The organism is Streptomyces sp. NPDC102270 (assembly GCF_044766405.1).
In the GTDB taxonomy this organism is placed as follows: Bacteria; Actinomycetota; Actinomycetes; order Streptomycetales; family Streptomycetaceae; genus Streptomyces.
Genome location: NZ_JBIWLX010000020.1, coordinates 114,178 through 171,481 on the forward strand (window position 1 = coordinate 114,178; position 57,304 = coordinate 171,481).

The following is a 57,304-nucleotide window of genomic DNA, read 5'->3' on the forward strand; positions in this document are numbered from 1 at the left end:
CGTCACTCGTCTTGCCTGGTCATGGAGAGTGTAGGGAGCCGGCCGGGGCGGCGCACGGAATTTTCCGCGGTCAGCGGCGCAGGCCCTGGAGTCCGTCGTAGGTGGACATGACGAGGTCCAACCCCCGCGTGTCCTCGGCGGGTTCGCGCATCTGGTTGGTCGCGTACGCCACCGCCATGCGGGCGTCGGGGTCGATCATGACGAGGGATCCGCCCCAGCCGCCCCAGCCGAAGGTGTTGCCGAAGAGGCCATAGCCCAGGCCGTAGCGCTGTGTCATGCCGATCACGCGGTCCTCGCCGCTGAACTGCTCCTCCCGGGCCCGCCCGGCGCCCTGGGCCGACAGCAGCCGTACGCCCCGGACGGTGCCTTCGCAGGCGAGCGCGGACTGGATGAGCGCGATGGAGCGGGCGTTGCCGAACCCGCCGGCGGCGGGGATCTGGGCGCGCCGCCACGCCACGCTGTTGCCGTCCCGGACGCGCAGGGCGGTCGCGGTGGAGGGTGTCGCGTCGGGACCGGGCGTGGCGGCGCCCGCGGTGTAGTCCTCGTCCCGGCCGGGCGGCGGGACGATGAGCGCGACCCGGTGGTCGTGCTCGGTCGGGAGCCCGATGTGGAAGTCCGCGTCGAGGGGGCCGGCCACCTCCTCGGCGAGGAACTCACCCACGGTACGGCCGGTGATCCGGCGTACGACCTCGCCGACCAGGAAGCCCTGGGTGAGCGAGTGGTAGCCGGCCGCGGTGCCGGGCTCCCAGAGCAGCGGCTGGGCGGCGAGCCGGGCGGTGGCGGCCGACCAGTCGTAGAGCTCCTCGACCGGGCCTTCCCAGTGGGGCAGTCCCGCGGTGTGCGACAGCAGGTGCCGTACCAGCACCTTCTCCTTTCCGGCGGCGGCGAACTCCGGCCAGTACCGGGCGACGGATGCGTCCAGGTCGAGCTCTCCGCGGTCGGCGAGGATCAGCGCGCACAGGGCCGTCATCGTCTTGGTCGTGGAGAAGACGTTGGTGATCGTGTCCCGCTTCCACGGAGACGTCCGGTCGGCGTCGGCGAATCCGCCCCAGACGTCCACCACCGGTTCACCGTCCACGAACACGGCCACGGAGCCGCCGACGTCCCCCTCGTCCAGCAGCGCCGCCAGCTTGTTGGGGACGGCGGAGAACAGATCGTCGTACGTGCCCTGGATGTCGGCCATGCCGGGTATTGAGCGCCTGGCGGGCGGGCCGGGTCAACCGAATTAAAGGGCGCCCGGTGGACCGTAACGCAAAAGACCCCCGCATACAGTGGGGGTCTCGCTGGTGTCCGAGGGGGGACTTGAACCCCCACGCCCGATAAAGGGCACTAGCACCTCAAGCTAGCGCGTCTGCCATTCCGCCACCCGGACCAGGTGTCTGCCGCCTTGGCGAAGGTGTTCCCCGCGGCGACACGCACAACAATACCAAGCTTTCGAGGTGCCTTTCACCTGCATATCCGTCCGACGAGACCATGTGCCGACAGTATTTTGTATACCGTTGGCCACCAAATGGCCCCTGCTCGGAGGCGACATGGAAGATCTGGATTCCGCGGTGGTGCTGGGCATGGCAGACCAGGCACCCGACGGCATAGTGATCATCGACAGCGAAGGGGTGATCCGCTACTGGAACCGGGGTACGGAGCGCATCTTCGGGTTCCCGGCGGCCGACGTGGCGGGGCGCAGCCTGGACGTCATCATTCCCGAGAGGCACCGCAAGCGGCACCGGGAAGGCTTCGACGCGGCCATGGAGCGGGGGTCCAGCACGGCCGCGTGACCGGCGTTGCTCTCGTGGCGGAAACCGTGTAGCGGATGCCCTGCGCCTGGGCGAGCCGGGCCAGGTCGGTGATCGGGATGCCGACCACGCCGTAGATGGTGTCGACGTCGTTCATCCTGAGCGCGTCGACGACCAGGTGGTACCCGTCGGTGAGCTCGGTCGGAACGTCGGCTGCTGCCGCGGTCTCCTGGGTCGAGGGAGCGGTCATGGTCCGAGGTCCTCCTTGGGCAGGTCCTGCCGGAGCGGCTACTTCTCTCACCATCGGCAGCGCGCTCGTCCGCGTCCAAGACCCATCGGCGACCAGCCGATAAACGGCGTCTATCGAGGGCTGGTCAGGGGCCTGGCACGGCCCTTGACAGACAGCTGCTATCGGCCGTTCGCCAGCGGGTATTGGACGCCCACCGGGTGCCGCCGCAGGCTCGCAGAGGATGTTTCATCGGACCTGTGCGAGGGGGTGGGGTCATGGCCGTTCCGGCCGCGGCATCCGTGCGTGACGCCGACCGGTATCGGCCTGAGGAGGTCACGGGCCTCGTCGATCTCCACGACCGGCAGGTGCGTGAACGCCCGTACACCCGGGCCCTGGTGGTGACCGGTGAGCGGGTGCAGCTGTCGTACCGGACCCTTGCGGCCCTGGCCGACGACGTGGCGGCGCGGCTCGGTGGCGCGGGGCTGGGCCGTGGTGACGCGGTCGGTCTGATCTGCGCCGCCACGGCGGAGTTCGTGGTCGGGTTGCTCGGCGCGGCGCGGGCCGGACTGGTCACGGCTCCGCTGGATCCGGCGCTTCCGGAGTCGCAACTCGCGGCGCGACTCCGGGCGTTGGGGGCGCGGGCGGTCCTCGTCGATTCGTCGCTGTCCGGTGCCGACACGCTTCCGGTGCCCGCGTGGCCGCTGCACGTGGACGTGTCCGGGGCGGGGACGGCTGCGGTGGTACTCGAACCTGGCGTCTGCGAGACGCCACAAACGCTGCGCGCAGCAGGCGAGTTGACGGAACGTGACGCCCTCGTGCTGTTCACCGCCGGGACCACGGGCAGCGGGTCGGTGCCGCCGTGGTGGTGCGCGAGGTGGACGGCATCGGGCGCGAGGAGATCCTGCGGTACTGCCGTGACCGGCTGGCCGCGTTCGAGGTACCGGACCGGCTGGAGCCGGTGGCCGCGCTGCCGTACACCGCGAAGGGGGGACTGGACCGGAAGGCGGTGCAGGCGCGGTACGGGTCCTGAGGGGCGCAGGGGGCGTTGTGCGCAGTGAGGGGTGTCGGCCGGGGAGGCAGGAAGGTGCCCGGCGTCCCGGCCGGGGAGGCAGGAAGGTGCCCGGCGTGTCGGCCGGGGAGGCAGGAAGGTGGCCGGCGAAGGCCGGTCGCCGCGTTGGGGTGACCGGCGGAGCGGTTGGGCCGGTAGCTGCAACGGGGTCGGCACGCGCGGTGCCGGGACCTCGGCGGCTGTCAGCGCGCTCGGGGCGCGAGCGGCAGGGGCCCAGCCCGACGCCAAGCCGCCGCTCTGCTGTACCTCACCTGGAACCCAACCGACTCGGTGACGGCACGCGCCCGGGCTCTCGCGCTCACGGCAACCACTGGACCCACCCATCAGGAGCGCGCCCTACAGGACCGGCCAACAACCACCCCATGCCCAAACCCTCGCCGCCCCGCCGGACCTCACCGCCAACAAACCCGACCCGAGACGGCACGCGCCCGCGCCTCCCCCTCACCACAACTGCCGGCAGGCTCAGCGCACTCGGTGTTCCGGTGGCAGTGGCCGGGCGAAGAAGTCGTCCAGGGACAGGCCAGTCGCCGCGTTGACGAAGGCCCGGGCGGCGACCGAGCCGGGGGTGGCCGCGTGGATGGCCACCAAGACCTGGGCGCCGGCCTCCGGGTCGCCCAGCGGCAGGGCTCTCGTCCGGCCGACCACCGGCATCGCGCGCAGCCAGGTGTGCGGCACGATGCTCGCCCAACCACCGCCGCCGACGTGCGCGTAAAGGGAGGCGACCGAGTCCGTCTCGACCTGCGGGGTGACCACGTACCCCTTCTCCGCGAACACCGTGTCGACGATCTGGCGGATCCGCATGTCCGGCGTCAGCAGCGCGAGCGGCAACTGGGCCGCTTCCGCCCAGGAGACGGTGGCGGACTGGGCCACCAGCTGGTCGTCGGAGACCAGCAGACCCGGAAGACCAGGAGGGCCTCCAGATCGTCCCCCTCTACCAGGAGAGATACAGAAGTGGGCGATGGCCACGTCGAGTTCGTAGTCGCGCAGCTGGCGATGGAGTTCCTTCGTGGACAGCCGCGAGCGGACTTGGACCTTGGCCAGGGGATGCGCCGCGAAGAACGCGGCCACGGGGAGGGCGAGGGTCGTGGACGCGGTCGGGTCGGTGCCCAGGCGGAGAGTTCCGGTGATGCCGGACTGTACGGCGGCAACCTCGGCCTTGAAGGCGTCCTGTTCGTGAGGATCCGCTTGGCCCAACGTCGGCCTCGGCGACCGAGCGGAAGTCCTGAGTGCCGGCCGACTCCCGCTGCACGACGGCGGGACCCCGACCGGCGGAGAGCGCCCCCTGCGCCCTCGGGGTCCCGCCTCAGTCGTGTGCCGTCAGCACTTCTCCCGCAGCGAGTGCAGGTAGGCGCTGGAACGGCGGGCGAACGTGAGGGATTCGGCGGGCTGGTCGTGCTCGGCCTGCCAGTGGTGGGCGAGGCGCTCGCCGCGCAGCCGGGTCACGGCGGAGATGAACTTCTGGTAGTCGATGTCCCCGTCGCCGACGTCGGTCATGCGATAGCCGTAGGTGTTGGCCGGGTCGCTCACTCCGTCCTTGACGTGGAAGAGCGGGTAGCGGTGGGGCTGCCTGAGGACGTAGTCGAGGGGTTCGAAGGGGGCGGGTGTGCCGTCGGGCCGCTTGGAGAAGCGGAACTGGCCGGAGTAGGCCCAGAAGATGTCCATCTCCAGGAACACCAGGTCGGGGTCGGTCTCCTTGAGCAGGACGTCGTAGAGGCGGACCTTCGGGTTGTCGGTGGCGAAGGAGAACTCCTCGGAGTGGTTGTGCTGGTAGAACTTCATGCCGCGTGCCCTCGCCGCGGCTCCGTAGGTGTTGAACTCCTCGGCGGCGCGCTTCCACGCGTCGACGGTCGAGCCGTAGCGGAACGGTCCTGAGGCGGTGCCGATGTGCTTGAGGCCGAGGGCCTGGGCGTCGTCGAGGACCTTGGTGAGGTTCTGGGCGAAGGTGTAGGCGTTCGGGTCGTCGGAGTAGTAGCCGACGTGGCTGCCGATCGGGGTCAGGCCGTGGTCGCGGGCCAGGCGCTTGAGCTGGGCGAGGGTGATCGGTCCGGCCGAGCCCTGGGTGTAGCCGGCGAACTCGACCTCGTCGTAGCCGTACTTCTCCAGTTCGGCGAAGACGGGGGCGAAGCCGAGGGTGGAGACCTTGTCGCGAAGGCTGTAGAGCTGGATGCCGAGGCGGCCGGGGGGCAGGACGGGGCGGCCGCGGCCGTGGCCGTGCCCGGTGGGGCCGGTCGCGGCCGCGGTGGCGGCGGTCGCCGGGGTCGTCGCGGCGCCGAGCAGGGCGGCCGCGGTGGCGCCCGCCGCCACGCCGAGCATGCCTCGTCTGGTGAGGCGGTGGGTGAGTTCGGGGTCGGGCTGGAACATGCGGCTCATGTCTGGTTCTCCTCGGGTCAGAGGGCGTTGTCAGTGGTGGGTGCTTCACTGGTGAGCAGTCCGGAAAGACCGGCCAGTCGGAGCAGGAGTGACTTCACGTCGGTGGCCGTGATGCGGTCGCCGACGGCGCGGGGGGTGGAGCAGATGAGGAGCGGACCGTCGTCGTCGCTCTCGGGAAGGCGGCCGTGGCTGCCGCGAATAGGTGACGGGTCGAGAGGCACGACCGCCATGCGATAGCGCAGGCCGAGTTTCTTGCGGGCCAGCGCGGTGGCCGCCTTGACCTTGACGTAGGGGTCGAGCGGGTCCATGAAGAGTTCGACCGGGTCGTAGCCGGGTTTGCGGTGGATCTCGACCAGCTGCGCGAAGTCGGGCGCGCGGTCGTCGTCGAGCCAGTAGTAGTACGTGAACCAGGCGTCCGGCTCCGCCACGGCGACGAGTTCGCCGGAGCGCGGATGGTCGAGGTGGTGGGCCTTCTTGCCCTCGTCGTCGAGGAGTTGCTCGATGCCGGGCACGCCGTCGAGGGCGGCCCGGGTGGCGTCCAGGTCCTCGGGGCGGCGCACATAGACGTGGGCGATCTGGTGGTCGGCGACCGCGAAGGCACGGGAGGCCATCGGGTCGAGGTACTCCATGCCGTCCTGTGTGTGCACCTCGAGGAGTCCGGCGCGGCGCAGGGCGCGGTTGATGTCGACGGGCCGGTCCGCGCGGGTGATGCCGTACTCGGACAGCGCGACGACGGTACGGCCTTCCGCGCGGGCGTCGTCCAGGAGCGGTGCGAGCGCCCTGTCCAGGTCGGCGGCGGCTTTCAGGGAGCGTGGGTCGTCGGGGCCGAAGCGCTGCAGGTCGTAGTCGAGGTGAGGGAGGTAGCAGAGCGTCAGGTCGGGGTGGCGGGTGTCCATGAGGTGGCGGGTCGCGTCGATGATCCACTGGCTGGAGACCAGGTCGGCGCCGGGGCCCCAGAAGTGGAAGAGGGGAAAGGTGCCGAGCTTTTCGGTGAGTTCGTCGTGCAGGGCCGGGGGGCGGGTGTAGCAGTCGGGTTCCTTTCGGCCGTCGGCGTAGTAGACCGGGCGGGGGGTGACGGTGAAGTCGGTGTCGGCGCCCATGGCGTACCACCAGCAGATGTTGGCGACGGTGTAGCCGGGGTGGGCGCGGCGGGCGGCGTCCCAGAGCTTGTCGCCGGCGACCAGACCGTTGTGCTGACGCCACAGGAGTACGTCGCCGAGCTCGCGGAAGTACCACCCGTTGCCGACGATGCCGTGCTCCGAGGGGTGGGCGCCGGTGAGGAAGGTGGACTGGGCGGCGCAGGTGACGGCGGGCAGGACGGTCTCGAGCGGGGCGTGGGAGCCGGATCCGGCGAGGGACTTGAGGTGGGGCATGTGGTGAAGGAGACGGGGGGTGAGACCGACGACGTCGAGGACGAGGAGAGGGGTCGGTCCCGCCTGTGGGGGGTGGTGGTTCATGGCAGCTCCTTCAGGCCGAGGTCCGTCAGCAGGTCGCGCGCGAGGGTGAGTTCGGCGGCGATGCCGTCGGCGAGCTGGGTGCGGCTGCGGGGGCGCAGTTCGGGTGGGAGGGCCTGCCAGGTGTAGGTCTCGACCTCCAGATGGCGGGTGAGGGGGTGCGGGCCGCCGACGAGGCGGGTCAGGGCGGATGTGAGGACAGGGAGCGTGGAGGTGAGGGGTGCGGCGGGGGCCGCGTGCAGAGGGACGTGGAAGTGGGCGCGCCAGGGTGCGCCGTCGGGCAGGGCGTCGCCGGCGAGGGCCTCCCCGAGGTCGTCGGTGCCGCGCAGGCCCGCGGCGGTGGAGGTGCGGGTCTGGTGCAGGAAGCGGGGCTCGTCGAAGGCGGCGAGTGCCTTGCGGACCTCCGGCAGGTATGGGTGTTCAGCGTGCAGGGCGGCGGAGAGCTGGGACTTGACGACGGGGACGCGGGCCGCGGTGAGCGCGTCCAGGGCGGTGTGCGGGTCTTCGAAGGAGGTGGCGAGGTGGCAGGTGTCGACGCAGATGCCGATGCGGTCGTGGGCAATCGCGGTCAGCGGTGCGATGGCGTCACCGGTGGTCTCGACGACGCAGCCGGGTTCGGGTTCGAGGCCGACGCGGATGGAGCGGCCGGTCAGCTCCCGGAGGGCGTCGAGGCGTTCGGCGAGGGTGAGCAGGGCGGTGCGGGCCTTGTCGGCGCTTCCGTCGTCGTAGCCGGTGCGCCAGGCGAGCGGCAGGGTGGAGATGCTGCCCTCGGTGACGTCGTCGGGCAGGAGTCCGGTGAGGACGCGGGCCAGGGCGGTGGTGTGGTCGAGGCGTTCGGGGTCGGTCCAGTCCGGCTTGTAGACGCGGTACTTGACCTCCTCGGCGCCGAAGCCCTCGTAGGGGAAGCCGTTGAGAGTGACGACTTCGAGGCCGCGGCGGTCGAGTTCGCAGCGCAGTCCGCGCAGTGCGGAGGGGTCGCTGACCAGGGCGTGGGCGGCGTCGCGGGCGAGCCACAGGCCGATGCCGAGGCGGTCGCGGCCGAGGCGGCGGCGGACGGGTTCGCAGTGGTCACGGAGCTGGGCGAGGACGCCGTCGAGGGATTCGGCGGGGTGGACGTTGGTGCAGTAGGCGAGGTGGACGGTCGTGCCGTCGGGGTGGCGGAAGCGCATGGCTCACGCCCCGCCGCGGAGGATGGAGTTGCCCTCGTGGGTGGCTTCGGTGGTCGCGATGTCGAGGTCGAGTCGGCCGCTGAGGCTGTAGAAGGCGACCGGGTTGCGCCACAGGACGCGGTCGACGTCGTCCTCGGTGAAGCCCTCGGCGAGCATGAGGTCGCCGACTTTGCGGGTCTTGAGGGGGTCGCTGCGGCCCCAGTCGGCGGCGGAGTTCACCAGGACCTGTTCGGGGCCGTAGGAGCGCAGGATCGCGACCATCCGCTCCTCGTCCATCTTGGTGTCGGGATAGACGGAGAAGCCGAGCCAGCAGCCGCTGTCCTTGGCCTCCTTGACGGTGGTCTCGTTGAGGTGGTCGATCAGGACCCGGTCCGCCGGCAGGGCGGATTCGCGGACGACGTCGAGGGTGCGACGCAGACCGGCGAGCTTGTCGCGGTGCGGGGTGTGGACCAGCGCGGGCAGCTGGTGGTCGGCGGCGAGCTGGAGCTGGGCGGCGAGGGCGGTGTCCTCGGCCGGGGTCATCGAGTCGTAGCCGATCTCGCCGACGGCGACGACCTGGTCCTTGACGAGATAGCGGGGCAGTTCGTCGAGGACGGGGAGGCAGCGCGGGTCGTTGGCCTCCTTGGGGTTCAGGGCGAGGGTGCAGTGGTGGGCGATGCCGTACTGGGCGGCGCGGAAGGGCTCCCAGCCCAGCAGGGCATCGAAGTAGTCGAGGAAGGTGGCGGGAGAGGTGCGGGGCTGGCCGAGCCAGAAGGACGGCTCGACGACGGCGCGGACGCCTGCGTCGTGCATGGCCTGGTAGTCGTCGGTGGTCCGGGACGTCATGTGGATGTGGGGGTCGAAGATGCGCATCAGGACTCCTTGCCGTGGGTGCCGTCCGCGCCGCTGTGGCCGTGGTCGGCGGCCGGCGCGGGTGGGGTGGCGGTGGGGTCGGTCAGGGTCAGGGCGCGGTGCAGGTCCTCGGGCACGGGACGGCCGGCGGCGGTGCGTTCGGCGGCGTAGTCGCCGAGCATGCGGGCGAGTTCGGCGTCCGCGTGGGCCCGCCGGTCGAGGTCGGCCACCTCGGCCACGGGCACGCCGGTGAACAGGCATTTCAGGACGGCGTGGCGCCACTGATGGGCGTCGAGGTGGCGGGCGGCGTAGGGGCCGACGGCGGCGGCCAGGAGCCGGGTGTCGTTGGTGCGCAGGGCGTCCTCGACGAGCGGGAGGGCCTCGGGGCCGGGCACGAGGTGGGGCAGGGCGTGCAGGACGGCACGGCGTTCGGCGGCGGTGCCCTGGGTGTAGACCCGGGTCAGGGCGGCGGTGTCGGCGTGGGCCGCGTGCAGGATCAGGATGCGGGCGGCGTCGGCGTGTTCAGGGCCGCAGCGGCGTCCGGCCTCGGCGAGGCGCAGCTCCCATACGGAGATGGGGCCGTGGGCGCCGGGGTGGGCGGCGGCCTCGTCGAGGGCCTGGTCGAGCCAGGCGCGGGCGGTTTCGCCGAGGCGTTCGGCGAGGTGGCTGTGCAGGACGTGCAGCGGGGTTCGGGCGAGGGTGGTGCCCTGGGTGTCCGCGACGGGGGTTGCCTGGTGGGCATGAGCGTGGGCGTGGGTCATGGGGTGCTTCCTTGTGAGAGCGCCTCTGCCTGACGGAGGAAGGGGAGGGAGAGTTCGGCGAAGTGGGGGCCCGCGTGGGAGTGGCGGGGCAGTTCGACGACCGTCAGGCCCCGGTAGCCGGTGTCGGCCAGGGCGGCGAGGACCGGAGGGAAGTCGATCTCGCCGTCGCCGAAGGGGAGGTGTTCGTGGACGCCTCGGCGCATGTCCTCGATCTGGACGTGGCGCAGCCAGGGGCCCGCGGCGCGTACGCAGTCGGCGGGTGGCAGGGGTTCGAGGCACTGGCAGTGGCCGATGTCGAGGGTCAGACCGAGGGCTGCGGGGTCGCCGAGGGTGGTGCGGAGGTGGTGGAAGTCGGCGAGGGTGGCGAGGAGGTGGCCGGGTTCGGGTTCGACGGCGAGGGGGATGCCGGCGGTGGAGGCGGTGTCCAGGACGGGGGCGAGGGTCTCGGCCAGGCGTTTCCACGCCGTGTCGGTGTCGGTGCCCGTCGGGGTGATGCCGCTGAAGCAGTGCACGGCGTGCGCGCCGAGGTCGGCGGCGACCTGGACGGCCCGGACCAGCAGGTCGACGCGGCGGGCGCGGTCGCCCGGGTCGGGGTCGAGCAGCGAGGGACCGTGTTTGCGGCGCGGGTCCAGCACGTAGCGGGCGCCCGTCTCGACCGTGACCGTCAGACCGAGCGCGTCCAGTCGGCGCGCGAGGCGGCGGGTGCGGGTGGCCAGGTCAGTGGCGAGGGGGTCCAGGTGCATGTGGTCGAGCGTCAGACCGACACCGTCGTACCCGAGATCGGCGAGCAGGGTCAGGGCGTCGTCCAGGCGGAGGTCTGCGAGACCGTTGGTGCCGTAGCCGAAGCGGAGGGGGGTGACACGGGGTGCGGGTGCGGGTGCGGTCATGTGACGCTCACCTTTCTCGCGAGGCGTCCTGCCAGGGGGGCGAGGGCGGTGGTGAGCAGAGCCGTGACGGTCGCGCCCTTGGTGCCCGAGCGGGCGGTCAGGGCGGCCTGGAGGGGGATCGTGGCTCGGATGCCTGCGGTGACGGCTCGTTGGGTGAGCGGGGGTGAGGGGTTGAGGGTGGCGTGGAGGTAGGAGCGGGCGGTGGTGGTCGCGTAGGTGGCGGCCAGGGCGAGACGCAGGGCGGTGCTCGTGTCGAGGGGTTCGGAGCCGGCGCCGGGCTGCCGCGGTCGGCGTGGCAGCGAAGACACCGCCGCGGCGGCCGGGTCCGCGAGGGGCGCCGGGCTCGCCGGGTCGCCCGCCCCGGTACCTCGTCGGATTCCGTCGGTCCGGACCGACGGGAACGTACGCCGCCGGGTCAGCGTCCGCGTCAGCGCGGCCGTCGCGGCGAGCGCTGCGAAGGGGGCCAGGGGTGAGCCGCCCTGGGCTTCACGGCGGGACACGGTGGTGACGGCGAGGGTGTGGGCGCTGAGCAGTGCGGCGGAGGGCAGGGCCCGGCGGATGCTGTGTACGGCGCCGGGAACGGCTGCCGCACCCCGGGCCGACCGACGCTCGTCGGCGAAGGTCGTGACCCACGTGCGGCACGCAACCCCCTTCCGGCCCACACCGTCCGCCCCAGCCTTCGGAGTAGAGACGCCTGTGGCCTCCACCCGGACCGCACCGCCCCCGCGGACCCCGTCATCCACCGCGCTCCTCCGGCCCCCGGCGTCGGCCCCGGCCGTCGCCGCCGCGCCGAGCAGCAGGTCCAACCCCCGTGCCGCTGCCATGGCGAACGGTCCTGCCGGGGTGTTCTTCAGGGCCAGGTCGTACGCCCAGACCGTGGCCGCGAGGGGCACCGCGACCGTGAGGGCGGGGCGGCCCGCGCGGGCCGCCAGGGTGAGGCCCGCGCCGGTGAGGGCGCAGGCCGCGCCGAGGGCTGCCGTGGGGTGGATACGGCCGGAAGGCAGGGGGCGGTGGGGGCGTTCCACGGCGTCCACGTCGCGGTCGGCCCAGTCGTTGAGGGCCATGCCGGCCTCGTAGAGGCAGACGGACGACGCGATGGCGAGGAGGGTGCGGGAAGTGGGCCGTGCGGAGGCTGCCGCCGCTCCGGCGAGGGCGTCGCCGGGGACGGTGAACAGGGCCGGGAGGCGCAGGAGTTCAGCCCAGGCGCGGGCGCGGGAGCGGCTGGTGTGCGGACGCCCCGGTGAGGGGGTGGGTGGGGAGGCATCCTCGAGCGAGGTCGTGCGGAGGGGTGTCGTCGGCCCACGCACCCCCTCGGACGGGCAGTCCACCGCTGCCCTGCTCGCCTTCATCGCTGCTCCCCCTTGCCGCCGCCGTGAGCCGAACTCGGCGTGCGACTGCCGAGCGAACCCGGCCCGCGCCCCCCTCGCTCTGCCCGGAGCCGTTCCGCGAAGGCCATCAACTCCGCGTACTGCTCCCCCAGTCCCGAAGGCCCCTGCCCCACCGGGTCCTTGAAGTAGAAGCCCAACTCGCCCAACGGACCGGACAGGCCCCGCTCCTGAGCCCGGGAGGCCAGGCGGGCCAGGTCGAGTACGAGCGGTGCGGCCAGGGAGGAGTCGCAGCCCTGCCAGGTGGTCTGGAGGATCATGCGGGTGCCGAGGAAGCCGTCGAAGGCTATGTGGTCCCAGGCGGTCTTCCAGTCGCGGAGCGCGGGGACGTCGTCGATGTGGACCTCGCCCTCGGGGATGGTGGCGAGGGTGTCGGCCAGGACCCGCTCCTTGCCGGCGTTCTTCGCCGCGGCGGCCGCCGGGTCGGCGAGCGAGGCTCCGTCGCCGCCGCCGAGGAGATTGGTGCCGGACCAGGCCCGGACCGTCAGGGCGCGCTGGGTGAACATCGGGCCCAGGACGGATCGGAGCAGGGTCTGGCCGGTCTTGCCGTCGCGGCCCGCGAACGGAAGGCCCGAGGACTCGGCCTGTCGCCGAAGGGAAGGGTGGTGCAGACCCGTGGAGGGCGTGAAGTTCACATACGCGCAGCCTGCCCGCAGGGCCGCCGCGGCATAGAGGGAGCTCGGGGGCAGGGCGTCGCCGACCGGGGCGGGCTCGGTGGAGGCCACGTTCACCACGACCGCGCGCGCCAGCCGGCACCGTCGCACGAAGGACCGTATGTCCGCGGCGAAGGCGCCGATCAGGTCCTCCTCGGTTCTGGTGTCGCCGGGGAGGGGGCCGCCTGGTCTGATCTCGCGTTCGGCGGCGGCGAGTTCGGCGCTCACCGCGGTCGGCAGGCCGTGCGGCAGGACGCCGCCGGCCGCCAGGGCCTCCGCCCGTTTGGGCAGGGGGCAGTCCAACGTGTCGTGGCCGCCGAAGACCAGGGCGGACAGGGCGGGCAGGCCGCTCTCGGTGAAGGGCGGAGTCTCGGTGATCAGGCCCGTCGGCGGGTGCAGGCCCGCGGTCATGGCGGCGCAGCCCGCGACGACTGTGGTGGCGACGGAACCGCGGGCCCCGATCAGCCAGACGCCGACGCGCGGTACGGATTCGGACGCGGACATGGCAGCCTCCTTGCCGAGCACATGGGTGAGCAGACCCTGCGACGAAGGGGTGAAGACGGCGGGCGGGAGTCCGGCGTCCCCCGCCCGCCGTCGCTCAGTCGCCCTGCGAAGCCACCGTCGAGGTGGCCTTCGCGGGCAGTTCCCTGATCCGGATGTCGCGGAACGACACCTGGTCGTCGGCTCCGTGGTTCTGGATGCCGACGTGCCCGTCACGCAGGCTGCGGGCCGGATCGGTGTTGGTGAAATCGTTGATCTTCACGCCGTTGAGCCAGACGCGCAGGCGTTCGCCCTGCACGCGGATCTCGTAGGTGTTCCACTCCCCCGGCGCATTCAGCGCACGGTCGCGCTTGTTCAGGTCGGCGGAGCGGAAACCGTAGACGGACCCTGTGGTTTTCTCGGGTACGTCGGAGGCGTCGATCTGGATCTCGTAGCCGTTGTCCACGGCGGACCAGGGGTCGTCCGAGGGCGGGAAGCCCACGAACACACCGGAGTTGTCGTCCCCCGAGGCGCCGGCCATCTTCCAGTCGAGCTTCAGGGAGTACGCCCCGAGGCCCTCCCCGGAACCGGCGTACCAGAGCATCCCCATGCCGCCCGACGACGTGAGTGTGCCGTCGTCGGAGAGGGTGAAGGAACCGGGGCCCGCCTGTTTCCAGCCGGCCAGTGATCCGGCGGTGCCGTCGAAGAGCGGCCGGTAGCCGTTCTCCGGTCGGCAGTCGGCCTGTGCGGCGCCGATCGCATACCGGATTCCGCCCAGCAGATGGCCGCGGAAGGCGGGATCGGCGTACGACTCCTTGGTGTGGCCGAAGCCGGTGTAGAAGGCCCGGCCGCCCTGGTAGTCCTGGCACCAGGCGATCGGATGGTCGCCGTTCATCGTGCCGCCGGTGTACGACGACTCGTCGAGGGAAGCCAGGACGTGGACCCGGTCGCGCGGGTTGGTGCGGTAGTTGTACCACTCGTCGATGCGGTTCCACGTCGGGGAGAGTTCTGACGTGGCCGGGTGGGCGCGGTCCTCGACCACCACGGTGGCCGGTTGGATCGCCGGGTGCGACTGGAAGTAGGCGCCGGCGAGGCCGCCGTAGAACGCCCAGTCGTACTCGGTGTCGGCGGCGGCGTGGATGCCGACGTAACCGCCGCCGTGCCGGATGTAGCCCTCGAAGGCCCGCTGTTGGGTGGGGTCGAGGACGTCCCCGGTGGTGGAGAGGAACACGACCGCGTCGTAGCGGCGCAGGTTGCGGGGCGTGAACGCGGCCGCGTCCTCCGTCGCGTCGACCGAGAAGCCGGCGCTCGCGCCCAGTTCCCGTACGGCCGCGACTCCGTCGGGGATCGAGTCGTGCCGGAAGCCGGCCGTCTTGGAGAAGACCAGCACCCGATCGCCGTCCGCGGAGTGCGACGCGGCGGGTTCGGACACGCAGCCGAGAAGCAGGGCGGCTCCCACAACCGCCGTCGTCCAGCGTCCAGTTGTACGCATGCGAGCCCCTCCTCTCAGCCGGTCGTGAAGGTGAAGTCGTCCACATCGAACAGGGCGCCGGTACCGCTGCCCCTGAAGACCAGGTAGAGCGTGGTGGTGCCCCTGGGTGCGCGGGACAGGCTGGCAGTGACGTCCTGGAAGGTCTCCCAGCCGCCGGTCACCGGCACGGTCGCCTTGCCGAGCAGGGTGCCGGTCGCGGACCCCGCCCGGATCTCCAGCGTGCCGCCGGTACCGCCGGAGGACACCCTCGCCGATACGGACTTGGCGTTGCTCAGCACGTACGGGGTGAAGGAGATCCAGTCGCCGTTGTTGATGTCGCCGACCGTGTTGCCGCCGTGTGCCGTGTCCTTGGCGATGACCGAGACGCCGGATCCGGTGCCGAAGTGCTCGGCCTGGCGGTGCCTGGGCTGCAGGACGCTCTGGTCGTGGGTGGTCAGCGGGGCCTGGCCGCCGCCACCGTTGTCGGTGTACTCGGCGTCCATCACGCCGAAGATGTTGGCGTCCTCGTCGTGGCCGCCGTCGGCGCTGGTCTGGAGGGTGCCGGTGCAGCCGTTGGCGGAGGTGACGGGGTGGCCGTGGCTGTCGTGGCCGAGGACGAAGGTGACCTTGACCTTGCCGCAGTCGATGGGCCGGCCGTCCTCGGGGTCGCTCACGCGGACCTTGAACGGGATCGCGTCTCCGAAGCTGAACAGCTGGCCGTCCTGCGGTAGTTCGAGAGTCACCTTGGGGGCGGTGTTGCCGACGACGATCTGCACGCTGGCGCTGCCGGTGCGGCCGGAGGGGTCCTTGGCGGTCAGGGTCGCGGTGTAGGTGCCGTTCTTTTTGTACTTGTGTGTCGGGTTCGCCGCCGTGGACGTGCCGCCGTCGCCGAAGTCCCAGCTGTAGGTGAGGGCGTCGCCGTCCTGGTCGCTGGTGCCCGCGGAGGAGAACCGGACCCGCAGCGGTGCCTGTCCGGACGTACGGTCGGCCGCCGCCTGGGCGACCGGGGAGTGGCCGTCGGTGGCGTTCTCGATGCGGTACAGGGCGGAGTTCTCGTCGCCGCCGAACCAGGAGACGCCGTAGTCGAGGACGTACAGCGCGCCGTCGGGGCCGAAGGCCATGTCCATCACTTGGGTGCCGGTCCAGGGGATGTCGTTGATCGACTGGACGGTGCCGTTGTCGTCGCTGGTGATCCGCTTGATCCAGCGGCGGCCGAACTCCCCGGCGAAGAAGTCGCCGTCGTAGGCCTCGGGGAACTTCACGGGTGAGTCGAGTGCGGGGTCGTAGTGGTAGACCGGGCCGCCCATCGGGGATTCGGAGCCGGTGCCGAACTCAGGTACCGATCCGTTGTCGTAGGGGATCCAGGCGGCCTGCGCGGGGGGAAGGTCGGTGAGGCCGGTGTTGTGCGGGGAGGTGTTCTTCGGGGCGGCGCAGTCGAAGGAGGCGCCCGAGGTGCCGGTGGCGAAGTCGTAGTCCACGTAGGCGTCGTTGGCGCCCGTGCAGTACGGCCATCCGAAGTTGCCGGGGCCGGTCACACGCGCGAACTCGACCTGGCCGGCGGGGCCTCGGGCCGGGTCGGCGGCGCCGGCGTCGGGGCCGTAGTCGCCGACGTAGACGATCCCGGTCTCCTTGTCGACGCTGAAGCGGAACGGGTTGCGGAAGCCCATGGCGTAGATCTCGGGCCGGGTCCTGTCCGTGCCGGGTGCGAAGAGGTTGCCGTCGGGGATGGCGTAGGAGCCGTCGGCGTTGACCTTGATGCGCAGGATCTTGCCGCGCAGGTCGTTGGTGTTGCCGGCGGTGCGCTGGGCGTCGAAGGCCGGGTTGCGGTTGGCGCGTTCGTCGATGGGGGTGAACCCGTCGGACTGGAAGGGGTTGGAGTCGTCGCCCGTCGACAGGTAGAGGTTGCCGGCCGCGTCGAAGTCGATGTCGCCGCCGACGTGGCAGCAGATGCCGCGGGTGGCGGGGATGTCGATGATCTTCGTCTCGCTGGCGGCGTCGAGGGTGCCGTCGGTGTTCAGGACGAACCGGGAGAGCCGGTTGACGCCGTCGAAGGGCGCGAAGTCGGCCGCGGTGCCGGTCTCGGGGGCGTCGCCCGCTGGGGTGTTCAACGGGGGCGCGTAGTACAGGTAGATGAAGCGGTTGGTGGTGAACTGCGGGTCGACGCCGACGCCTTGGAGGCCTTCCTCGTCGTGGGAGTAGACGTCGAGCTTGCCGGCGAGGCGGGTGGTGCCGGCCGCGTCGGTGATGCGCAGTTCGCCGTCGCGTGAGGTGTGCAGGACCGAGCGGTCCGGGAGGACGGCGAGCGACATGGGCTCGCCGACCTCCGGTTCGCCCTTGGCGAGGGTGACCTGCTGGAAGTCCTCGGCCGCGGTGGCGGCTTTCTCGCCGGCAGCTCTCTCGTCGGCGACGGCTGCGCCGGCCTGGGGAGCGGCCAGGGTGAGCGAGGCACCGGCCAGCAGGAGGCCGGTGAGCAGGGCCGCCGCTCTGTGCCAGGGTGCGCGTCCTCTGTGGGTCTCGATTCTGTCGGTCGGTGTGGTGCGGTCTTTCCCGTGCACGGATGCCTCCAGAATGGGGCCGGTCGTACGGGTGGGTGCGGGTGCGCCGGGATGCGCCGTCATCCCGGGGGCGAGAAGGAGCTCAGTTGCCGAACGCCGCGTCGAACGAGGCCGACGGGGGCTCGAAGTCGTAGGCCTTGAGACGGTTCAGTGCCTCGGGGGCGCCTTGGAGCCGGTCCATGCCGGCGTCCTCCCACTCGACCGAGATGGGGCCCTGGTAGTCGATGGACCGCAGCATGCGGAAGACGTCCTCCCAGGGGACGTCGCCGTGGCCCGCGGAGACGAAGTCCCAGCCGCGGCGCGGGTCGCCCCAGGGCAGGTGGGAGCCGAGGCGGCCGTTGCGGCCGTCGAGGCGCTTGCGGGCTTCCTTGCAGTCGACGTGGTAGATCCGGTCGCGGAAGTCCCACAGGAAGCCGACCGGGTCGAGGTCCTGCCACACGAAGTGGGAGGGGTCGAAGTTGAGGCCGAAGGCCGGACGTCCGCCAACTGCCTCCAGCGCCCGCTGGGTTGTCCAGTAGTCGTAGGCGATCTCGCTGGGGTGGACCTCGTGTGCGAACCGCACGCCCTCCGTGTCGAAGACGTCGAGGATCGGGTTCCAGCGTTCGGCGAAGTCCTCGTAGCCGCGGTCGATCATCGGCTCGGGGGCGGGCGGGAACATGGCGACCAGGTGCCAGATGGCGGAGCCGGTGAAGCCGATGACGGTGTCGATGCCGAAGGCGCGTGCGGCCCGCGCGGTGTCCTTGATCCGGTTCGCGGCCCGCTGCCGGACGCCTTCCGGGTCGCCGTCGCCCCACACCTCGCCCGGCAGGATGGCCTGGTGGCGTTCGTCGATGATGGCGTCACAGACGGCCTGGCCCACGAGGTGGTTGGAGATGGCCCAGCACTTGAGGCCGTACTTGTCGAGCAGCGCGTGCCGGGAGTCGAGGTACGACGGATCGGTGAGTGCCTTGTCGACCTCGAAGTGGTCGCCCCAGCAGGCGAGTTCGAGTCCGTCGTAGCCGAAGTCGCGGGCGAGGCGGCAGACCTCTTCGAGGGGGAGGTCGGCCCACTGGCCGGTGAAGAGCGTGAACTGGCGGGGCATTTTCGGGGCCTCCTCAGACGGCTATCGGGGTGTAGACGGAGTTCTTCTCGGCGCTCTCCTCCACGGCCGCGAGGACGCGCTGGACCTGGAGTCCGTCGGCGAAGGAGGGGTCGGGGCGGCGGCCCTCGGCGATCGCGTGGACGAGGTCGCGGGCCTGGTGGACGAAGGTGTGCTCGTAGCCGAGGCCGTGGCCGGGCGGCCACCAGGCGTCCAGGTAGGGGTGGTCGGGCTCGGTGACGAGGATGCGGCGGAAGCCGGCGTGCGCCGCGGGTTCCGTGGCGTCGTGGTAGGACAGTTCGTTGAGGCGTTCCAGGTCGAAGGCCAACGAGCCGCGTTCGCCGTTGAGTTCGATGCGCAGGGAGTTCTTGCGGCCGGTGGCGTAGCGGGTGGCCTCGAAGGAGGCGAGGGCACCGGAGGTGAAGCGGCCGGTGAACAGGGCCGCGTCGTCCACGGTGACCTGGCCGGTGCCGGTCCCGGAGACGGCGGCCAGGCCCTTGACGGCGCCGCCGGCCAGCGGCCGTTCCCGTACGAAGGTCTCCGTCAGGGCCGAGACGCCGGACAGTGGTTCTCCCGCCAGGTACTGGGCGAGGTCGACGATGTGCGCGCCGAGGTCGCCGAGCGAGCCCGAGCCGGCCTGTTCCCTGCGCAGTCGCCAGGTCAGCGGGAACTGGGGGTCCACGAGCCAGTCCTGGAGGTAGGTCACCCGCACGTGCCGCAGTGTGCCGAGCCGTCCTTCGGCCACCATCCGGCGGGCCAGCGCGGTGGCGGGCAGCCTGCGGTAGTTGAAGCCGACCATCGCCAACTGGCCGCGCCCGAATGCCTCTTCGGCGGCACTGGTCATGACCTGTGCCTCCTCGACGGTGTTGGCGAGAGGTTTCTCGCACAGCACGTGCTTGCCCGCGGCGAGCGCGGCGAGGGCGATCTCGGCGTGGCTGTCGCCGGGGGTGCAGATGTCGACGAGGTCGACGTCGTCCCGCTCGATCAGGGCCCGCCAGTCGGTCTCGGCGGCCGCCCAGCCGTGCTGGTCGGCTGCCCGGCGCACGGCGTCCGCGTCCCGTCCGCAGATCGCGGCGAGCACCGGGCGGCGGGGCAGGTCGAAGACGCGTCCGACGGTCCGCCAGCCCTGGGAGTGGGCGGCGCCCATGAAGGCGTAGCCGACCATGCCGACCCGGAGCGGCGGCACCTCGGCCTCTTCTGACTGCTGCGGCTGTGCCATGCGCGATGTCCTCCTCGTCGTCGTGGCGCGGTGGGGGGTGCAGCCCGGTCCGTCGACGAACCGGGCACCTGGGACCTGCCCCTCGGAGCTCGCAGCGGGCTCGGCCCGTAAGACAGGTCCCTGATCGGTACGCCTCACTTGAAGCCGGTGGACATGTACTGGTCGACGTTGGTCTTGTCGACGACGGCCGAGTAGAGGGTGAGCGAGGCCGGGATCTCGAACTCGGAGAGGCCGCCTATGCCCTTGGACTGACCGAGGGCGCGGGCGAGGTCGATCGCGGAGGCGGCCATGGTCGGCGGGTACAGGACGGTCGCCTTGAGGACGCCGTTGTCCTGCTTGATGGCCTGGAAGGCGGACAGCGCGCCCGCGCCGCCGACCATCAGGAAGTCGTCGCGGCCGGCCTGGTCGATGGCGCGCAGGGCACCCACGCCCTGGTCGTCGTCGTGGTTCCACACCGCGTCGAAGCTCGACTGGGCCTGCAGGAGCTGGGCCATCTTGGCCTGCCCGGACTCCACCGTGAAGTCGGCGGCCTGGCGGGCCACCTTCCTGACGTTCGGGTAGTTCTTCAGGGCGTCGTCGAAGCCCTTGGTGCGCTGCTTGGTGAGTTCCAGGTTGTCGAGTCCGGCCAGTTCGATGACCTTGGCGTTCGACTTCCCCTTGAGCTTCCCGCCGATGTAGTGGCCGGCGTTGAGGCCCATGCCGTAGTTGTCGCCGCCTATCCAACAGCGGTACGCCTGCGGGGTGTTGAAGATGCGGTCCAGGTTCACGACCGGGATCCCGGCGCGCATCGCCTTGAGGCCGACCTGGGTGAGGGCCTTGCCGTCGGCGGGCAGCACCACCAGGACGTCGACCTTCTTGTTGATCAGGGTCTCTATCTGGCCGATCTGCTGGGCGGTGTCGTTGGAGCCCTCGGTGATCTCCAGGGTGACGTCCGAGTACTTCTTCGCCCGGTTCTTGGCGTTGTCGTTGATGGCGTTGAGCCAGCCGTGGTCGGCCTGGGGTCCGGCGAAGCCGATGGTGACCGGCTTGCCGGGCGAGTCGGAGGCGGCCGGCTGGTCGTTCGCGGCGGGCTCGTTGTCGCCGGAGTCGTTGCTGGTGCAACCTGTGAGGAGGGCACCGGCCCCGACGGCGGCGGTCCCGAAGAGCAGCCCTCTGCGACTGGTGAAGCGGCTCATGTGCTGTGGCATGGCGGTGAACCCTTTCCTCAGGTCGTGCTTGCGGTACGGCGCTGGACCAGCACGGCGGCGACGATGATCGCTCCCTTGGCGATCTGCTGGACGTCGCTCTGCAGGTTGTTCAGGGCGAAGATGTTGGTGATCGTGGTGAAGATCAGGACGCCGAGCACGGAGCCGGTGATGGTGCCGCGGCCCCCGCTGAGCAGGGTTCCGCCGATGATCGCGGCGGCGATGGCGTCGAGCTCGTAGAGGTTGCCGTTGGTGTTCTGGCCGGAGCCGGACAGGACGATCAGCAGGAAGGCGGCGATGCCGCAGCACAGTCCGGACAGCAGGTAGAGGTAGAGGCGCTGGCGGCGGACGTCGATGCCGGCGAGCCGGGCGGCCTCGGCGTTGCCGCCGACGGCGACGGTGCGCCGGCCGAAGGTGGTGCGGTTCAGCACCAGCCAGCCGATGATCGTCACGACCGCGAAGACCAGGACGAGTGGCGGGATCCCGAGGATGTAGGCGTCGCGCTCCCCCAGGTCGAGGACGGAGGACACGGTCACGACCTGGGTGCTGCCGTCGGTGATCTGCAGGGCGAGTCCGCGGGCCGAGGCGAGCATGGCGAGCGTGGCGATGAAGGGGACCATCGCGCCGTACGCGATGAGCAGCCCGTTGACCAGGCCGCAGCCGACGCCGACGATCACGGCGGTGAAGAGGATGCCCGCGAAGCCGTACTCCTGGGTGGCGACGGTGGTGGCCCACACCGAGGAGAGGGCGACGATCGCGCCGACGGACAGGTCGATGCCGCCCGAGGTGATGACGAAGGTCATGCCGACGGTGACGACACCGATCACCGAGGCCTGGGTGAGGACGAGTTGGAGGTTGCGGGTGTCGAGGAACTCGTCGGGCTTGGTGATGCCGCCGATGAGGACCAGTACGGCGAGCACGCCGAGGAGGGAGAGGGTGCGGACGTCGGCATGGGCGAACACCCCTCGCCAGGCGGACGGTTCGCTCACCGAAGGCACTTTGTCGGCGCTTCCCCGGGGCGGGGACACATGTTGCGTCATGACGCCGGGCTTCCTTCCATGACGAGGTCGAGTACACGGTGTTCGTCGAGCTCATGGGCGGGCGCCCGGTGGACGACACGGCCTTCGCGGAGCACCAGGACGCGGTCGGCGAGGCCGAGCACCTCGGGGACCTCGCTGGAGACCAGCAACACGGCCAGTCCTTCGTCGGCGAGGCGCCTCACAACCGCGTACAGCTCGGCGCGGGCGCCGACGTCGACGCCCCGGGTGGGTTCGTCGAGCAGCAGGACCCGGCAGCCGCGCAGCAGCCAGCGGGCCAGAACGGCTTTTTGCTGGTTGCCGCCGGACAGGGTGCGGATCGGCACGGAGGGGTTGTCGGGCCGCAGCGACAGTTCGCGGGTCGCCGCCTGGGCCGCGCCGAGTTCGGCGCCCCGGTCGATCCAACCGGCCCGGGAGAAGCGGGACATGGAGGAGACGGAAACGTTGCGGGTGACCGACTCCAGCATCAGCAGGGCCTGCGCCTTGCGTTCCTCGGGGGCGAGCCCGATCCCGGCGCGGACGGCGGCGCGGACACTGCCGGGCTTCAACGCTGCGCCGCCTACGGCGACTTGACCGGCGGTGGGCTTGCGGGCGCCGTAGATCGTCTCCAGGATCTCGGAGCGTCCCGAGCCGACGAGTCCGGCGAGGCCCACGATCTCCCCGGGGTGGACCACGAGGTCGAGGGGCTCGAACTCGCCCTGCCTGGCCAGGCCCTTGACCTCCAGAACCGCCGGACCACCAGGTCCCGACACCGGCCGCTCGGGGAAGACGTACTCGACGTTGCGGCCCGTCATGAGCGCCACGACCTCGCGGGTCGGCGTCGATTTGGCGGGCAGTCCGACGGCGACGGCCCGGCCGTCCTTGAGGACGGTCACCCGGTCGCCGATCCGCCGGATCTCCTCCAGGCGGTGGGAGATGTAGACGACGGCGACGCCCTCGGCGGTGAGGTCGCCGACGATACGGAAGAGGTTGTCGACCTCGTCCGGGTCGAGGGCGGCGGACGGCTCGTCCATCACGATGAGCCGTACGTCGTGGGAGAGGGCCCGCGCCATGGACACGATCTGCTGCTGCGCCGCCGGCAACTCCCCGACCAGGCGCGCCGGATCGATCTCCGGGTGCCCGAGTCGTCGCAGCAGTGCGGCTGTCGACCGACGGGCCGCCTTGCCCCGGACGACGAACCCCGCGGCCGTGGGTTCATGGCCGAGGTGGATGTTCTCGGCGACGGACAGGTGCTCGACCAGGTCGAGTTCCTGGTAGATGGTGGCGATGCCGAGGCGCATGGCGGCGATCGGTGAGCGGAGGGTGACCTCCTCGCCGCGCCAGCGCAGCCGGCCGGTGTCGGGCTGGTGGGCGCCGGCCAGCACCTTGATGAGGGTGGACTTTCCGGCCCCGTTCTGGCCGAGCAGACAGTGCACTTCACCGGCCTGGACGTCGAGGTCGACGCCGTCGAGGGCCCGGACTCCGGGGAACGTCTTGGTGATGCCGGACATGCTGAGCAGCGGTGGTTCTGGTGCCATGAGGTCCCCTTGGCGGGCGTGCGGGCCGGTTTCAGGGCAGGGCGAAGCAGGGCGCTGTGCTGGAGGGGCCGGGCGCGGTGGGAGGAGCCGCAGCCGAACGGGCCGTACCGGGATGGCTTACGCGGGTGAGAACAAGTGGTCGCTGATGAGCCGGGCCGCGCCGATGACTCCGGCGGTGGGGCCCAACTCCCCCAGAACGATGGGCAGATTGCCGGTCGCCAGAGGCAGCGACTGGCGGTAGACCTGGGTGCGGATCGCGGCGAGCAGGGTGTGGCCGAGACCGGTCACCCCGCCGCCGATCACCACCAGGCCCGGGTTGAAGAAGGAGACCAGTCCGGCGATGACCTGACCGGTCCGGTTGCCGCCCTCACGGATCAGGTCGAGGGCGGTGGGGTCGCCGGCGGCAGCGGCCGCGGCGACGTCGACCGCGGTCAGACCGCCGTTCGCCGTGTGCCGGGCGGCGAGTTCCTCGGAGCGCCCCTGCTCGACCGCCTCCACGGCGTCCCGGGCGAGGGCCGCCCCGCTGAAGTGGGCTTCGAGGCAGCCCCGGTTGCCGCAGGCGCAGGGGCGGCCGTCGGGCACGGCCTGGATGTGCCCGATGTCGCCCGCGCTGCCGGTCACCCCGCGGTGCACCTCACCGCCGGCGACGATGCCGCAGCCGATGCCGGTGCCGATCTTGACGCAGAGGAAGTCGCCCACGGAGCGTGCCACGCCCGCGTGCATCTCCCCCATCGCCATCAGGTTCACGTCGTTGTCGACCATGACCGGACAGCCGAGTTCCTGACTGAGCGCCTCCCGTACGGGGAAGCCGTCCCAGCCCGGCATGATCGGCGGAGCCACTGGTACGCCCTCGGGGAAGCGGACCGGTCCCGGGACGCCGATGCCGGCGCCGTCGAAACCCTCCGCGAGCCCCGAGGCCCTCAACTTGGCGGCCATGGACAGGACTTGCTCGAAGACCGCGACCGGGCCCTCGCGGACGTCCATGGGCTGGTTGAGATGTCCGAGGATCTCCAGTTCGGCGTTGGTGACGGCGATGTCGACCGAGGTCGCGCCGATGTCCACGCCGAGGAAACGCAGGTTGGGGGCGAGCCGGATGTTGTGGGAGCGGCGCCCGCCGCGGGAGGCGGCGAGTCCGTCGGCCACGATCAGGCCCGTCTCCAGCAGCCGGTCCACCTCCACGGCCAGCTTGGACCGTGACAGGTCGACCTGATCGCCCAGTTGCGCACGGGAGTTGGGTCCTCCGTCGCGCAACAACTTGAGCAGCCGGGCCTGATGCGCGTTCGCGGGTCGTGCCGTCATGCGTCTCACGAGCCCCTCCCCGCCTCATTCGGCCACCAGTTGCCGCGCTTTCGAGGGGAACGTAGCAGCGGCCGCCGAACCTGGGAAGAAGCTGTGCAGAGATTGATGCCGACTTTCTCCACTCACAGGACAAAGACGTGTCCGCACTCTGGCGTCCCGGAGCGTGCCCCAGCAGGATGGGCGCGAGGGAAGGGAGCGCACGTTTCTGGTGACGGGTGCGACGGGAATGTGGGGGCCGAACTCGTGCGGGCGCTGGCGGAGTCCGGCGAGCGGGTACGGGCAGTCAGCGGGTCCGGGCGGGGCGAGGGGTTACCGGCGGGCGGGGAGGCCGTGGTGGGAGATATGACCGACTCGAGACCGTACGGGCCGCGCTGGGCGGCGTACGAGGGCTGTTCGTGATGCCCGGGTACGGCGACCAAGGACGGATTCCGGCGGACGCGCGGGCCGCGGGTGTGCGTCGCGTGGTCCTGCTGTGCGGTCTGTCGGCGGGCAGCGGGGACCGGGACGACGCGGTCGCCGGCCATCTGCCGGCCGCGGAGGTCGCCGTACGCGACTCGGGCCCGGCATGGACGTTCGTCCGTCCGTCGAGCTTCATGACCAACGCGCTCCGGCTCCCGGACCACCGACATCGCCCCGTACGCCATCGCGCGGGTCGCTCTCCGGGCCCTGCTGTCCGGCGAGTCGCGGGCCGGGTTCTCGAAGTCACCGGTCCCGAGGCGCTGTTGCCCGCTGACCACCTGGACGAGTCCGTGGTGCCGCCCACGATGGCGCAGGTCAGTGGGCGCGCGCACCGCGCACCTTCGCCCGCCGGGCCCGGGACCACGCGGACGCGTCCCCCTGAGGTGATTACGACCGCTGGCGTGCGTGATACGACGTCCGGGTGTGCTCGGTGTGTTCCCGCATCAGCTCGGTGGCACGCCGTTCGTCACGGGCCGCGATCGCAGCGATCAGTTCACGATGCTCGATCCAGGACTGCCGGCCGCGCTGCCGCGCCACCGGCGTGTAATACCAGCGCACCCGACGATCCACCTGCCCCGCCAACTCCGCGAGGACCGCATTGCCCGCCAACTCCATGACCTTCGCATGCAGCCGGGCATTCAATGCCACCGCGGCATCCACATCATCCGCCTCGACAGCCCTCTCCCCCTCCGCACACAACGCCTCCAGCGCCGCGACACCCCCACTGCCCGCATTCGCCGCCGCCAGCCGAGCCGCCTCAGCCTCCAACAACGTCCGCACCGACAGGAGTTGATCCGCCTCCTCATCCGTCGGCTCATGCACAAACGCACCCTGAGCCGGCCGCAGATCCACCCACCCCTCGGTGTTCAACCGCTGCAACGCCTCCCGCACCGGCTGCCGCGACACCCCCAGATGACCCGCCAACTCACTCTCCACCAGATGCTGACCCGGCTGCAGAACACGCGTCGTGATCAACTCCAGCAACGCCTCGTACACGCGGTCACGCAGCGGGCCGGGACGTTCCAGCTTCGGCACGGCTCCCTGCGGCAGTCCCGTCGACAACATCGCGGTCCCCCTCCTCGGCGGCGGACAACCCCCGTACACCCCTGACTGCTTGCCTTTTGTCTACAGTCTACGGCGCACAGGGGCCAGGTAAACCGTGAGTCGGCCTCGTTACATCCCGTCCGTCATGGACAGTGGACGACCTGACCGGCGTAGGACAGGTTCCCGCCGAACCCGAACAGAAGAACCGGGTCACCGGCGGAGATCTCGCCCCGCTCGACCAGCTTGGAGAACGCGAGCGGAATGCTGGCCGCCGAGGTGTTCCCGGACTCCGAGACATCACGGGCCACGACGGCGTTGACCGCGCCGATCTTCTGCGCGAGCGGATCGATGATCCGCAGGTTCGCCTGGTGCAGCACGACCGCGGCGAGGTCGGCGGGGGTGAGCCCGGCGCGTTCGCAGGCCTGCCGGGCCAGCGCCGGGAGCTTCGTGGTGGCCCAGCGGTAGACGCTCTGCCCCTCCTGTGCGAACCGCGCCGGCTCGCCCTCGATCCGCACGGCGTGCCCCATCTCGGGCACCGATCCCCACAGCACCGGCGAGATGCCGGGCACGTCGGCCCCCTCGACGACCGCCGCGCCCGCCCCGTCGCCGACGAGCACGCAGGTGGTGCGGTCGCTCCAGTCGGTCACCGCGGACATCTTGTCGGCGCCGATCACCAGCGCCCGGGTCGCCGCACCGGCCCGGACGGTGTGGTCGGCGGTGGCCAGCGCGTGGGTGAAGCCGGCGCAGACCACGTTGACGTCCATCGCGGCGGGCGAGGGGATGCCGAGCCGGGCGGCGACCCGGGCGGCCATGTTCGGGGACCGGTCGACGGCGGTCGAGGTGGCGACCAGGACCAGATCGATGTCGGCGGGGGCGAGCCCAGCCGCGGCCAGCGCCTTGGCGGCTGCGTGCGAGGCGAGCTCGTCGACCGGCTCGTCTGGGCCGGCGATGTGGCGGGTCCGGATCCCCACCCGGGACCTGATCCACTCGTCGCTGGTGTCGACCAGGCCCGCCAGTTCCTCGTTGGTGAGTACCTTGGCGGGCTGGTAGTGGCCGACTGCGGCGATCCGCGAGCCGTTCATGGGGGGTCCCCCTCGTTGCCTTGGGTAGCCGGATCCCCCAGTCTGATCAGTGACTCACGGGTACGCGGGCACGTAAGGCCACAGGAAACGGGCGCCCAAGTTGTCGGCTTCCCTCACCCCTCGGACGCCCGGACACCTGCCGAACGGTTACTTGGTGAACAGCTGCGTCGCCTTCTGGACGAGCTCGTAGAGCCCGTAGCCGAGCGGCGCGCCGACCCACACCCAGGCCAGGGCGATCAGCGGACGCCGGTCAGGCGGACTCTGGCTGCTGTCGGGCTGTGACATCGGCGGCCTCCCTCGGTGCGGGAATGTGGTGACGGGCACTGACGGGGCGGACCAGTTCGTTGGCGACGAATCCGACGACGAGCAGCCCGATCATGATCACGAAGGACATCCCGTAGAGGGCGGAGCCGCTCTTGCCCGCGTCCTCCTGGCGGTCGGCGATCCAGTTCACGATCAGCGGCCCGAGGACACCGGCCGTGGACCAGGCGGTCAGCAGTCGGCCGTGGATGGCCCCGACCTGGTAGGCCCCGAAGAGATCCTTCAGGTAGGCGGGGACCGTCGCGAAACCGCCGCCGTAGAAGGACAGGATCACCAGCGTGCACAGGATGAACAGCGGCTTGGAGGAGTCGCCGAACAGGGCGATGAGCCCGTACATCACCGCACCCACGCCCAGGTAGACGCGGTAGATGTTCTTCCGTCCGATCAGGTCGGACGTCGACGACCAGCCGATACGGCCCGCCATGTTGGCCGCCGACAGCAGCGCGACGAAGCCGGCCGCGGCCGACACCGAGACCGGCGTCGAGGTGCCCTTGAAGAAGTCGGTGATCATCGGGGCGGCCTTCTCCAGGATGCCGATGCCCGCGGTCACGTTCATGCAGAGGACGACCCACAGACACCAGAACTGGGGTGTGCGCACGGCGTTGCGCGCCGAGACCTGCGGCCCTTCGAAGGCACTGGGGGCGCTCTCGACCGGCTTCTCGCTGCGCGGCACGCGCACCAGCAGGACTCCGAGGAGCATGAAGACGGCGTACGACAGCCCGTGCACGAGGAACGCGAGCGCGATCCCGGAGCTGTCGGAGCCGAAGGACTCCAGCATCTGCGCCGACCAGGGCGAGGCGATGAGCGCGCCGCCGCCGAAGCCCATGATGGCGATGCCGGTGGCCATGCCGGGCCGGTCCGGGAACCACTTGATCAGGGTGGAGACCGGCGAGATGTAACCGATGCCGAGGCCTATGCCGCCGACGAAACCGTAGCCGAGGACGATCAGCCAGTACTGCTCGGTGGCCGCGCCCAGCGCGGAGAGCAGGAAGCCGGACGAGAAGCAGATCAGCGCCACCGTCATCGCCCAGCGCGGCCCGTTGCGCTCCACGAGCGTGCCGCCGAACGCGGCGGACAGGCCGAGCATCACGATGCCGAGCTGGAAGGGCAGTGCGCTCTGCGTGCCGCTGAGACCGAGCGCGGACTCGAGCGGCGGCTTGAACACGGACCAGGCGTACGCCTGCCCGATGGAGAGATGGACCGAGAGAGCGGCCGGGGGGACGAGCCAGCGGCTCCACCCCGGGGGCGCGACAGGGGGACTCATGATCCCGGACGGTAGGAACAAACGAGCTAGTTGAAAAGGCGGCGCGTCGACCGTATGCGATGAGCGGTATCCGGCACGCGACGAACGGTCGAACGGACCAGTGTGCAGGGTGCGTTGGGCCACCCTCGCACTGTTGCCACACGTCGACTTCAACCCATACTGTAGACAATATATCTTCGGGCGTACGGGATCGACGATGCAGGACAATGGGCAGCAGATGCAGCAGACGCGGCAAGGGCCGTTTCGGCTACCAGCACGTACAGAACCGGGACTGAGACACATATGGGACGAGTCACGGAACGACGCAAGGTGATCCGAATCCGTGACGGGGCGATCTCGTCCCGCCCGGACACCCTGGTCACCGAGGAACCGCTGGAGATCCGCCTCAACGGCAAACCCCTCGCGATCACCATGCGCACCCCCGGCGACGACTTCGCCCTCGCCGCCGGCTTCCTGGTCAGCGAGGGGGTCCTCGCCCGGCAGAGCGACCTGCAGAACATCGTCTACTGCGCGGGAGCCACCGCGGACGGCTCCAACACCTACAACGTCGTCGACGTGAAGACAGCCCCCGGCGTGGTCATCCCTGACATCACCCTCGAACGCAACGTCTACACGACCTCCTCCTGCGGCCTGTGCGGCAAAGCCAGCCTCGACGCGGTGCGCACCACCACTCGCTGGCCGATCGACGACGCGCCGCCGCTCCGCATCGATCCCGATCTCCTCGCGAGCCTGCCCGACCGGCTCCGCGCGGCCCAGCAAGTCTTCGACCGCACCGGCGGGCTGCACGCCGCCGCCCTGTTCACCGAGGACGGCGAACTCCTCGACGTACGCGAGGACGTCGGCCGCCACAACGCCGTCGACAAACTCGTCGGCCGCGCCCTGCAGAACGCGAACCTCCCCCTGTCCCGGGTGATCCTGCTGGTCTCCGGCCGGGCCTCCTTCGAGCTGGCGCAGAAGGCCGTCATGGCCGGCATCCCCGTTCTGGCCGCCGTGTCCGCGCCCTCCTCGCTGGCCGTCGACCTCGCCACCGAGACCGGCCTGACCCTGGTCGGCTTCCTGCGCGGCCGCTCCATGAACGTGTACGCGGGAGAACACCGGCTCACCCTGGAGACAACGGCCACCCAGAGCTGACCGGATCCCGGCGACGTCGGGACGGGCGGCGCGGAGGGCGCGCCGGGACGTCGGGAAAGTCGTACTCCATCCGTGACGGGACACGCGCGGGGTTCTTGTGAGGCGTGGGGTGTGGAATTACCGTCCGTGACCGGAAGATCGCATTTCCGGATGTACGGACAACTGAAAGGGCGCCCGTGCCGTCGAGTCGCGCACGTCTGAGATCCTCCCTGACCGCCGTTTCCGCCACCGTCGCCCTGTTGGCCCCGCTCGCCCTGCCGGGCACCGCGCACGCCCAACCGACGTCTCCCGCAACGGAGTTCGAGCAGCAGATCCTCTTCAAGGCGGACCGTGACCCCGGTTACGCCTGCTTCCGTATCCCGGCGATCGTCCGGACCGCCGGCGGGACCCTGCTCGCGTTCGCCGAGGGGCGGGTCCTCAACTGCGGGGACGCCACCGACATCGACCTCGTCCTCAAGCGGTCCACGGACGGCGGCCGCACCTGGGGCCCGCTCCAGGTGGTCAGCGAGGGCGCGGGCGACACCCACGGCAACCCGACCCCGATCGTGGACCGCGCGACGGGCCGTGTCCTGCTGGCGCAGACGTACAACACGGGGCGTACGGACAGCGGGAGTTGCCGGGTGCCCTGCGACCGCACCCCGCACCTCCAGTACAGCGACGACGACGGCCGCACCTGGTCCGTGCCCCGCGACCTGAGCGACGAGATCCTTCCCCCGCGGCGGACCTCCTGGTACGCCACCGGCCCCGTGCACGGCATCCAGCTCACCCGTGGACGGCATGCCGGGCGGCTGGTCTTCGGCGTCAACGCCGAGACGTGGAACGGCGAGCGCAGCGAGATGGGGGTCCCCCCGGCCGGAGGCTGGGGGAGGGTCACCGGCAACCACGCCGCGCTCGTCGTGAGCGACGACGGCGGCGCGCACTGGCGGGTCGGCGCCACCGACTCCTGGCCGGTCGCCGCCGACGGCACCTTCCGCCAGAAGCCCTCCGAACTCACCGTCGCCGAGCGCACCGACGGCTCCGTCCTCGTCGGCGGACGCGAACAGGACGGCACCGACCTCGGCCACCGCACCCAGGCCGTCAGTCCCGACGGCGGCGACAGCTTCGCCGCCCCCTTCCGTGCCCTCCCGGGCCTGTACGCGCCGCAGGTGCAGTGCGCCACCCTCGACCTCGGCGAGCGCGTCCTGCTGTCCTGTCCGGCGGACCCGGACCGCCGCCGCACGATGACGATCCGCTCCTCCTACGACGGCGGCCGCACCTGGGACACCCCCGACCGCGGCACGGTCGTCACCGCGGACTGGTCCGGCTACTCGGACATGGCCCCGGTGGACGAGGACACGGTGGGCCTGCTGTACGAGGGCGGGGCCGTCGACGCGCGTGACGAGATCCGCTTCGCCCGCTTCACCGAGGGCTGGCTGACACCGCGCCGCGGCCCCGACCCGACCACTCCCGACCGCGCTCCCCTCGCCCCGCCCGCGACCGTGCTCGGCGGCGCCCGCGAGACCACCGGGGTCCTCGGCGGCGCCCTGCGGTTCGACGGCGCCGACGACGCCGTACGGCTGCCGTATCGCGAGGAACTCCCGCTCGGTAAGAGGGACTTCACCGCGTCCCTGTGGTTCCGGTACACGGCCACGACCGGCGAGCAGCCGCTGTTGTGGATGGGCGGCGTCGGTACCGGTCAGCCGCAGGTCTGGCTGCGCGGGGAACCGGCGAGCGGCCGGGTGCGGGGGCTGATCGCCGTGCGGGAGGGTGCGACGGCCGTGCGGACGGCGTCGGTGAGCACGCGCGGCGCGTACAACGACGGGCGGTGGCATCACCTGGCCCTGCGCCGGGGCGGCGGCCGGCTCACCCTCTTCGTCGACGGTACGGCCATCGGCGCGCCGGACGTGCCGGGCTCGGTCAGCCGCACCTCGCCCTTCGGTGTGCACATCGGGCAGCGCGTGGACGGCCGGGCCTTCTTCACCGGCGCGATCGACGAGGTCCGGGTCTGGGACCGGGCCCTGACCGACGCGGAGATCACCGGCGCGAACGCCGCCCCGGCGGACACCGTCCTGTGGCTCCCCATGGACCGGGTCAGCGAGAGCCGCTAACGTCGCGAACCGTGCCCGAGGACGCACAAGCACGACGGCGAACCGGCACCGGCGTCGGGCTGCTGCTGGCGCTGGTGCTCGGAGCCGTGCTGATCTCCGCCCTCCCGGACGGCGACGGGCGGGACTCCGGCGACTGCACACCGCTCACCGTCGGCTCCTGGTCGGCCAACGACCGCCTCACCGCCGAGTTCGCCCGCTACGGCGACGACGGCGCCCGCGGCGACGACTGGACCGGCGGCGACGGCACCCACTCGGTGCGGCTGCCCGACGGACGGCTGCTGTGGCTGTTCTCCGACACCTATCTCGGCCAGGTGTACGGCCCGCCCAACCCGTTCGGCGAGTCGTACGCGTGGCGCGACACCACCGCCCCGCTGGTGCGCAACTCGGCGGTGCTGATGCGCGACGGCCGCCTGGAGTCCACCCTCCCGGCGCCCCTGTTCCCGGACCCGGCCCCGAACCAGTGGCGCTGGCCGGTCGCGGCCCGCGTCGAGCCCCGCTCCCCCGGCTCGTACGAACAGGTCGTCAGGGTGTTGCTGTGGGTGCGGACGGCGGGCCAGTACCCCTGGATCTACGGCGTCCCGACCGCCACCGAGGTCGCCACGCTCTCGCTGCCCGACCTGCGCGTCGAGTCGATCACGACGGTCCTCGACGAGCAGCGGGTCGAGGACCCGTCCCGGCGGGTGCTGTTCGGGACGACGCTGGTCGAGGACGGCGAGTGGACGTACGTCTTCGGCGGCGACGACGGCCGGGCAGCGTCCCGTTCCGCTTCGTCGGCGTACGTGGCCAGGGTGCCTCAGGGCGGACTCGCGGAGCCGGGCGCCTGGGAGTACTGGGACGGCTCGGCGTGGACGACCGGCGCCCGTCCGCGCCCGGTGCTCGGGGACGGGCGGCGCACCGGGGTGGGCAGCGCCTTCTCCGTCGTACGGCAGGACGGGACGTACGTCCTGCTCACCATGGCCGCGGGGACCAAAGGGCTCGCGGCCGTGACCTCGTACTGGGCCTGCTCCCCCACCGGACCGTGGCACGGTCCGGAGAAGGACTTCACGCCGTCCCTGCCCTCGGGCCAGGTCGCCGCCTACAACCCGCAGGCGCACCTCGAACTCAGCGGCGGGGGGCGGCTGGTGCTGAGCTACGACGTCAACTGGCTGGAGACGGCGGTCGCTTCGGCCCAGCTCAACCGGAACGTGTCGTTGTACCGACCGCGGTTCGTGACGCTGCGGCTGACCCCGGCGCGCTGACCTCCCGGGTCTCCTCCGGGACGGGGTCGTGCGAGCGGCGCTTGGCGATCACCGCGCAGACCATCAGCTGCATCTGGTGGAAGAGCATCAGCGGCAGCACGGCGAGCGAGGCGTGGGCGCCGAACAGGACGCTGGCCATGGGGAGTCCGGAGGCGAGGGACTTCTTCGAGCCCGCGAACTGGATGGCGATGCGGTCCTCGCGGCCGAAGCGGAGCCCCTTGGCGCCGTACCAGGTCAGGGCGAGCATCAGGGCGAGCAGAACGGCCTCGACGATCAGGAGCCCGCCGAGCCTGAGCGGGCTCACCTGGTGCCAGATGCCCTGGACCATGCCCTCGCTGAACGCGGTGTAGACGACCAGCAGGATCGACCCGCGGTCGACGAGGCCGAGGACCTTCTTGTGGCGGGTGATGAAGCCGCCGATCCAGCGGCGTGTCACCTGGCCCGCCAGGAACGGCACGAGCAGTTGGAGCACGATCTCCAGGAGCGAGTCGGCCGAGAACCCGCCGCCGCTGCTGCCGAGCAGGGCGGCCGCGAGGAGCGGCGTGAGGACGATGCCGACCAGGGAGGAGAAGGAGCCGGCGCAGATCGCGGCGGGCACGTTGCCGCGGGCCATCGAGGTGAAGGCGATCGAGGACTGGATGGTGGAGGGGACCAGGGTGAGGAAGAGCAGACCCTGGTAGAGCGGGTCGGTCAGGAAGACCGGGACCAGTCCGCGGGCTGCCAGGCCCAGCAGCGGGAAGATCACGAACGTACACGCGAGGACCGTGACGTGCAGCCGCCAGTGCTTGAGGCCGTCCAGGGCCTCACGGGTGGACAGGCGGGCGCCGTACAGGAAGAAGAGGAAGGCGATCGCCGCCGTGGAGGCTCCGGAGGCCACGTCCGCGGAGGTCCCGCGTGCCGGTACGAGGGCCGCGAGGCCCACCGTGCCGAGCAGCAACAGGATGTACGGGTCGACCGGCATCCAGGCCGGCCACTTCAGGCGCTTCACGGTGCTCCACTTACTCGTGTTCGACGACGGTACGGCCTCATGACGGGTACCTCCCTCGGGGCGGAAGGACCCCCTCCATCGTCCTCCTTCACCGCTTGATCGGGAATCCCGTATACCGCTCTGACTGTCATCACGTTCCGCGATAAGCTCCCGGCATGTACGACCCGTCGCAGTTGCGTACGTTTCTCGCGGTGGCGCAGACCCTGAGCTTCACGCAGGCCGCCCGGCGGCTGGGGCTGCGCCAGTCGACCGTGAGCCAGCACGTACGGCGCCTGGAGGAGGCCGCGGGGCGGCAGCTGTTCACCCGGGACACCCACTCCGTGGAGCTGACGGAGGACGGCGAGGCGATGCTGGGGTTCGCACGGCGGATCCTGGAGGTGCACGACCAGGCGACGGCGTTCTTCACGGGCACGCGGCTGCGGGGGCGGCTGCGGTTCGGGGCGTCGGAGGACTTCGTCCTCACCCGGCTGCCGGAGATCCTGGAGGGCTTCCGGTACGACCACCCCGAGGTGGACCTGGAGCTGACGGTGGAGCTGTCGGGCACCCTGCACGAGCAGCTGGCCGCCGGGAAGCTGGACCTCGTACTCGCCAAGCGGCGGCCGGAGGACCCCCGGGGTGAGCTGGTGTGGCACGACCGGCTGGTGTGGATCGGCGCGGAGCGGCTGCGCCTGGACGCGGACCGGCCGGTGCCGCTAATCGTCTATCCGCCGCCGGGGATCACTCGGACGCTGGCCCTGGAGGCGCTGGAGCGGCAGGGGCGGGAGTGGCGGATCGTGTGCACCAGCGGGAGTCTCAACGGGCTGATCGCCGCCGCGCGGGCCGGGCTGGGGGTGATGGCGCACTCCCGGGGCCTCGTGCCGCCGGGGCTCGTGCGGGTACCCGACCGGTCCGGGCTGCCGGAGCTGGGGCGGGTGGACTTCGCGCTGGTCCACGGCCGTCGCCGTACGGCCGCGCAGGGGGCGGCCGAAGCACTGGCCGCCGCAATCCTGGCGGGCGGGGACCGGCTGCACCGGCAGTGAGGCCCTCGGCCGGAGTGACACATTCCGGGGCGGCGGCGCTGAGGGAAGAGGAGGACGGCATCCCGCGGACAACCGTTTCACCGGGGCCGCGAGCCGTAACCAGGACGTACAGATTCAGTGGAGATTGGCGGCCTGGAAACTTACTCAACCGTCAGTTTTCTGTCCGACCCTTCCCCATGTGAGGGTATTTTCCGGTACTGACCAGGCCATACGTGAGCACCGCTCGGCTTCGGCCCCTCTCCCGCCGGATGTCAGGGTGGGGTAGCTTTCACGGCGCTGTGCGGAGCTTCACAGAGCGCCAGGGAGAGCGGGAGCGGGGTTTGCGCGAGTTCACCAACCCTCCGTTGGCGTTGGCACCCCCGGTGGGCGGACTGGCCGACGTCGTCTTCGAGCATGCCCAGAACGACCCCGTGCACATCGCCCTCGGCCGCAAGGACGAGAAGGGACAGTGGCGGGACGTGACGTCCGCGGAGTTCCGCGACGAGGTCCTGGCCCTCGCCAAGGGACTGCTTGCCCAGGGCATCCGCTTCGGCGACCGGGTCGCGATCATGTCCCGTACCCGCTACGAGTGGACGCTGTTCGACTTCGCCCTGTGGACGATCGGCGCGCAGGTGGTGCCGGTCTACCCGACCTCCTCCGCCGAGCAGTGTTTCTGGGCGCTGTACGACGCCGAGTGCACGGCCGCGATCGTGGAGCACGAGGACCACGCGATGACGATCGCCACGGTCATCGACCGGCTGCCGCAGCTGCACCGGCTGTGGCAGCTGGACTCCGGCGCGGTGCGGGAGCTGTACGACGCGGGCGCCGCCATCGAGGACGAGGTGGTGCACCGCCACCGGCAGGCCGTGACCCCGGACTCGGTCGCGACGATCATCTACACCTCGGGCACCACCGGCCGCCCCAAGGGCTGTGTGATCACCCACGGCAACTTCATGTACGAGGCGGACACCGTCATCGAGCGCTGGGAGCCGGTGTTCCACTCCAAGAAGGGCGACGAGGCGGCGACCCTGCTGTTCCTGCCGCTCGCCCACGTCTTCGGGCGGATGGTGCAGGTCGCCGCGATCCGTGGCCGGGTCCGCTTCGGTCACCAGCCGCAGATGAACGCGGCCGCCCTGCTGCCCGACCTCGCCGCGTTCAAGCCGACGTTCTTCCTCGGGGTGCCGTACATCTTCGAGAAGGTCTTCAACGCCTCCCGCCGCAAGGCCGAGAAGGAGGGCAAGGCCGGTCCGTTCGAGAAGGCCGTCGACGTGGCGGTGAAGTACGCGGAAGCCATGGAGGCCAAGGCCTGGGGGATCGGGCCCGGCCCGTCGGCGGGGCTGCGGATGCAGCACCAGCTCTTCGACAAGCTCGTCTACTCCAAGATGCGGGCGGCCATGGGCGGCCGCATCAAGCAGGCCATGACCGGCGGCTCGGCCATGGACCGCAAGCTCGGGCTGTTCTTCGCCGGCGCGGGCGTGCACATCTACGAGGGGTACGGCCTCACCGAGACGACCGCGGCGGCGACCGCCAACCCGCCCGAGCGCACCCGCTACGGCACGGTCGGCCAGCCCATCCCCGGCATGACCGTGCACATCGCGGACGACGGCGAGATCTGGCTGTACGGCCCCAACGTCTTCCAGGGCTACCTCAACAACGAGAAGGCCACCGACGAGTCCCTGCACGACGGCTGGCTCGCCACCGGGGACCTCGGCTCCCTCGACGAGGACGGCTATCTCACCATCACCGGCCGCAAGAAGGAGATCCTCGTCACCTCCGGCGGCAAGAGCGTCTCCCCCGGTGTGCTGGAGGAGCGGGTGCGCGACCATCCCCTGGTCTCGCAGTGCATCGTCGTGGGCAACGACCGCCCCTACATCGCCGCCCTGGTCACCCTCGACCAGGAGGCCGTCGAGCACTGGCTGGGGATGCGCGACAAGCCCCGGATGTCCCCCGCCGAGCTGGTGCGCGACGCCGACCTGGAGACCGAGGTGCGGCGCGCGGTGGTCGCCGCCAACACCCTGGTCTCGCAGGCCGAGTCGATCCGTACGTTCCGCATCCTGGCGCAGCCCTTCACCGAGGAGCACGGGCTGCTGACCCCGTCGCTGAAGCTGAAGCGCAAGGCGATCGAGACGGCGTACGCGGGCGAGGTCGACGCCCTGTACCGGGCCTGACGCCCGCGTCACGGCCCGACGGTCTGACTGCCGGTCAGCTGATCGTCACGCGAAAGATCTTGTCCGATCCGTCCGCCGCTCCTCCGTTGTTGTCGCAGTTGGTGGTCGACAGCCACAGCTGGTCGGCGCCCGGCACCTTGGTGACCGTGCGCAGCCGGCCGTAGGTGCCCACGTAGTACGCGGTCGGCGTGCCGACGCTCTCGTTGTCGCCGTTGATCGGGATCCGCCACAGCCGCTCGCCGCGCAGGGAGGCCATGTAGACGACGTTGCGCACGATCGCGATGCCGCTCGGCGAGGCCTCCGAGACGTTCCAGGTGGCCTTCGGGTTGGTCATCCCCGCGGTGGAGCACGTGCCCTCGCAGATCGGCCAGCCGTAGTTGGCGCCGGGCTTGATCAGGTTCAGTTCGTCCTTGGAGCTGTTGCCGAACTCCGCTTCCCACAGGCGGCCGTTGCGGTCGAAGGCGAGGCCCTGCGGGTTGCGGTGGCCGAGGGAGTACACGTAGTTCCCGAAGGGGTTTCCGGGGGCCGGTTTCCCGTCCGTCGCCATGCGCAGGATCTTGCCGTTGAGGGAGTCCTTGTCCTGGGCAAGGTCGGGTGTCTGGGCCTCGCCGGTGGAGACGTAGAGGTAGCCGTCGGGGCCGAAGGCGAGGCGTCCGCCGTTGTGGTAGCGGTTCTTCTTGATGCCCTGCAGGAGCACGGTGTAGCCGCTCAGGGTGGTCCCGTCGTACGTCATGCGGACCACGCGGTTGCCCTCGGACGCGGTGTGCATGAAGTAGACGTGGTGGTTGGTGTCCCACTTCGGGTCGACGGCGACGCCGAGCAGTCCGCCCTCGCCGTTGGTGGTGACGGCGTTCGGGACGGTGCCGACCTGAGTCTTCGTGCCGTCCTTGGCGACCTTCCAGACCCGGAAGTCGTCCCGCTCGGTGACCAGCGCACTCTTGCCGTCGGGCAGCCAGAAGATGCCCCAGGGGATGGTCCAGCCGGAGGAGAGGGTGGCGACGGAGGAGGGGACGCCGCCGTCGGTGGCGCAGGCTTTGGTGGTGAAGGTGACCGTGTTGCTCGACTGGGAGATGTTGCCTGCCGCGTCGCGGGCGACGACGTTCAGGCTGTACGGGCTGTTGCAGGCGAGCCCGGTCAGCGTGGTCGAGGTGCCGGTGGTGACGGACGTGTAGACGGTGGTGTCGCTGCGCACGTCGTAGCCGGTGACCGCCCGGTTGTCGGTGGAGGCGCCCCAGCTCAGTGCGGCGCTGTTCGCCGTGACGTCCGCCGCGGACAGGGTGCCGGGTCTGGTCGGCGGGGTGGTGTCGGAGCTGGGTTTGGTGGTGCAGTCGACGACGGGGCTCGCCGGGGACGTGTTGCCTGCCGCGTCACGGGCGATGACCGTGAGGTTGTAGGTGGTGCCGGGGGTGAGGCCGGTGAGCGCCTTGCCGGTCGCACCGCCGGGCGCCTCACCGATCTTGTTGCCGTGCTCGTAGAGGTCGTACGCCGTCACGCCCACGTTGTCGGTGGCGGCGCCCCAGGCCAGGGTGAGCCCGTCCTCACCGATGTCGGAACAACTGGGCTGCCCGGGACGGCTCGGGGCCTGGGAGTCGGTGGCCGCGTCGACGCCGATGCGGTCGAGGTTGGGACCGCCGCCCGCGGTGGTGGCGGTCGCGCGGATCTTGCCGGAGCCCGCGGTGAGCGGGACGTCGACGGTCCTGGTGGCCCAGGTGTTCCAGTCGGCGGTGGCCGGGAAGGAGACGGCCGACGCCACGACCGTGCCGTTCACGGAGATGTCCATGGGCCGGTCGGTCGCGGTCCCGTTGGCGTAGCGGAAGGTGACGGCCGTGGAGCCCGCGGAGGCGGCGCTGACGGTGAACTCCACGTAGGAGCCCTTGACGTTGGTGTAGTCGACGAAGCCGGTGCCCGTGTAGCCGGTGTGGTTGGTGGCCACCGTGCCCTGCACGACGGCCGCGTCCTCCGCCTGGTAGTCGGTGGCCGCGAGCGCGGTGGCCTGGCTCAGGCCGGCGAGGGGCAGGGCGAGGGCGGCGGCGAGGCCGTAGAACAGAAGTCTGTTGATTTTCACGGTAGTTCCCATCAGCCCGTGTACTGGGTGAAGACCTTGAGGTAGTCGTACGGCTGCTGCGTCACACCGCTGCAGGAGTCGCCGTCGGTGCCCGAGCCGCAGGGGCGGTCGCGGTTGACGGACCAGTAGGTGAGGCGCCCGATGTGGTGCTGCTGGGCGTAGGCGAGCATGGTCTTGAAGTCGGCGACCCGGACGCGCTCACCGGAGTCGTCCGTCGTGCCGTTCATCGACGACAGCCCGACGTGGGCGTAGGCGGTGGCGTCGCTGTAGCCGTACGCCGACTTGACCCGTGCCTTGAGGCCCTCCATGGCCTGCGTGGTGAGGGTTCCCATGTTCGTGGTGCCGCCGCCGAAGTCGAACGGCATGATGCACCACACGTCGTTCGCCAGGCCCGAGTTCGCCGCCCGCTTGATCATGTCGACGCCGGTGGAGTCGGGGCCGCTGGTCGTGGTGCCGAAGGTGATGACGGTCTTCAGGCCCGGGTTGTTCGCCTTGACCGTCTTCAGCGCGTCGACGACCCGCTGCCGTACGGTCGCGTTGGACCACTCGGTGTTCTCGATGTCGATGTCGAGGGCCTTCAGCTTGTAGGCGTTGATCACCTTCTGGTAGGCGCCGGCGAGCGCCGAGGCGCTGGAGCACTTCTCGCCGAGCTTGTTCCCGCTCCAGCCGCCGACGGAGACGATCACGTCACCGCCGGCGGATCTGATCGCGTCGATCCTCGACTGGTCGGTGCCGCCGGTCAGCGGGCGCGAGCCGTCCCACTTCGGGTTGCAGCCGCCGTCGGAGAGGATGAACGCGAGCGTGAACCACTTGACTCCCGTCGCCGACATCACCGAAGTGGGGTTCTGCGGGTTGCCCCAGCCCAGGTACTCGTAAGGGGCGACGGCCATGCCCGGTGAAGCGGCCGCGCTCTTCGAGGAGTTGACGGGCTTCACGCGGATCAGCCGGGTCTCGCCGGGCCGCAGGGTCGCGCTGTAGGAGTCGGCGATCGCACCCTTGTGGGAGCCGGACCACAGGTCGGTGACGTCTCCGGAGCCGGTGAAGCCGACCTGGGACCAGTCCACGGCGACCGTCGCGTTGCCGGACGTACCGGTGTTGAACAGGGCCACCACGTACTGGCCGTCGCTCTCCTTCTTGCTCCAGACCTGCTTGACCCCGCTGTTCACGATCCGCTTGGCGGCGACGCCGTCCTGGTCGACCCCGATGAGGCGGTCGTTCGTCAGCATCGCCTTGTCGACCGGGTCGAGATCGGTCAGGTCGGTGCCGAGTAGGAGCGGTGAGGCGGCCATCGCCCAGAGAGTGAAGTGGGAACGGCGCTGGTCGGCCGTGAGGCCCACTCGGTCGCCGTTGCCGAGCTCCAGGGAGTCGAGGTCGTTCCAGCCGCCAGGACCGGCGTGCGGCTGCCAGGAGGCCGCGGTGTTGAAGCGGGAGGAGACGTGCGACCAGTCGGTCAGCGGATAGCCGCTGCCGTTGGAGCCGGGGCCGCAGTAGCACTCCACGTCGCCCTGTGTGCGCCAGCTGTTCGCCAGCTTCTTCCAGGTGGAGGCGTCCGCGATCGGAAGGTTGTTGGACAGCGCGAAGTTGATGGGCCGTCCGGTGGCGCGCAGCGCCTTGTCCCAGGCCTGGACGTCGGGGACGTCCTGGCTGCCCACTCCGTCGATCTTGAGGTAGTCGACTCCCCAGGAGGCGAACTGCCGCGCCCAGGAGTTCACGAACTCCTGCGCGCCCGGCTTCCCGTAGTCGATGTAGTACATGTTCTTGCAGTTGTAGTTCTTCTCCGTCTTCGAAGGGTCCGCGATGTCCTTCGCGTGGTACGAGGTCCCCTCGATCGGCGTGTTCTTGGTGACGGCGTTCTTGGCGATGCCGGGCGTCACGTAGAAGCCGAACTTCAAGCCCTTGGAATGGACGTAGTCGGCCAGCGCCTTGATCCCGGACGGGAACTTGGCGGTATCCACGGCCCAGCGGCCGTAGGAGTCGACGACGAAGCCGTTGGAGTCGCACTTCTGCCAGAAGTCGTCCAGGTTGATGTGGACGAAGCCGTGGTTCTTGAGGCCGCTGGAGACGAGCGCGTCGGCCTGGGCCTTGATCTTCGCCTCGGTCGGCGAGCGGCGGACGAAACTCCAGCTGGACCATCCCATGGAGGGCCGGACGGACTGGCCGTTGTCGGAGGCGGCGGCCGGTTGGGCGGTGCCCAAGAGCGGCACGGCGGCGGTGAGGAGCAGGCCCGCCACAGCGGCCGTGAGCGATCTGATCCGGATCATGACTGTCCCCCGTTCGTGGGTGTGGCGTACGACGTGCCGATCCACGCCTCGTCGATGCGCAGTCGCTTGTAGCGCGTGGTGTCGGTGGAGGCGGCCCAGGTGGAGGTGACCTCCAGGCGGACATAGCGGGCGTTGGCCGCGGTCAGGTCGATGCCCTGGATGCCGCGGCGGCTCGGCAGCTGACCGGTCTTCACCGGGTTGCCCCAGGTCGAGCCGTCGGCGCTCAGGTAGACCTTGTAGTCCTTGATCCGCGCCGACTGCTCGGTGTCCGAGCGGGCGTAGGCGACGGAGTCCTCTCGCTGGTTGAGCCCGAGGTACTGGACCTTCTTCGAGCTGCCGAGGTCGAAGGTGAGGTTCACCGGGAGGGTTTTGTCGTTGTCCCAGTAGGTGCGGTAGTCACCGTCACCGGCGGCCGAGCTGGCGTGACCGCTCCCCGAGGCGCTCGCGCTCACCTTGACGCCGGTGAGGATGCCCTGGCGGCCGGCCGTGGCGACCTTGAACACCGTGTCGTACGGGTCCCAGGCACCGAGGCCGGTGAGGGTGAGTACGCCACCCGACTGCGACCACGAAACCGCGGCTCCGGTACGGAGGTTGGTGACCGACGCGACACGGTAGCCGTTGTCGCGGATGCGCAGGGTGCTGGTGCTGGGCGGGGTCAGGACGTGGATGTACTGGCGGTCGGGGTCGGTCTTGCTGATCGTGGTCACTCCGTGGGCGCCGTCGTTCCAGAAGCCGGGTTTGAGGCCGCCGTACATGTAGCCGCCGCCCTCGGTGCCGTGCAGGGACTCCCAGATGGGGCCGAGGTAGGAGTTCGCGAAGGTGTTGAAGGCGGCCTGGTTGGCCGGGAACGTGCCGTTGACCTGGGCGGTCTCGGCCATCAGCGCCTTCACTGACGAGCCGGTGTTGGTGACGAGGCGGCCGAGGGTGAGCATCTTGTCGACCGACGGGTCGGAGCCGTCGTACCACCAGGCGCCGGTGGAGGGCAGCTTGAAGTCGGCTTCGGTGAGCCGGGGTTGGGCCGTGTAGACCGCCTGCGGGTAGTCGTACCCGGGCGTCATCCCCGTCTTCTGCTCATTGCTGATCATGTCCATGATCGGCGTGTCTTCGTTGTTGTTGCTGAGCGTGTAGTTCGGACGCTTCTCGTAGATCTGCTGGTAGAGGTCGTGGCTTTCCCAGTAGGCGTTGTCGTTGTCGATCCAGAAGCCGCCGAGGTCGGGATAGCGGTCCATGACCTCGAAGAAGTTGTCGTAGCTGAACTGCCCGAAGCCGTCGTTGGTGGTCAGGTCGACGTTCTTGCCCTTGTAGGCGGAGTAGGCGGCCGAGTCGAGCCATTCGTGGCCGCCCTCGTCGTGCCACTGGGGGTCGTTGGTCATGTAGAGGATGACCTTCAGCCCCTTGGCCTTCGCGGCGGTGACCAGCTCACCCAGGAAGTCGCGCTTGGTGGAGCAGGAGCCGGGGATCTTCGACGGCCAGGCGCGGGCGTAACCGAGGCGGCTGTGGAAGGAGGCGAGGACGAGGTACTGGGTGTGCAGCTTCTGGGCCTCCTTCACCCAGTAGTCGGCGTTCCAGCCTCCGTTCGTGACGTCGTCCTCCCAGGCGGTGCAGCTGGTGTGGGCGGGCGCGGTGCGCAGGCCCCAGTGCAGGAACAGTCCGCCCACCGAGGCGCGGAGGAAGTCCTGGCGGGGGTTGTCCAGGTCGAGGGGCCTGACCGCCGTACCGCAGTCCTGGCTTCCCGAGACGCGCAGGGCACCACCGGACGTGCTGTGACTGTCTGCCAGGCAGGCGCCGGTGACGTCCTGGAAGCCCACGTCGAACGGGGAGTTGCTGCCCTTCTGGGCGGTGAACCGGGTGAGCCGGACGCCGTCGGCCGCGTTGGCGATGAACGCGGGCCGGCCGTCGTTCGAGGCGAACTTCACCGAGCTGTCGGTGAACTGGACGTTGTCGGCGTTGTGCAGGTACCAGCCGTAGGCGGGCCGGGTGCCGATGGTCCTGGGGTTGTAGTCGGTCGAGTCGTTGCTCGGCACGCCCGTGGACATGGTGCCGTTGCCGCCGGGGACCGTGATGTCGACGTTGGTGAACGTCACGCCGTTGATGCGGTGGCCGGACTCGCCCCACAGGGTCGGGCTGAAGGAGGGGCTGTTGCCGGTCGCCGTGATGTCGTCGTAGGTGACGTTGCTGATCGATCCGACCCCGGGGCCGTTGCCGCACCGCTTTCGTGTGCCGATCTTCTGCATGATCGGCGAGTGGACGTTCGTCATCGTGATGTCGCGGTAGTGGACGTCGGAGATCTTCGAACCGTCCATCGAGACCATGCCGAGGCCGGACTTGTCGGCGCCGTCGATACGGATGTTCTCGAACCGGTAGTCCGAGAAGTCGCCGCAGGTCTCCGAGCCGAACATGAGGGCGTTGCAGCAACGGGCGGACAGGAAGCTGTCGTTGACGCGGACGTGGCCGTTGGGGAGCTTGGTCCCCAGGGCGTAGTCGCTCTTGAAGACCAGGGCGTCGTCGTTGGCCCTGATGTCCGCGTTCGTCACCGTGACGTTCGTCGTGGAGATGATGTTCCAGCCGTCGCGGTCGCTCGCGGTGTCGATGGTCAGGTGGTCCGACGTCACGTTCTTGCAGCCGTTGACGAGGGCCGCGAAGTGGCCGCCGCGGCGGAGGGTGAGGCCGTCGCCGATCGTGAGTCCGTCGCACCGGGTCAGGGAGATGATCTTGTCGGCCTCGCCGGACTTCGGGTTGCCGGTGATCAGGTTGCCCATGCCGTCGATGACTCCCTGGCCGACGAAGCCGATGTCGGTCAGCCCGTCGCCGTGGATCATCGCGTCGCGGAAGTGGCTGTGCCCGTAGTCCTGGTAGTCGTCGAAGGGATTGGACTCGGCCTTGTCGTAGGTGTCGGCGCTGGAGCCCTGGAGGGTGGCGCCCTTGTCGAGCCGGAGCGTCACATGGCTCTTCATGTGGAGGGTGTTCTTGGACTTGTAGCTGCCGGCGGGGAAGCGGACGGTGCCGCCTCCGGCCGAGTTGGCCGCCGTGATCGCCTTGTCGATGGCCGGGCTGTCGTTGGCGGAGCCGTCTCCCTTGGCGCCGTAGTCGCGTACGTCGAGGACGGTGGCGGCTCGGGGTGACTCCTGCGGGGTGGCCGGGGCCGCCGGGTGGCTGAGTCCGAGGACGACGGCGACGACGAAGAGGACGATCGCCGCCGCTCGGGAGCGTGGGGCAGTGGGGGGTTTCAAGGTGACGGCTCCTCAGACCAGTTGGTAGCCGCGGAGGTTGCTGAGCAGCAGGTACGTGTTCTGGAGGGAGCCCGAGGTGTCGCCGAGGGAGCGGTAGATGCCCCACTTCGGGCGGACCCGGTCGGCCAGGAAGGTGTCGACACCGGTCTTCGACGCGTCGATGACGGTCGAGCCACCGGACTTGAGGATCCAGCGGACCGAACCCGCCGAGCCGTCGCCGACCTTGATCTGGAAGTCGACGTCGGTCCACTTGTCGTGCAGCGGGTCCAGGTCGGTGCGGCCGACGAGGATGTCGTCGATGGCGAGTTTCAGCTCGATGGTCTGCTTGCCGTTCACCCGGCGCAGGGACTGCACGACGATCGGCGAGGTGCCGGTGCCGGGCTGCTTCATCTGCATGATGTGGGTGAAGGTGGTGGTCGCCTTCAGGGAGCTCGGGATGTACATCGAGTAGGTGACCCGCCAGGTCTGGCCCTTCGTCCACTTCAGGTAGTTGCTTCCGCTTCCGTTGCGCAGCCCGGTGACCTCCTGGCGCTGGCGGTCGGTCGAGGTGTCGCGGTCGACGGTGTGCATGTCGAAGCGCCAGTTGTTCCCGGTGGCGTAGATGTGGGGCTGTCCGGCGGAGTGCGAGTCGGCGCGGTCGTCCTCGATCGTCTCGAAGGCGCCGAGGCCGTCGCCGCTCGCGGAGGGGGCCCACTTCTGCTGCCAGGAGGCGGCGTGGGCGGTGGTCGCCGTCGGCAGACCGACCGCGGCCGCCGTGGCCCCGCCGAGCGCGGCGCCCAGCAAGGACCTTCTGGATGTGCTCATGACACTAATCACCTCGCAGTTGTTCGTTCATGATCAGGAAGGCGCCCAGGCCGTGGAAGTCGTTGGTGGCCCGGTCGCGAGCGATGTAGTACGCGTAGTCGCCCACGTTGGTACCGATGGAGATGTCGGCGAGGTTCGTGCGCCCGTCGGAGCCGACCGAGAGCTTGGCGAGCACGCCCTGGTAGCCGCGGTGTGCGACGGCCCTGAAGCGCTGGTCCAGGTATCCCTGCTGGGCACCGCGCGAGAGGGCGTAGGTGAACATGCTGGAGCAGGACGTCTCGGTCCAGTTGTCGCCGCGGGCACCCTTGTCGATCACCTGGAACCAGCGGCCGGTCGCCGGGTCCTGGTACTTCTCCAGGCCGGCCGCCAGCTTGCGGAAGACGCCGAGCAGCTGGGCCCGGCGCGGGTGGCGCTGCGGGATGCCGTCCAGCACGCCGACGATCGCCATGGAGTACCAGCCGACCGCACGGCACCAGTGCTCGGGGGCGAGCCCGGTGCGCGGGTCGGCCCAGCCGGCGCTCTTCGACTCGTCGTAGGCGTGCTCGAGCAGTCCGTTCGCGACCTGGAGGTGGCTTCCGTAGACGGCGAGCTGTTTCGCGGCCTCGTCGTCGGTGTAAGAGCTGTCGCCGAACTCCTCTCCGTACTCGACGAGGAACGGGTTCACCATGTAGACGCCGTCCGCCCAGAGCTGGTGGGCGCGGCTCGCGGTGTCGGCGTGCCAGAAGCCACCGTCGCTCGTGCGGGGATAAGTGGCCAGGCGGTCGACGATCTTCTTCGCCGCCTTGCGGTAGCGGTCCTGGCCCGTCTCGTGGTGCAGGATCACCAGGAGCCGGCCGGCCTGCATGCTGTCCAGGCTGTTGAAGGACTGGCCGATCGAGCCGTCGCTCTTCACGAAGCGGTCGACGTAGTCCTTGATGTAGGTCAGGTAGCGGGTGTCATGGGTGCGCTCGTACGCCAGGTACTGGCCGTAGAGGTAGAGGCCCACCGGGTAGGACCAGCCACCGATGGTGCTCGGTGTGTAGCGGGCCATGGTCGACTCGACCATGGCCACGGACCAGTCCCGGTCCGGTGACGGGCCGGCCGGGGAGCCGACGGGCGGGGGTGCGGCGGCCGGCAGGGTGACCAGGGTCGCGGCGGCCAGTGCAAGGGTCGTCAGAGCCGTGCGAAGACGACGGCGTCTCATGTTCCTCCCTCTCCGTGAGCCAGGAGACACGGGAAACATCGGATGAAAACCAGGGGGATTCACATGTATGAACTGAGTTCAGGATTCCGCCCGTTGGCGCGATCCAGAGTCGCGGCAGGACCGCCGCCGGTCAATGGTCTGTACCGAAGAGGTCGGATGCATTTCCGGCCAATTTCAGCCATCGCCCACTGACTCGCGGGTCAGTTCGGACGGATTCTCCGGTCAGGAATGCATCACGGCTCGTGATCGTTGACGATGGTGGTACCACCTGACGACAACCGTAAGGATCAAGAGCTCGTGAGCAGCAAGGTCCCCCCGATCACCCTCAACAACGGCGTCGAGATGCCCCAGCTGGGTTTCGGCGTCTGGCAGGTTCCGGACGACGAGGCCGAGCGCGCCGTCGCCACGGCGCTCGAGGCCGGGTACCGCAGCATCGACACAGCGGCGATCTACGGCAATGAAGTGGGCACCGGAAAGGCCATCGCCGCCTCCGGAGTGGCCCGTGAGGACATCTTCGTCACCACCAAGCTCTGGAACAGCGACCAGGGCTACGACGCGACCCTGCGCGCTTTCGACACGTCGCTGGACAAGCTCGGCCTGGACTACGTGGACCTGTACCTGATCCACTGGCCCACGCCCTCCCGCGACCTGTACGTCGACACGTACAAGGCGTTCGAGAAGCTGCACGCGGACGGCCGGATCCGGGCCATCGGAGTCTCCAACTTCGAACCCGACCACCTGGAGCGGCTGATCGCCGAGACGTCCGTCGTCCCGGCCGTCGACCAGATCGAGCTGCACCCGCACCTCCAGCAGCGCGCGGCCCGCGAGTATCACGCGGAGCACGGCATCGCCACCGAGGCGTGGTCGCCGCTCGGCTCCGGCAAGGGCCTCCTGGAGGTCCCGGCCGTCGTGGCCATCGCCCGCAAGCACGACCGCACCCCGGCCCAGATCGTGCTGCGCTGGCACCTCCAGCTCGGCAATGTGGTGATCCCCAAGTCCGTGACGCCGTCCCGGATCAAGGAGAACATCGAGGTCTTCGACTTCAGTCTGGACGCCGAGGACCTGGCGGCGATCAGCGCGCTCGACGAGGACCGGCGCCTGGGCCCGGACCCGTCGACGTTCAACGCCGCCTGACGGCACAGCGGTTCGGCCGGCGGTGGGCTCCTGTCGTAGGGGGCCCACCGCCGGCCTTCGTGTGTCCGGCGTCAGCCGATCTGCTCCGCGCGTCAGACGGGCTGGCCGATCGGCCGTACGACCACGGTGTTGATGTCGACGCCCTCCGGCTGCCGTACGGCCCACACGACCGAGTCGGCGATCTGGTCGGCGGTGAGCAGGTGGCCGGGCGGCAGGCTGCCGTTGCCGTCCCAGAACGGTGTCTCCACGCGGCCGGGGGCCACCAGGGTGACGCCGACGCCGAACTCGGTCACCTCACGGCGGGCGTTCTCGGCGAGCCCGGTCACCGCCCACTTCGTCGCCCCGTAGAGGTTGCCGGGCCCGTGGACGAACCCGGCGACGCTGCCGATCAGGACGATCCGGCCGCGGGTCTCCTTGAGGGCGTCGATGGAGGCGCGGATCAGGAGGGCGGGGCCGAGCACGTTGGTCAGCACCATCTCGCTCCAGCCGGCGGGGTCTCCCGCGGCCACGGTGTCATGGGTGGCGAAGCCCGCGTTGGCGACGACCGTGTCCAGTCGGCCGAACTCCTTGAACGTGCCGTCGACGGCGGCCTGGATGTCGCCGTACTCGGCGGCGTTGCCGACGAACGTCAACAGCCCCGCCGGTTCGCCCAGTTCCTCGGCGAAGGCGCGCAGGCGCGGCTCGCCACGGCCGGTGACGGCCACCCGGTGCCCCGCGTCGAGCAGTCGCCGTGCGACCGCGGCGCCGATACCGCTGCCGCCGCCGGTGATGAGCGCGACCGGTGAGTCGGACATGGCTTCCCCCTGTGTGCTTGTGTCATCTCGTGGGCAGCGGGGAGTACATCAGCTGGAGCGCTCTCGAAGTCAAGTGCCGCAGGCGCGGCGGCAGTCGGCCGAGGGGAAGCGGCGCCGCCACTCCGTCACGGTGAAGCCCCCCGGCACCCGGGCGCGGTCCGGGCGGCCCGGTCCGGCGCCAACGGGAGTGACCGGTCGGCGAGTTGGGCCGCGATGTTGTGGGAGTCGTGCGCGAAGTAGGCCGGCGAACTCCACGGCCGCCCGTCCGCGTCGGCGGTGGCGAGCACCAGGTACAGGGCGGCGTCGACCATCTCGCGCGCGGTGTTGGGGGTGCTCACCTCAGCCCCTCCTGCAGTGGACGAGGCCGAAGTCCCGTTCCCACCCGTCAAAGCCGCCCTCGGGCCCCCGCTCCCAGGCGACCGAGATGGTGTCGCCGTCCTCGCCGACACGCCCGACGAACCGCTGCCGGAAGTCATGCGGCGCGAAGTCCGGCTCCTCCCGCAGCAGGTGCCACATTCCGTCGGCGAAGGTCATGCGCCCGGGAAGTCGGCCTCCCTCACCCATTCACCGCCTCACCGCCGCCAGCTCCTCGGAGAGCGGTACGGCGCGACACGCTCGGTGTGCGGCCAGAGCGGAACGGAGGGTGTGGACCTCCGGGCGGGGTCGGTCGCGAGGACGCGGCTCAGGAGAACCGCCACGAGGGCGGCGAGTTCGTCGTCGTCGGGCCGGCCGCGCTCCACGCGCACCCGGGAGTGTCCTGCGTCGACAGTGGTCACGGTTGTCTCCTTCCACCCGGCTGCGGGGCCGGCGGGCTACTGGGGTTGGTTGCCGTGCTTGCGGGAGGGCAGATCGGCGTGCTTGGTGCGCAGCATGTGTAGGGAGCGGACGAGGACGACCCGGGTGTCGGCGGGGTCGATCACGTCGTCCACCAGGCCGCGCTCGGCCGCGTAGTAGGGATGCATCAGCTCTGCCCGGTACTCCTTGACCATGCGGGCCCGCATGGCGTCGGGGTCGTCGGCGGCGGCGATCTGCCGGCGGAAGACGACGTTCGCGGCTCCCTCGGCGCCCATCACCGCGATCTCGTTGGTGGGCCACGCGTACGACAGGTCGGCGCCGACGGAACGGGAGTCCAGGACGATGTAGGCGCCGCCGTACGCCTTGCGCAGGATCAGCTGGACGCGCGGGACGGTGGCGTTGCAGTACGCGTACAGCAGCTTGGCGCCGTGCCGGATGATGCCGCCGTGTTCCTGGTCGACGCCCGGGAGGAAGCCGGGGACGTCGAGGAGCGTCACGAGCGGGATGTTGAAGGCGTCGCACATCTGCACGAAGCGGGCGGCCTTGTCCGAGGCGTCGATGTCCAGGACTCCGGCCAGGGACTGCGGCTGGTTGGCGACGATCCCGACGGCCTGTCCGTCCAGGCGGGCCAGGGCGACGATGACGTTGCCGGCCCAGTGCTCGTGGACCTCCAGGTACTCCCCGTCGTCGACGAGCGACCTGATCACCGCGCGCATGTCGTAGGACCGGTTGCCGTCGGTGGGGACCAGGTCGAGGAGTTCGTCGCAGCGGCGGTCCGCCGGGTCCCCGGTCGGCTCCACCGGGGCTGTCTGCCGGTTGTTCTGCGGGAGCAGCGACAGCAGGTAGCGCACCTCCGCCAGGCAGGTCTCCTCGTCGTCGTAGGCGAAGTGCGCGACGCCCGACACCTCGGCGTGGACGTCCGCACCGCCGAGCCCGTTCTGGCTGATCTCCTCCCCCGTCACGGCCTTGACCACATCCGGGCCCGTGATGAACATCTGGGACGTCTCGCGGACCATGAAGACGAAGTCGGTGAGGGCGGGGCTGTAGGCCGCGCCGCCCGCGCACGGGCCGAGCATCACCGAGATCTGCGGGATGACGCCCGAGGCCTTGGTGTTGCGGGTGAAGATGCCCCCGTACCCGGCGAGCGCGGTGACGCCCTCCTGGATGCGGGCGCCCGCGCCGTCGTTCAGGGACACCAGAGGCGCCCCAGCCGCGAGGGCCAGATCCATGATCTTGTGGATCTTCTCGGCGTGGGCCTCGCCCAGCGCGCCGCCGAAGATGCGGAAGTCGTGCGCGTAGACGAAGACCGTGCGGCCCTCCACCGTGCCCCAGCCGGTCACCACCCCGTCGGTGTGGGGCCTGTTGGCCTCCAGGCCGAACCCCGTCGCGCGATGCCGACGCAGCGGCTCCACCTCCTGGAACGAACCCTCGTCCAGCAGCAGTGCGATCCGCTCACGTGCCGTCAGCTTCCCCTTGCCGTGCTGGACCTGCGTCGCCTCCTCGCTCGGGCCGGCCTGGACCTGACCGCGCAGCCGGCGAAGTTCCTGGACCCGCTCACTCAACATCTGGCTCCTCGGTTGGTTCGGGGACATGTCCGCACCCCGTCCGTCTCTACCGTGGACGACTCAACAACCGCTCGAAGGGCGCTCCTTTCCCTCCCGCAGAGCGGAATTTGAGTACGTCTATAGGGCCCGCGGCGAGCATCTGGTTCGAGAACTGAAAGCGGCGCGACCGAAAATGCGGCCAAAGGGATGCAGATGACCATCGTCAAAAATGCTCAGCCCGGTAATGGCGACGACAAGCGCACCGCGGCAGTCACCAGCCTGCGCGAGCTGGCACTCGCCTCGGCCGCGCCCGCGGCGTTGCGAGCCGCCATCCAGGTGGGGGTCGCCGACGAGCTCGGCGATACGCCCACACCGGCAGAAGACCTGGCCAGGACATTGAAGGTGGACGCGGGCGTGCTCGGGCGGCTGCTGCTCACGCTGGAGCAGTACGGCGTCTTCGGCCGGACTCCGGACGGCTACACCCATACCCCGGCCTCCCGGCTACTGCGCGAGGACAGCCCGCAGAGCCTGAAGTTCTGGGTCCTCTGGGTCACCGAACCCTGGGCCTGGGAATTGTGGCCGCACCTCGAGGAAGCGGTACGGAACACCGGCAAGGACCTCTTCGAGGAGAAATATGGAGCCGAATTCTTCGCGTACCTCCACAAGGAATGGCCGCAGTCCACGGAGGTCTTCAACAAATCCCAGACCGAGCTCAGCCGGATCACCTCCGCGGCGCTCGCCGAAGCGCTCGACTTCAGCGCAGTGCGCACCCTCGCCGATGTCGGTGGCGGCCGCGGCTACACCCTGTCGACCCTGCTGGAGAAGAACCCGCACCTGCACGGAACCCTGGTCGACCTGCCCGCGGCGGTCGCGCACCCGGACCCCCGGCTGCGACCCGACGGCGCATTGGCGTCCCGTTCCCGGGTCCTCACGGGCGACTGCCTGAAGAAGATCCCGGTCGAGTCGGACGTCTACCTCTTCAAGAGCATCCTCGAGTGGGACGACGAGCGGACCGTCACCGCGTTGCGCAACGCCGTCGCGGCCGGCCGGCCGGACAGCCGGATCCTCATCGCCACCAACCTCGTCGACGACAGCCCGGAGATCCGGTACGCGACCGGCATCGACCTGCTGTTCCTGCTGAACACCAACGGCAGGCGGCACACCAGGGACGGCATCACCGCCCTGGTCGAGCGGGCCGGGCTGCGGCTGGAGGGGATCAGCGCGGTCAAACCCCTGTTGCACGTGGTCGAGGCATCCATCCCCGAGTGAGGGAACCGGCGACCGAGGAGGCCACGGTGAACACGCACACGATCGCACCGCCCGGCACGGATGCCGAGCACGCCGCCAACGAGGCGCTCGCGGAGATCCTCTTCTGCCCCGAGGGCAGGACGGACCCCTACTCCCGCTACCACCGCCTCCGTGATGCCGTGCCCGTGCACCGCAGCACCCTGGGGATCTGGGTGCTCAGCCGCTACGACGACGTCTTCGAGGCACTGCGGGACAAGAGGGTCGGCAAGGATGTGCACACCTTCCTGGCCGGCCGGTTCAGCGGGGACTGGGAGCAGCATGCGGCGCTGCGCAAACTGGCCTCCAGCATGCTGTGGGCCAATCCGCCCGACCACACACGGCTGCGCCGCATCATCAACCTGGCCTTCACCGCCAAACGGGTGATGGCGCACCGTGATTTCATCGTGCGGAAGGTGGACGAACTGCTGCGGCCCTTCGTGGCGGCCGGCGGCGGGGACATCTGCAACGACTTCTGCTACCTGCTGCCCATCAGCGTCGTCGCCGGTCTCGTCGGCGTCCCCCAGGACGAGGCGCCGTTGCTGCGGGAGCCGATCCGCAACTTCCAGCGCACCTTCGAACTGGGCATGACCGCACTGGAGTTGCGGGTGGCCGACGAGGGGGCGGAGTTCCTCGACGACTACTTCGGAGCGCTCGTGCGCAAGAAGCGGCGCGAGCCGGGCGACGACCTGCTGTCCGCCCTGATCGCCGCCGAGGACGACGATCCGCTGGACGACCTGGAGCTCGCGGGGATCTGCCACATGCTCATCGCGGCCGGTTCCGAGACCGCCACGCACTTCCTCAACAACGGCATCCGGCTGTTCATCGAACACCCCGACCAGGCCGACCTCGTGCGAGCCGACCCCGGGCTGATGAAGACCGCGATCGAGGAGGTGCTGCGCTACGACCCGCCGGTCCACATGCTCCCCCGGACGATCAGCGAACCCCTGGACGTCGGCGGTGTCCGCATTCCCGCGGGTTCGCGGGTGATGATGATGATCGCCGCCGCCAACCGGGACCCGGCGCGCTTCACCCGCCCGGACACCTTCGACGTCACCCGCGACGAGGGGATGTCGATCTCCTTCGGGGCGGGCATCCACGGCTGCCCCGGGTGGCGGTTGGCGAAGCTGCAGGCCGAGACCGTGTTCAGCACCCTGCTGGAGCGGTTCCCGCACCTGGAGATCACCGAACCGCCGCGCCCGCAGCCACGGGTCACCCTGCCGGGACTGGAAGCGCTGCGCATCCGCCTGGGAGCCGGGACCGGGGAGGCACGGTGACCACCGAGACAGCCGTGCGCTTCCTGTCCGAGGAGTACCTCGCGCAGCTGGAGCAGCTGCCGCCGGGCGAGCAGCAGAGCGTCCCTCACGTCAACGTCCGGGTTCAGTTCCACGCGACCGGCACCCCGCGGGGCACCGTCGACTACCACGTCCTGATCGAAGAAGGGGTCGTGACGGGTGCCGGCCGCGGCCGGCTCGAGGGCGCGGACCTCGAGATCACGGCCGCCCACCGCGAGCTGGCCGACTTCGAGACCGGCGACCTGCACGCCGCCACGGCCTTCGTCACCGGACGGTTCGCGGTGACCGGGGACAAGGCGAAGCTGCTGGACCTGATGTTCGTGCTCCAGACGGGGCGTTACCACCAGTTCACCGCCGATCTGTGGTCCCGGACCACACGGTGATGACCGAGCCGGCGAAGCCGACAGGAGGACTACCGATGCGCAATCAGTACGACGTCATCGTCGTGGGCGGAGGACCCGCGGGCGCCGCGACCTCGGGGTTGCTGTCCATGTGGGGCCGGCGCGTGCTCCTGCTGGAGAAGGAGAAGTTCCCCCGGTACCACATCGGGGAGTCGCTCATCCCCGGCGTGATGCCGGTCATCAGGGAGCTCGGCGCCGCCACGGCGCTGGAACAGCTGGGGGCCCAGCGCAAGAACGGGGTGACGCTGATCTGGGGCCCGAGCCCGGAGCCGTGGACCATCCGCTTCGACGAGATCGCCACCAGCGCCCCGGTGGACGACTCGGCGCCCCGGCCCTACGCCTACGAGGTCAAGCGGGCGGAGTTCGACAACATGCTGCTGACCCACTCCCGGCGGCTCGGCACGACCGTGGTCGAGGAGGCGCAGGTCCGCGAGGCGATCTTCGAGGGTGACCGCTGCACCGGGGTTCGCTACAGTCCCGCCCACTCCGACGACATGATCGACGTGTACGCCCCGCTGGTCGTCGACGCCTCCGGCCAGTCGAAGTTCATGGGCCGGCGCTTCGGCTCGGTCGACTGGCATCCCGATCTGAAGAACCTGGCCGCGTGGACGTACTACCAGGGCGGCAGCCGGCTGGAGGGGGACGACGCCGGCAACATCGTGGTGGAGGCCTGCCCGCCCGGCTGGCTGTGGATGATCCCGTTCAGCGACGACACCTGCAGCGTGGGGTTCGTCGCCCCGAGCCAGCAGTTCGCCACGTCCGACCTGGCCCCTGCGGACCTGCTGTACCAGCAGATCGGCGAGACCCGGACGATCAGGCGGCTGCTGTCCGGTGCCGTGGAGGTCGCCCAGGTGCGCACGGCCAAGGACTGGTCCTACACCTGCGAGCGCATGAGCGGGCCGGGCTTCCTCCAGGTCGGCGACGCCGCGGCGTTCATCGACCCGCTGTTCTCCACCGGGGTCATGCTCGCCCTCAAGGGCGGGTCGCTGGCCGCGCACGCCGTGCACCGGATCCTCGACGCCCCGGACACCGAGGCCGAGCTGCTGCACAGCTACGAGAAGGAGTACCACGCGGTCCTCGACGTGGTGATCGACTTCGTGCGCTTCTTCTACGACCAGAACAAGGAGGTCGAGGAGTACTTCGCCAAGGCACGCGACCTGATCGACCCCGAGGCGGAGCGCAAGGCCCGGGACGACTTCATCGTCCTCGTCTCCGGCCTGGCCAAGGCGGTGGAGGGCTGGCAGCTGCAGCAGTAGCCGCACACATGTCCCGCTCTCGACGAAAGGTCGGCCGATGTCGACGATGAACCAGACCCTGCCGGTCAGCGACCTCGATCCGTTCGCCCTCGATGTCCTCGACGATCCCTATCCCGCCTATGAGCGACTACGCGAAGCCGGGCCGGTGGTGTGGCTGGAGCGCTACGGCGTCTGGGCCACCGGACGGTTCAGCGCCGTCCGCGCCGCCGTCCTCGACCACGACACCTTCAGTTCCACGGCCGGCGTGGGCCTCGCCGACCTGCGCCGGCAGCAGGGCCCCTCGGACGTGAACGCCGGGATGGCCGGCGCCGGCCGGGGACCGGGCTGGCGTACCCCGAGTCTGCTGCTGGAGCAGGACCCGCCCGACCACACCCGCGCCCGGCGCGTGGTCGGTTCGGTGCTCTCCGCCAGCGCGGTGCGGGCCAGGGCGCAGGCCTGGGCGGCCCAGGCGGAGGCGATGGTCGGACAGCTGGTGGACACCGGCGAGTTCGACGGGATCGGCAGGCTCGCCCAGGAGCTGCCGCTGCGGCTGTTCGCCGACGCGGTCGGGCTGCCCAGGGAGGGCCGCGCGGAGCACCTGCTGCCCTTCGCGGACTTCGCGTTCAACGCCTTCGGGCCGCCCAACGAACTGTTCCGCAATTCGGTCGCGGCCGGTGACGCGGCCCTGCCCTGGGTCGTGCGGCACTGCTATCCGGACCGGCTGGACCCCGAGGGCTGGGGCGCGCAGATCCACCGGCTCGCCCGGAGCGAGGGATACAGCCGCGACGAAGGGGCCGTGCTCGTACGGTCGTTGCTGGCCGCCGGGATCGACACCACCGTACGCGGACTGGGCTCGGTGCTGTGGCTGCTGGCCACCCACCCGGAGCAGTACGCGCTGCTGCGCCGGCAACCGGAGCTGATCCGGGCTGCGTTCGACGAGGCGGTGCGTCTGGAGTCGCCGACCCGGATGTTCTTCCGGGTGGTCGCGAAGGACACCGTGCTCGACGGGGTCGACCTGCCCGCCGGGGAGAAGATTTTGCTGCTCTTCGGCGCCGCCAACCGGGACCCGCGCCGCTGGGAGCGGCCCGACACGTTCGACATCACCCGCAAGTCCGGCGGTCACCTCGGCTTCGGGGCCGGCATCCACGCCTGCGTCGGGCGGATCGTCGCCTACCTGGAAGCGGACGTCATGCTGCGGGCGCTGACCCGGCTCGCCGCCACGATCGAGACGAGCCGCCCGCCGCGCCGCCACCTCAACAACACCGTCCGGGGTCTGGCCGAGCTGCCGCTCAGGCTCACCTCCGGCTGAATCGAGGAGACAATGCCCGTTTCTGACCACTGGTGGTCGGAGCACGACGGCTACGCCGCACGGATCATGTCGATCCTGGCCGCCGACCCCGAGCACACCGCGGTGCACTGGCGCGGACGCGCGATCGCCGCCGGCGAACTGGCCGCCTCCGTCACCAGGACGGCGCAGGCCCTACGGCACCATGGGCTCGGCCCGGGCGGTGTGCTGGGTGTCCTGGTCGCCCCCAACAGCCCCGACATGCTCGCGGCCCGGTATGCCGCCCACCTGGTCGGTGCCGCCGTCTGCTATCTGCGCTCCACCAACGCCGGCTCGACCGTGCCGGTGCTGTCCACGGACGAGCAGGTGCGGATACTGCTCGACACCGGTGCCGCCGCCCTGCTGAGCGATCCGGAGAACGAGGACCGGGCGAGGATCCTGGCCCGGCGGACCCGCGACCGCGTCGCGGTCGTCCGTACCGCCGCGCCACCCGCCGGCGGTGTACCCCGGCCCGCCGCCGGCTGGAGCCCGGAGGCGGCCGCCGTCATCGGCCTCACCAGCGGCAGCACCGGCCGGCCCAAGGGGATCCTGCTGTCCGCCCGCGCCTGGACCAGCCGTGTCGACGCGGCGGCGGCGTCCAACACGGCCGGCGAAGAGGTACGGCTGCTGGTCACCACACCGCTGAGCCACACCGTCGGCCCGATGGCCGACGCGGCCCTGCTGTCCGGCGGCGGTGTGGTGCTGCACGAACAGATGCGCCCCGAGGAGGCGTTGCGGGCGGTCGAGGAACACCACGTCACCCGCATGTACCTGGCCACTCCGCAGCTGTACGA

Annotated in this window: 47 protein-coding genes, 1 tRNA gene and 2 pseudogenes (1 of these 50 cut by a window edge); 15 read left to right on the forward strand and 35 right to left on the reverse strand. The window is 70.4% G+C overall.

Translation table 11 applies throughout. From position 1 onward, the window contains the following. Positions 1-70 precede the first annotated feature (70 nt). Both ACIRP7_RS35610 and ACIRP7_RS35615 read right to left on the reverse strand, forming a co-directional pair. Positions 71-1,183, reverse strand: a complete 1,113-nt coding sequence (locus ACIRP7_RS35610) for a serine hydrolase domain-containing protein (RefSeq protein WP_403668045.1) — start codon at positions 1,181-1,183, stop codon at positions 71-73. Positions 1,184-1,284: 101 nt separating this feature from the next. Further along, positions 1,285-1,372: transfer RNA gene (locus tag ACIRP7_RS35615), tRNA-Leu, on the reverse strand. A gap of 193 nt (positions 1,373-1,565) precedes the next feature. On the opposite strand from ACIRP7_RS35615, the gene ACIRP7_RS35620 reads away from it, so the two are divergent. Next, positions 1,566-1,775, forward strand: a complete 210-nt coding sequence (locus tag ACIRP7_RS35620) for a PAS domain S-box protein (RefSeq protein WP_403668261.1) — start codon at positions 1,566-1,568, stop codon at positions 1,773-1,775. Here the strand turns inward: ACIRP7_RS35620 and ACIRP7_RS35625 are convergent. Next, positions 1,760-1,983: pseudogene (locus tag ACIRP7_RS35625) on the reverse strand (thiamine pyrophosphate-binding protein); the annotation flags it as partial. The gene ACIRP7_RS35620 and the pseudogene ACIRP7_RS35625 sit on opposite strands and share 16 nt — an antisense overlap. Before the next feature lie 254 nt (positions 1,984-2,237). On the opposite strand from ACIRP7_RS35625, the pseudogene ACIRP7_RS35630 reads away from it, so the two are divergent. Together ACIRP7_RS35630 and ACIRP7_RS35635 are read left to right on the forward strand one after the other, a co-directional pair. Beyond that, positions 2,238-2,744: pseudogene (locus ACIRP7_RS35630) on the forward strand (AMP-binding protein); the annotation flags it as partial. A gap of 77 nt (positions 2,745-2,821) precedes the next feature. After that, on the forward strand, positions 2,822-2,992 hold the full coding sequence (locus tag ACIRP7_RS35635; RefSeq protein ID WP_403668047.1) for a hypothetical protein: 171 nt from the start codon (positions 2,822-2,824) through the stop codon (positions 2,990-2,992). Positions 2,993-3,493: 501 nt separating this feature from the next. Here ACIRP7_RS35635 and ACIRP7_RS35640 read toward each other — a convergent pair. From ACIRP7_RS35640 to ACIRP7_RS35740, 21 genes are all read right to left on the reverse strand, one after another. After that, the gene (locus ACIRP7_RS35640; protein ID WP_403668050.1) at positions 3,494-4,225 is read right to left on the reverse strand and encodes a LysR family transcriptional regulator substrate-binding protein; all 732 of its coding nucleotides are present in this window, start codon (positions 4,223-4,225) and stop codon (positions 3,494-3,496) included. A 123-nt stretch (positions 4,226-4,348) separates the two neighbouring features. After that, the gene (locus ACIRP7_RS35645) at positions 4,349-5,401 is read right to left on the reverse strand and encodes a sugar phosphate isomerase/epimerase family protein (RefSeq protein WP_403668052.1); all 1,053 of its coding nucleotides are present in this window, start codon (positions 5,399-5,401) and stop codon (positions 4,349-4,351) included. 17 nt (positions 5,402-5,418) lie between these two features. Then, a complete protein-coding gene (locus ACIRP7_RS35650; RefSeq protein WP_403668055.1) occupies positions 5,419-6,858 on the reverse strand; it encodes a nucleotide pyrophosphatase/phosphodiesterase family protein in 1,440 nt (479 codons plus the stop codon). Continuing rightward, positions 6,855-8,024, reverse strand: a complete 1,170-nt coding sequence (gene eboE, locus ACIRP7_RS35655; protein ID WP_403668057.1) for a metabolite traffic protein EboE — start codon at positions 8,022-8,024, stop codon at positions 6,855-6,857. The genes ACIRP7_RS35650 and eboE overlap by 4 nt, the downstream gene beginning before the upstream one ends. A gap of 3 nt (positions 8,025-8,027) precedes the next feature. Beyond that, complete coding sequence (locus ACIRP7_RS35660) at positions 8,028-8,876, reverse strand: TatD family hydrolase (RefSeq protein WP_403668060.1); 849 nt, start codon at positions 8,874-8,876, stop codon at positions 8,028-8,030. Next, on the reverse strand, positions 8,876-9,616 hold the full coding sequence (locus ACIRP7_RS35665; protein WP_403668062.1) for an EboA domain-containing protein: 741 nt from the start codon (positions 9,614-9,616) through the stop codon (positions 8,876-8,878). Before ACIRP7_RS35665 ends, ACIRP7_RS35660 begins: the two co-directional genes overlap by 1 nt. Further along, positions 9,613-10,503 carry a sugar phosphate isomerase/epimerase family protein gene (locus ACIRP7_RS35670; RefSeq protein WP_403668065.1) on the reverse strand — a complete coding sequence of 297 codons (891 nt, stop codon included), beginning with the start codon at positions 10,501-10,503 and terminating at the stop codon, positions 9,613-9,615. The genes ACIRP7_RS35665 and ACIRP7_RS35670 overlap by 4 nt, the downstream gene beginning before the upstream one ends. After that, positions 10,500-11,852: an SCO3242 family prenyltransferase gene (locus ACIRP7_RS35675; RefSeq protein ID WP_403668067.1), complete on the reverse strand. Its 1,353-nt coding sequence runs from the start codon at positions 11,850-11,852 to the stop codon at positions 10,500-10,502. The genes ACIRP7_RS35670 and ACIRP7_RS35675 overlap by 4 nt, the downstream gene beginning before the upstream one ends. After that, positions 11,849-13,045 (reverse strand): inositol-3-phosphate synthase, encoded by a 1,197-nt coding sequence (locus tag ACIRP7_RS35680; protein WP_403668070.1) that lies wholly within the window; start codon positions 13,043-13,045, stop codon positions 11,849-11,851. Before ACIRP7_RS35680 ends, ACIRP7_RS35675 begins: the two co-directional genes overlap by 4 nt. 94 nt (positions 13,046-13,139) lie before the next feature. Further along, complete coding sequence (locus ACIRP7_RS35685; RefSeq protein WP_403668072.1) at positions 13,140-14,513, reverse strand: ThuA domain-containing protein; 1,374 nt, start codon at positions 14,511-14,513, stop codon at positions 13,140-13,142. Positions 14,514-14,527: 14 nt separating this feature from the next. Then, positions 14,528-17,047, reverse strand: a complete 2,520-nt coding sequence (locus ACIRP7_RS35690; RefSeq protein ID WP_403668075.1) for a PQQ-dependent sugar dehydrogenase — start codon at positions 17,045-17,047, stop codon at positions 14,528-14,530. Positions 17,048-17,129: 82 nt separating this feature from the next. Beyond that, a complete protein-coding gene (locus ACIRP7_RS35695) occupies positions 17,130-18,128 on the reverse strand; it encodes a sugar phosphate isomerase/epimerase family protein (protein WP_403668077.1) in 999 nt (332 codons plus the stop codon). A 13-nt stretch (positions 18,129-18,141) separates the two neighbouring features. Beyond that, positions 18,142-19,344, reverse strand: coding sequence for a Gfo/Idh/MocA family protein (locus ACIRP7_RS35700; RefSeq protein ID WP_403668080.1), 1,203 nt, complete (start codon positions 19,342-19,344; stop codon positions 18,142-18,144). A 134-nt stretch (positions 19,345-19,478) separates the two neighbouring features. Continuing rightward, positions 19,479-20,519 (reverse strand): substrate-binding domain-containing protein, encoded by a 1,041-nt coding sequence (locus ACIRP7_RS35705; protein ID WP_403668264.1) that lies wholly within the window; start codon positions 20,517-20,519, stop codon positions 19,479-19,481. Positions 20,520-20,548: 29 nt separating this feature from the next. Continuing rightward, entirely contained in the window at positions 20,549-21,568 is a 1,020-nt protein-coding gene (locus tag ACIRP7_RS35710; RefSeq protein ID WP_403668083.1) for an ABC transporter permease, read from the reverse strand. After that, positions 21,565-23,082 carry a sugar ABC transporter ATP-binding protein gene (locus tag ACIRP7_RS35715; protein ID WP_403668086.1) on the reverse strand — a complete coding sequence of 506 codons (1,518 nt, stop codon included), beginning with the start codon at positions 23,080-23,082 and terminating at the stop codon, positions 21,565-21,567. The genes ACIRP7_RS35710 and ACIRP7_RS35715 overlap by 4 nt, the downstream gene beginning before the upstream one ends. A gap of 117 nt (positions 23,083-23,199) precedes the next feature. After that, positions 23,200-24,381 (reverse strand): ROK family transcriptional regulator, encoded by a 1,182-nt coding sequence (locus ACIRP7_RS35720; RefSeq protein ID WP_403668089.1) that lies wholly within the window; start codon positions 24,379-24,381, stop codon positions 23,200-23,202. A gap of 846 nt (positions 24,382-25,227) precedes the next feature. Then, entirely contained in the window at positions 25,228-25,905 is a 678-nt protein-coding gene (locus ACIRP7_RS35725) for a GntR family transcriptional regulator (RefSeq protein WP_403668091.1), read from the reverse strand. Positions 25,906-26,027: 122 nt separating this feature from the next. Next, complete coding sequence (locus tag ACIRP7_RS35730) at positions 26,028-26,966, reverse strand: beta-ketoacyl-ACP synthase III (RefSeq protein WP_403668093.1); 939 nt, start codon at positions 26,964-26,966, stop codon at positions 26,028-26,030. Positions 26,967-27,113: 147 nt separating this feature from the next. After that, positions 27,114-27,251: a hypothetical protein gene (locus ACIRP7_RS35735; protein ID WP_352381235.1), complete on the reverse strand. Its 138-nt coding sequence runs from the start codon at positions 27,249-27,251 to the stop codon at positions 27,114-27,116. Beyond that, positions 27,217-28,551 (reverse strand): OFA family MFS transporter, encoded by a 1,335-nt coding sequence (locus ACIRP7_RS35740; RefSeq protein ID WP_403668096.1) that lies wholly within the window; start codon positions 28,549-28,551, stop codon positions 27,217-27,219. Before ACIRP7_RS35740 ends, ACIRP7_RS35735 begins: the two co-directional genes overlap by 35 nt. Before the next feature lie 282 nt (positions 28,552-28,833). Between ACIRP7_RS35740 and fdhD the strand changes: the two genes are divergently transcribed. The 3 genes from fdhD to ACIRP7_RS35755 all read left to right on the forward strand — a co-directional run bounded on the left by fdhD (position 28,834) and on the right by ACIRP7_RS35755 (position 33,007). Beyond that, entirely contained in the window at positions 28,834-29,682 is an 849-nt protein-coding gene (gene fdhD / locus ACIRP7_RS35745; RefSeq protein ID WP_403668099.1) for a formate dehydrogenase accessory sulfurtransferase FdhD, read from the forward strand. A 176-nt stretch (positions 29,683-29,858) separates the two neighbouring features. Beyond that, positions 29,859-31,769 carry a LamG-like jellyroll fold domain-containing protein gene (locus ACIRP7_RS35750; RefSeq protein WP_403668101.1) on the forward strand — a complete coding sequence of 637 codons (1,911 nt, stop codon included), beginning with the start codon at positions 29,859-29,861 and terminating at the stop codon, positions 31,767-31,769. Positions 31,770-31,780: 11 nt separating this feature from the next. Next, positions 31,781-33,007: a DUF4185 domain-containing protein gene (locus ACIRP7_RS35755; RefSeq protein WP_403668104.1), complete on the forward strand. Its 1,227-nt coding sequence runs from the start codon at positions 31,781-31,783 to the stop codon at positions 33,005-33,007. Here ACIRP7_RS35755 and ACIRP7_RS35760 read toward each other — a convergent pair. Next, positions 32,943-33,968, reverse strand: coding sequence for a bile acid:sodium symporter family protein (locus tag ACIRP7_RS35760; protein ID WP_403668267.1), 1,026 nt, complete (start codon positions 33,966-33,968; stop codon positions 32,943-32,945). The two genes, ACIRP7_RS35755 and ACIRP7_RS35760, sit on opposite strands and share 65 nt — an antisense overlap. 182 nt (positions 33,969-34,150) lie before the next feature. On the opposite strand from ACIRP7_RS35760, the gene ACIRP7_RS35765 reads away from it, so the two are divergent. Further along, complete coding sequence (locus ACIRP7_RS35765) at positions 34,151-35,014, forward strand: LysR substrate-binding domain-containing protein (protein ID WP_403668107.1); 864 nt, start codon at positions 34,151-34,153, stop codon at positions 35,012-35,014. 320 nt (positions 35,015-35,334) lie between these two features. Next, positions 35,335-37,161 carry an AMP-dependent synthetase/ligase gene (locus ACIRP7_RS35770; protein ID WP_403668110.1) on the forward strand — a complete coding sequence of 609 codons (1,827 nt, stop codon included), beginning with the start codon at positions 35,335-35,337 and terminating at the stop codon, positions 37,159-37,161. Between the two features lie 34 nt (positions 37,162-37,195). Here the strand turns inward: ACIRP7_RS35770 and ACIRP7_RS35775 are convergent, their stop codons facing one another. The 5 genes from ACIRP7_RS35775 to ACIRP7_RS35795 are packed head-to-tail and all read right to left on the reverse strand — an operon-like array spanning position 37,196 to position 46,704. Further along, positions 37,196-39,226, reverse strand: a complete 2,031-nt coding sequence (locus tag ACIRP7_RS35775; RefSeq protein ID WP_403668112.1) for a PQQ-dependent sugar dehydrogenase — start codon at positions 39,224-39,226, stop codon at positions 37,196-37,198. 11 nt (positions 39,227-39,237) lie between these two features. After that, a complete protein-coding gene (locus tag ACIRP7_RS35780; protein WP_403668115.1) occupies positions 39,238-41,487 on the reverse strand; it encodes an alpha-galactosidase in 2,250 nt (749 codons plus the stop codon). Next, positions 41,484-44,717 carry a glycosyl hydrolase family 28 protein gene (locus ACIRP7_RS35785; protein ID WP_403668117.1) on the reverse strand — a complete coding sequence of 1,078 codons (3,234 nt, stop codon included), beginning with the start codon at positions 44,715-44,717 and terminating at the stop codon, positions 41,484-41,486. Before ACIRP7_RS35785 ends, ACIRP7_RS35780 begins: the two co-directional genes overlap by 4 nt. 12 nt (positions 44,718-44,729) lie before the next feature. Further along, positions 44,730-45,521, reverse strand: a complete 792-nt coding sequence (locus ACIRP7_RS35790; protein ID WP_403668120.1) for a Tat pathway signal sequence domain protein — start codon at positions 45,519-45,521, stop codon at positions 44,730-44,732. 4 nt (positions 45,522-45,525) lie between these two features. Continuing rightward, positions 45,526-46,704 (reverse strand): glycoside hydrolase family 105 protein, encoded by a 1,179-nt coding sequence (locus ACIRP7_RS35795; RefSeq protein ID WP_403668121.1) that lies wholly within the window; start codon positions 46,702-46,704, stop codon positions 45,526-45,528. Between the two features lie 297 nt (positions 46,705-47,001). Between ACIRP7_RS35795 and ACIRP7_RS35800 the strand changes: the two genes are divergently transcribed. Beyond that, positions 47,002-47,838, forward strand: a complete 837-nt coding sequence (locus tag ACIRP7_RS35800) for an aldo/keto reductase (protein ID WP_403668124.1) — start codon at positions 47,002-47,004, stop codon at positions 47,836-47,838. A 92-nt stretch (positions 47,839-47,930) separates the two neighbouring features. Here ACIRP7_RS35800 and ACIRP7_RS35805 read toward each other — a convergent pair whose 3' ends face one another. From ACIRP7_RS35805 to ACIRP7_RS35825, 5 genes are all read right to left on the reverse strand, one after another. Next, positions 47,931-48,632: an SDR family oxidoreductase gene (locus tag ACIRP7_RS35805; RefSeq protein ID WP_403668127.1), complete on the reverse strand. Its 702-nt coding sequence runs from the start codon at positions 48,630-48,632 to the stop codon at positions 47,931-47,933. A 125-nt stretch (positions 48,633-48,757) separates the two neighbouring features. Then, a complete protein-coding gene (locus tag ACIRP7_RS35810; protein WP_403668129.1) occupies positions 48,758-48,970 on the reverse strand; it encodes a pyridoxamine 5'-phosphate oxidase family protein in 213 nt (70 codons plus the stop codon). A gap of 1 nt (position 48,971) precedes the next feature. Further along, positions 48,972-49,166, reverse strand: coding sequence for a hypothetical protein (locus tag ACIRP7_RS35815; RefSeq protein ID WP_403668132.1), 195 nt, complete (start codon positions 49,164-49,166; stop codon positions 48,972-48,974). 38 nt (positions 49,167-49,204) lie between these two features. Beyond that, on the reverse strand, positions 49,205-49,408 hold the full coding sequence (locus ACIRP7_RS35820) for an acyl-CoA carboxylase subunit epsilon (protein WP_403668135.1): 204 nt from the start codon (positions 49,406-49,408) through the stop codon (positions 49,205-49,207). Between the two features lie 36 nt (positions 49,409-49,444). Next, on the reverse strand, positions 49,445-50,992 hold the full coding sequence (locus ACIRP7_RS35825) for an acyl-CoA carboxylase subunit beta (protein ID WP_403668138.1): 1,548 nt from the start codon (positions 50,990-50,992) through the stop codon (positions 49,445-49,447). 192 nt (positions 50,993-51,184) lie between these two features. On the opposite strand from ACIRP7_RS35825, the gene ACIRP7_RS35830 reads away from it, so the two are divergent. The 6 genes in view from ACIRP7_RS35830 to ACIRP7_RS35855 are tightly spaced (at most 37 nt apart) and all read left to right on the forward strand, a layout consistent with a single transcriptional unit that may run on beyond the window. After that, positions 51,185-52,240 carry a methyltransferase gene (locus ACIRP7_RS35830; RefSeq protein ID WP_403668140.1) on the forward strand — a complete coding sequence of 352 codons (1,056 nt, stop codon included), beginning with the start codon at positions 51,185-51,187 and terminating at the stop codon, positions 52,238-52,240. A gap of 26 nt (positions 52,241-52,266) precedes the next feature. Continuing rightward, a complete protein-coding gene (locus tag ACIRP7_RS35835; protein WP_403668143.1) occupies positions 52,267-53,532 on the forward strand; it encodes a cytochrome P450 in 1,266 nt (421 codons plus the stop codon). After that, the gene (locus ACIRP7_RS35840; protein ID WP_403668145.1) at positions 53,529-53,933 is read left to right on the forward strand and encodes an SCP2 sterol-binding domain-containing protein; all 405 of its coding nucleotides are present in this window, start codon (positions 53,529-53,531) and stop codon (positions 53,931-53,933) included. The genes ACIRP7_RS35835 and ACIRP7_RS35840 overlap by 4 nt, the downstream gene beginning before the upstream one ends. Positions 53,934-53,968: 35 nt before the next feature. Continuing rightward, complete coding sequence (locus ACIRP7_RS35845) at positions 53,969-55,207, forward strand: tryptophan 7-halogenase (protein WP_403668148.1); 1,239 nt, start codon at positions 53,969-53,971, stop codon at positions 55,205-55,207. Between the two features lie 37 nt (positions 55,208-55,244). Then, positions 55,245-56,495 (forward strand): cytochrome P450, encoded by a 1,251-nt coding sequence (locus ACIRP7_RS35850; RefSeq protein WP_403668151.1) that lies wholly within the window; start codon positions 55,245-55,247, stop codon positions 56,493-56,495. Positions 56,496-56,507: 12 nt separating this feature from the next. Continuing rightward, a protein-coding gene (locus ACIRP7_RS35855) for a class I adenylate-forming enzyme family protein (protein WP_403668154.1) crosses the window boundary here: on the forward strand, positions 56,508-57,304 show its 5' portion. Its footprint extends 769 nt past the window's final position; only the first 797 of its 1,566 coding nucleotides appear in the window; its start codon is at positions 56,508-56,510; its stop codon lies beyond the right edge, outside the window.

Bases quoted from the DNA above. Each gene is read 5' to 3' on its own strand.
- ACIRP7_RS35610 (WP_403668045.1), bottom strand. From the start codon at position 1,183: ATGGCCGACATCCAGGGCACGTACGACGATCTGTTCTCCGCCGTCCCC.
- ACIRP7_RS35620 (WP_403668261.1), top strand. From the start codon at position 1,566: ATGGCAGACCAGGCACCCGACGGCATAGTGATCATCGACAGCGAAGGG.
- ACIRP7_RS35645 (WP_403668052.1), bottom strand. From the start codon at position 5,401: ATGAGCCGCATGTTCCAGCCCGACCCCGAACTCACCCACCGCCTCACC.
- ACIRP7_RS35650 (WP_403668055.1), bottom strand. From the start codon at position 6,858: ATGAACCACCACCCCCCACAGGCGGGACCGACCCCTCTCCTCGTCCTC.
- eboE (WP_403668057.1), bottom strand. From the start codon at position 8,024: ATGCGCTTCCGCCACCCCGACGGCACGACCGTCCACCTCGCCTACTGC.
- ACIRP7_RS35660 (WP_403668060.1), bottom strand. From the start codon at position 8,876: ATGCGCATCTTCGACCCCCACATCCACATGACGTCCCGGACCACCGAC.
- ACIRP7_RS35665 (WP_403668062.1), bottom strand. From the start codon at position 9,616: ATGACCCACGCCCACGCTCATGCCCACCAGGCAACCCCCGTCGCGGAC.
- ACIRP7_RS35670 (WP_403668065.1), bottom strand. From the start codon at position 10,503: ATGACCGCACCCGCACCCGCACCCCGTGTCACCCCCCTCCGCTTCGGC.
- ACIRP7_RS35675 (WP_403668067.1), bottom strand. From the start codon at position 11,852: ATGAAGGCGAGCAGGGCAGCGGTGGACTGCCCGTCCGAGGGGGTGCGT.
- ACIRP7_RS35680 (WP_403668070.1), bottom strand. From the start codon at position 13,045: ATGTCCGCGTCCGAATCCGTACCGCGCGTCGGCGTCTGGCTGATCGGG.
- ACIRP7_RS35685 (WP_403668072.1), bottom strand. From the start codon at position 14,513: ATGCGTACAACTGGACGCTGGACGACGGCGGTTGTGGGAGCCGCCCTG.
- ACIRP7_RS35695 (WP_403668077.1), bottom strand. From the start codon at position 18,128: ATGCCCCGCCAGTTCACGCTCTTCACCGGCCAGTGGGCCGACCTCCCC.
- ACIRP7_RS35700 (WP_403668080.1), bottom strand. From the start codon at position 19,344: ATGGCACAGCCGCAGCAGTCAGAAGAGGCCGAGGTGCCGCCGCTCCGG.
- ACIRP7_RS35705 (WP_403668264.1), bottom strand. From the start codon at position 20,519: ATGAGCCGCTTCACCAGTCGCAGAGGGCTGCTCTTCGGGACCGCCGCC.
- ACIRP7_RS35710 (WP_403668083.1), bottom strand. From the start codon at position 21,568: ATGACGCAACATGTGTCCCCGCCCCGGGGAAGCGCCGACAAAGTGCCT.
- ACIRP7_RS35715 (WP_403668086.1), bottom strand. From the start codon at position 23,082: ATGGCACCAGAACCACCGCTGCTCAGCATGTCCGGCATCACCAAGACG.
- ACIRP7_RS35720 (WP_403668089.1), bottom strand. From the start codon at position 24,381: ATGACGGCACGACCCGCGAACGCGCATCAGGCCCGGCTGCTCAAGTTG.
- ACIRP7_RS35725 (WP_403668091.1), bottom strand. From the start codon at position 25,905: ATGTTGTCGACGGGACTGCCGCAGGGAGCCGTGCCGAAGCTGGAACGT.
- ACIRP7_RS35730 (WP_403668093.1), bottom strand. From the start codon at position 26,966: ATGAACGGCTCGCGGATCGCCGCAGTCGGCCACTACCAGCCCGCCAAG.
- ACIRP7_RS35735 (WP_352381235.1), bottom strand. From the start codon at position 27,251: ATGTCACAGCCCGACAGCAGCCAGAGTCCGCCTGACCGGCGTCCGCTG.
- ACIRP7_RS35740 (WP_403668096.1), bottom strand. From the start codon at position 28,551: ATGAGTCCCCCTGTCGCGCCCCCGGGGTGGAGCCGCTGGCTCGTCCCC.
- fdhD (WP_403668099.1), top strand. From the start codon at position 28,834: ATGGGACGAGTCACGGAACGACGCAAGGTGATCCGAATCCGTGACGGG.
- ACIRP7_RS35760 (WP_403668267.1), bottom strand. From the start codon at position 33,968: ATGCCGGTCGACCCGTACATCCTGTTGCTGCTCGGCACGGTGGGCCTC.
- ACIRP7_RS35765 (WP_403668107.1), top strand. From the start codon at position 34,151: ATGTACGACCCGTCGCAGTTGCGTACGTTTCTCGCGGTGGCGCAGACC.
- ACIRP7_RS35780 (WP_403668115.1), bottom strand. From the start codon at position 41,487: ATGATCCGGATCAGATCGCTCACGGCCGCTGTGGCGGGCCTGCTCCTC.
- ACIRP7_RS35790 (WP_403668120.1), bottom strand. From the start codon at position 45,521: ATGAGCACATCCAGAAGGTCCTTGCTGGGCGCCGCGCTCGGCGGGGCC.
- ACIRP7_RS35795 (WP_403668121.1), bottom strand. From the start codon at position 46,704: ATGAGACGCCGTCGTCTTCGCACGGCTCTGACGACCCTTGCACTGGCC.
- ACIRP7_RS35805 (WP_403668127.1), bottom strand. From the start codon at position 48,632: ATGTCCGACTCACCGGTCGCGCTCATCACCGGCGGCGGCAGCGGTATC.
- ACIRP7_RS35815 (WP_403668132.1), bottom strand. From the start codon at position 49,166: ATGACCTTCGCCGACGGAATGTGGCACCTGCTGCGGGAGGAGCCGGAC.
- ACIRP7_RS35825 (WP_403668138.1), bottom strand. From the start codon at position 50,992: ATGTTGAGTGAGCGGGTCCAGGAACTTCGCCGGCTGCGCGGTCAGGTC.
- ACIRP7_RS35830 (WP_403668140.1), top strand. From the start codon at position 51,185: ATGACCATCGTCAAAAATGCTCAGCCCGGTAATGGCGACGACAAGCGC.
- ACIRP7_RS35845 (WP_403668148.1), top strand. From the start codon at position 53,969: ATGCGCAATCAGTACGACGTCATCGTCGTGGGCGGAGGACCCGCGGGC.
- ACIRP7_RS35850 (WP_403668151.1), top strand. From the start codon at position 55,245: ATGTCGACGATGAACCAGACCCTGCCGGTCAGCGACCTCGATCCGTTC.